This is a genomic window from Syntrophus buswellii (genome assembly GCF_046097065.1).
GTDB classification, from domain to species: domain Bacteria; phylum Desulfobacterota; class Syntrophia; order Syntrophales; family Syntrophaceae; genus Syntrophus; species Syntrophus buswellii.
This window is the reverse complement of the sequence record NZ_CP175563.1, coordinates 3086302-3142856: the sequence shown is the minus strand read 5'-3', so window position 1 is coordinate 3142856 and position 56555 is coordinate 3086302. Positions and strand designations below refer to the sequence as shown.

Annotated in this window: 56 protein-coding genes and 1 tRNA gene (2 of these 57 only partly in view); 28 read left to right on the top strand and 29 right to left on the bottom strand. The window is 56.1% G+C overall.

All coding sequences use genetic code 11. The features are described 5' to 3' along the window. Positions 1-151, bottom strand: partial view of a hypothetical protein gene (locus tag ACJ77P_RS14115; protein WP_408998603.1) — the start only. The gene continues 197 nt to the left of window position 1, outside the view; the window shows 151 of its 348 coding nt (coding positions 1-151); its start codon is at positions 149-151; the stop codon falls past the left edge of the window. 48 nt (positions 152-199) lie between these two features. Next, a complete protein-coding gene (gene mobB, locus ACJ77P_RS14110; RefSeq protein WP_408998602.1) occupies positions 200-706 on the bottom strand; it encodes a molybdopterin-guanine dinucleotide biosynthesis protein B in 507 nt (168 codons plus the stop codon). Between the two features lie 249 nt (positions 707-955). Between mobB and ACJ77P_RS14105 the strand changes: the two genes are divergently transcribed. Continuing rightward, positions 956-1786 carry a formate dehydrogenase accessory protein FdhE gene (locus ACJ77P_RS14105; RefSeq protein WP_408998601.1) on the top strand — a complete coding sequence of 277 codons (831 nt, stop codon included), beginning with the start codon at positions 956-958 and terminating at the stop codon, positions 1784-1786. A gap of 24 nt (positions 1787-1810) precedes the next feature. After that, complete coding sequence (gene nth, locus ACJ77P_RS14100) at positions 1811-2467, top strand: endonuclease III domain-containing protein (protein WP_408998600.1); 657 nt, start codon at positions 1811-1813, stop codon at positions 2465-2467. Between the two features lie 121 nt (positions 2468-2588). Here the strand turns inward: nth and polX are convergent, their stop codons facing one another. After that, the gene (polX, locus tag ACJ77P_RS14095) at positions 2589-4322 is read right to left on the bottom strand and encodes a DNA polymerase/3'-5' exonuclease PolX (RefSeq protein ID WP_367360099.1); all 1734 of its coding nucleotides are present in this window, start codon (positions 4320-4322) and stop codon (positions 2589-2591) included. A gap of 345 nt (positions 4323-4667) precedes the next feature. On the opposite strand from polX, the gene secG reads away from it, so the two are divergent. The 5 genes from secG to ACJ77P_RS14070 all read left to right on the top strand — a co-directional run bounded on the left by secG (position 4668) and on the right by ACJ77P_RS14070 (position 7470). Further along, entirely contained in the window at positions 4668-5042 is a 375-nt protein-coding gene (secG, locus tag ACJ77P_RS14090; protein WP_408998599.1) for a preprotein translocase subunit SecG, read from the top strand. A 150-nt stretch (positions 5043-5192) separates the two neighbouring features. Next, positions 5193-5279 (top strand) — tRNA-Leu (locus tag ACJ77P_RS14085). Between the two features lie 423 nt (positions 5280-5702). Beyond that, positions 5703-6458, top strand: a complete 756-nt coding sequence (locus ACJ77P_RS14080) for an SDR family NAD(P)-dependent oxidoreductase (protein ID WP_367360097.1) — start codon at positions 5703-5705, stop codon at positions 6456-6458. Positions 6459-6832: 374 nt separating this feature from the next. Beyond that, the gene (locus ACJ77P_RS14075; protein ID WP_367360096.1) at positions 6833-7018 is read left to right on the top strand and encodes a DUF2080 family transposase-associated protein; all 186 of its coding nucleotides are present in this window, start codon (positions 6833-6835) and stop codon (positions 7016-7018) included. 8 nt (positions 7019-7026) lie between these two features. After that, on the top strand, positions 7027-7470 hold the full coding sequence (locus tag ACJ77P_RS14070; protein ID WP_367360095.1) for a GNAT family N-acetyltransferase: 444 nt from the start codon (positions 7027-7029) through the stop codon (positions 7468-7470). A 136-nt stretch (positions 7471-7606) separates the two neighbouring features. Here the strand turns inward: ACJ77P_RS14070 and rnfB are convergent, their stop codons facing one another. The 18 genes from rnfB to ACJ77P_RS13980 form a co-directional block, all read right to left on the bottom strand. Further along, complete coding sequence (gene rnfB / locus ACJ77P_RS14065; RefSeq protein ID WP_257395006.1) at positions 7607-8467, bottom strand: RnfABCDGE type electron transport complex subunit B; 861 nt, start codon at positions 8465-8467, stop codon at positions 7607-7609. Positions 8468-8495: 28 nt separating this feature from the next. Next, on the bottom strand, positions 8496-9464 hold the full coding sequence (locus tag ACJ77P_RS14060; RefSeq protein WP_408998598.1) for an electron transport complex protein RnfA: 969 nt from the start codon (positions 9462-9464) through the stop codon (positions 8496-8498). Continuing rightward, positions 9461-10084, bottom strand: coding sequence for an electron transport complex subunit RsxE (gene rsxE / locus ACJ77P_RS14055; protein ID WP_367360093.1), 624 nt, complete (start codon positions 10082-10084; stop codon positions 9461-9463). The genes ACJ77P_RS14060 and rsxE overlap by 4 nt, the downstream gene beginning before the upstream one ends. Before the next feature lie 17 nt (positions 10085-10101). Further along, positions 10102-11004 (bottom strand): FMN-binding protein, encoded by a 903-nt coding sequence (locus ACJ77P_RS14050; RefSeq protein WP_367360092.1) that lies wholly within the window; start codon positions 11002-11004, stop codon positions 10102-10104. Next, on the bottom strand, positions 11001-12053 hold the full coding sequence (locus ACJ77P_RS14045) for an RnfABCDGE type electron transport complex subunit D (RefSeq protein ID WP_408998597.1): 1053 nt from the start codon (positions 12051-12053) through the stop codon (positions 11001-11003). Before ACJ77P_RS14045 ends, ACJ77P_RS14050 begins: the two co-directional genes overlap by 4 nt. Positions 12054-12079: 26 nt before the next feature. Then, a complete protein-coding gene (gene rsxC / locus ACJ77P_RS14040) occupies positions 12080-13402 on the bottom strand; it encodes an electron transport complex subunit RsxC (protein ID WP_408998596.1) in 1323 nt (440 codons plus the stop codon). A gap of 302 nt (positions 13403-13704) precedes the next feature. Next, a complete protein-coding gene (locus ACJ77P_RS14035) occupies positions 13705-14628 on the bottom strand; it encodes a radical SAM protein (protein ID WP_408998595.1) in 924 nt (307 codons plus the stop codon). Between the two features lie 164 nt (positions 14629-14792). Further along, the gene (locus ACJ77P_RS14030; protein ID WP_408998594.1) at positions 14793-15560 is read right to left on the bottom strand and encodes an ABC transporter permease; all 768 of its coding nucleotides are present in this window, start codon (positions 15558-15560) and stop codon (positions 14793-14795) included. Further along, on the bottom strand, positions 15557-16342 hold the full coding sequence (locus tag ACJ77P_RS14025) for an ABC transporter ATP-binding protein (protein ID WP_408998593.1): 786 nt from the start codon (positions 16340-16342) through the stop codon (positions 15557-15559). Before ACJ77P_RS14025 ends, ACJ77P_RS14030 begins: the two co-directional genes overlap by 4 nt. Continuing rightward, entirely contained in the window at positions 16339-17349 is a 1011-nt protein-coding gene (locus tag ACJ77P_RS14020) for an FAD:protein FMN transferase (RefSeq protein ID WP_408998592.1), read from the bottom strand. Before ACJ77P_RS14020 ends, ACJ77P_RS14025 begins: the two co-directional genes overlap by 4 nt. Positions 17350-17487: 138 nt before the next feature. Next, a complete protein-coding gene (locus tag ACJ77P_RS14015) occupies positions 17488-18006 on the bottom strand; it encodes a SoxR reducing system RseC family protein (protein ID WP_367360085.1) in 519 nt (172 codons plus the stop codon). A gap of 175 nt (positions 18007-18181) precedes the next feature. Beyond that, positions 18182-18658: a universal stress protein gene (locus tag ACJ77P_RS14010; protein WP_367360084.1), complete on the bottom strand. Its 477-nt coding sequence runs from the start codon at positions 18656-18658 to the stop codon at positions 18182-18184. A 25-nt stretch (positions 18659-18683) separates the two neighbouring features. Continuing rightward, entirely contained in the window at positions 18684-19508 is an 825-nt protein-coding gene (fdhD, locus tag ACJ77P_RS14005; RefSeq protein WP_408999436.1) for a formate dehydrogenase accessory sulfurtransferase FdhD, read from the bottom strand. 2 nt (positions 19509-19510) lie between these two features. Further along, positions 19511-20212, bottom strand: coding sequence for a formate dehydrogenase accessory sulfurtransferase FdhD (locus ACJ77P_RS14000; protein ID WP_408998591.1), 702 nt, complete (start codon positions 20210-20212; stop codon positions 19511-19513). Between the two features lie 216 nt (positions 20213-20428). Continuing rightward, positions 20429-21313 carry a 1,4-dihydroxy-2-naphthoate octaprenyltransferase gene (gene menA / locus ACJ77P_RS13995; RefSeq protein ID WP_408998590.1) on the bottom strand — a complete coding sequence of 295 codons (885 nt, stop codon included), beginning with the start codon at positions 21311-21313 and terminating at the stop codon, positions 20429-20431. After that, positions 21310-22161 carry a 2-succinyl-6-hydroxy-2,4-cyclohexadiene-1-carboxylate synthase gene (gene menH / locus ACJ77P_RS13990; protein ID WP_408998589.1) on the bottom strand — a complete coding sequence of 284 codons (852 nt, stop codon included), beginning with the start codon at positions 22159-22161 and terminating at the stop codon, positions 21310-21312. The genes menA and menH overlap by 4 nt, the downstream gene beginning before the upstream one ends. Continuing rightward, complete coding sequence (locus ACJ77P_RS13985) at positions 22158-23621, bottom strand: AMP-binding protein (RefSeq protein WP_408998588.1); 1464 nt, start codon at positions 23619-23621, stop codon at positions 22158-22160. The genes menH and ACJ77P_RS13985 overlap by 4 nt, the downstream gene beginning before the upstream one ends. Further along, entirely contained in the window at positions 23618-24745 is a 1128-nt protein-coding gene (locus tag ACJ77P_RS13980) for an enolase C-terminal domain-like protein (protein ID WP_408998587.1), read from the bottom strand. The genes ACJ77P_RS13985 and ACJ77P_RS13980 overlap by 4 nt, the downstream gene beginning before the upstream one ends. 346 nt (positions 24746-25091) lie before the next feature. On the opposite strand from ACJ77P_RS13980, the gene ACJ77P_RS13975 reads away from it, so the two are divergent. Beyond that, positions 25092-25430: a hypothetical protein gene (locus ACJ77P_RS13975; RefSeq protein WP_408998586.1), complete on the top strand. Its 339-nt coding sequence runs from the start codon at positions 25092-25094 to the stop codon at positions 25428-25430. 78 nt (positions 25431-25508) lie between these two features. On the opposite strand, the gene ACJ77P_RS13970 is transcribed toward ACJ77P_RS13975, so the two are convergent. Together ACJ77P_RS13970 and ACJ77P_RS13965 are read right to left on the bottom strand one after the other, a co-directional pair. Then, the gene (locus ACJ77P_RS13970; RefSeq protein WP_367360077.1) at positions 25509-25973 is read right to left on the bottom strand and encodes an LEA type 2 family protein; all 465 of its coding nucleotides are present in this window, start codon (positions 25971-25973) and stop codon (positions 25509-25511) included. A gap of 219 nt (positions 25974-26192) precedes the next feature. Next, the gene (locus tag ACJ77P_RS13965; RefSeq protein ID WP_408998585.1) at positions 26193-27965 is read right to left on the bottom strand and encodes a flavocytochrome c; all 1773 of its coding nucleotides are present in this window, start codon (positions 27963-27965) and stop codon (positions 26193-26195) included. 441 nt (positions 27966-28406) lie between these two features. Between ACJ77P_RS13965 and ACJ77P_RS13960 the strand changes: the two genes are divergently transcribed. Further along, positions 28407-29156 (top strand): FmdE family protein, encoded by a 750-nt coding sequence (locus ACJ77P_RS13960; RefSeq protein WP_367360075.1) that lies wholly within the window; start codon positions 28407-28409, stop codon positions 29154-29156. 159 nt (positions 29157-29315) lie between these two features. Here ACJ77P_RS13960 and ACJ77P_RS13955 read toward each other — a convergent pair whose 3' ends face one another. The 4 genes from ACJ77P_RS13955 to ACJ77P_RS13940 form a co-directional block, all read right to left on the bottom strand. Further along, entirely contained in the window at positions 29316-30209 is an 894-nt protein-coding gene (locus ACJ77P_RS13955) for a 1,4-dihydroxy-2-naphthoyl-CoA synthase (protein WP_408998584.1), read from the bottom strand. A 28-nt stretch (positions 30210-30237) separates the two neighbouring features. After that, entirely contained in the window at positions 30238-31974 is a 1737-nt protein-coding gene (gene menD / locus ACJ77P_RS13950; RefSeq protein WP_408998583.1) for a 2-succinyl-5-enolpyruvyl-6-hydroxy-3-cyclohexene-1-carboxylic-acid synthase, read from the bottom strand. After that, positions 31974-33338 (bottom strand): isochorismate synthase MenF, encoded by a 1365-nt coding sequence (locus tag ACJ77P_RS13945; RefSeq protein ID WP_408998582.1) that lies wholly within the window; start codon positions 33336-33338, stop codon positions 31974-31976. The genes menD and ACJ77P_RS13945 overlap by 1 nt, the downstream gene beginning before the upstream one ends. Positions 33339-33575: 237 nt before the next feature. After that, positions 33576-34865, bottom strand: coding sequence for an IS701 family transposase (locus ACJ77P_RS13940; protein WP_408997908.1), 1290 nt, complete (start codon positions 34863-34865; stop codon positions 33576-33578). Between the two features lie 270 nt (positions 34866-35135). On the opposite strand from ACJ77P_RS13940, the gene ACJ77P_RS13935 reads away from it, so the two are divergent. The 11 genes from ACJ77P_RS13935 (at position 35136) to ACJ77P_RS13885 (ending at position 47947) form a co-directional block, all read left to right on the top strand. Then, positions 35136-35585 (top strand): Fur family transcriptional regulator, encoded by a 450-nt coding sequence (locus tag ACJ77P_RS13935; protein WP_367360071.1) that lies wholly within the window; start codon positions 35136-35138, stop codon positions 35583-35585. Between the two features lie 134 nt (positions 35586-35719). After that, a complete protein-coding gene (locus ACJ77P_RS13930) occupies positions 35720-37180 on the top strand; it encodes a catalase (RefSeq protein ID WP_408998581.1) in 1461 nt (486 codons plus the stop codon). Positions 37181-37613: 433 nt separating this feature from the next. After that, on the top strand, positions 37614-40124 hold the full coding sequence (locus ACJ77P_RS13925) for a transglycosylase SLT domain-containing protein (RefSeq protein ID WP_408998580.1): 2511 nt from the start codon (positions 37614-37616) through the stop codon (positions 40122-40124). A 6-nt stretch (positions 40125-40130) separates the two neighbouring features. Next, entirely contained in the window at positions 40131-41378 is a 1248-nt protein-coding gene (locus ACJ77P_RS13920) for a hypothetical protein (RefSeq protein WP_408998579.1), read from the top strand. A gap of 341 nt (positions 41379-41719) precedes the next feature. Further along, positions 41720-42748: an undecaprenyl-diphosphate phosphatase gene (locus ACJ77P_RS13915; RefSeq protein WP_408998578.1), complete on the top strand. Its 1029-nt coding sequence runs from the start codon at positions 41720-41722 to the stop codon at positions 42746-42748. A gap of 129 nt (positions 42749-42877) precedes the next feature. Then, positions 42878-43639: a DtxR family transcriptional regulator gene (locus ACJ77P_RS13910; RefSeq protein WP_408998577.1), complete on the top strand. Its 762-nt coding sequence runs from the start codon at positions 42878-42880 to the stop codon at positions 43637-43639. A 33-nt stretch (positions 43640-43672) separates the two neighbouring features. Next, positions 43673-43888, top strand: coding sequence for a ferrous iron transport protein A (locus ACJ77P_RS13905; protein ID WP_408998576.1), 216 nt, complete (start codon positions 43673-43675; stop codon positions 43886-43888). A 77-nt stretch (positions 43889-43965) separates the two neighbouring features. Then, the gene (gene feoB / locus ACJ77P_RS13900; protein ID WP_367360064.1) at positions 43966-46125 is read left to right on the top strand and encodes a ferrous iron transport protein B; all 2160 of its coding nucleotides are present in this window, start codon (positions 43966-43968) and stop codon (positions 46123-46125) included. A gap of 15 nt (positions 46126-46140) precedes the next feature. Further along, a complete protein-coding gene (locus ACJ77P_RS13895) occupies positions 46141-46314 on the top strand; it encodes a hypothetical protein (protein WP_408998575.1) in 174 nt (57 codons plus the stop codon). After that, complete coding sequence (locus ACJ77P_RS13890; protein ID WP_408998574.1) at positions 46311-46580, top strand: hypothetical protein; 270 nt, start codon at positions 46311-46313, stop codon at positions 46578-46580. The genes ACJ77P_RS13895 and ACJ77P_RS13890 overlap by 4 nt, the downstream gene beginning before the upstream one ends. Before the next feature lie 137 nt (positions 46581-46717). Beyond that, positions 46718-47947: a carbohydrate porin gene (locus ACJ77P_RS13885; protein WP_408998573.1), complete on the top strand. Its 1230-nt coding sequence runs from the start codon at positions 46718-46720 to the stop codon at positions 47945-47947. A gap of 96 nt (positions 47948-48043) precedes the next feature. On the opposite strand, the gene ACJ77P_RS13880 is transcribed toward ACJ77P_RS13885, so the two are convergent. Both ACJ77P_RS13880 and ACJ77P_RS13875 read right to left on the bottom strand, forming a co-directional pair. Beyond that, positions 48044-49102, bottom strand: a complete 1059-nt coding sequence (locus ACJ77P_RS13880) for an agmatine/peptidylarginine deiminase (RefSeq protein WP_408998572.1) — start codon at positions 49100-49102, stop codon at positions 48044-48046. Positions 49103-49117: 15 nt separating this feature from the next. Beyond that, positions 49118-49993 carry a carbon-nitrogen hydrolase gene (locus ACJ77P_RS13875; protein WP_408998571.1) on the bottom strand — a complete coding sequence of 292 codons (876 nt, stop codon included), beginning with the start codon at positions 49991-49993 and terminating at the stop codon, positions 49118-49120. Between the two features lie 602 nt (positions 49994-50595). Here ACJ77P_RS13875 and ACJ77P_RS13870 point away from each other — a divergent pair. The 8 genes from ACJ77P_RS13870 to ACJ77P_RS13835 all read left to right on the top strand — a co-directional run. Next, positions 50596-51702 (top strand): cytochrome-c peroxidase, encoded by a 1107-nt coding sequence (locus tag ACJ77P_RS13870; RefSeq protein ID WP_367360058.1) that lies wholly within the window; start codon positions 50596-50598, stop codon positions 51700-51702. Between the two features lie 222 nt (positions 51703-51924). Next, the gene (locus ACJ77P_RS13865; RefSeq protein WP_367360057.1) at positions 51925-52653 is read left to right on the top strand and encodes a hypothetical protein; all 729 of its coding nucleotides are present in this window, start codon (positions 51925-51927) and stop codon (positions 52651-52653) included. Continuing rightward, positions 52654-53832: a M48 family metallopeptidase gene (locus tag ACJ77P_RS13860; protein WP_367360056.1), complete on the top strand. Its 1179-nt coding sequence runs from the start codon at positions 52654-52656 to the stop codon at positions 53830-53832. Between the two features lie 9 nt (positions 53833-53841). Continuing rightward, positions 53842-54390 carry a hypothetical protein gene (locus tag ACJ77P_RS13855; RefSeq protein WP_367360055.1) on the top strand — a complete coding sequence of 183 codons (549 nt, stop codon included), beginning with the start codon at positions 53842-53844 and terminating at the stop codon, positions 54388-54390. Positions 54391-54609: 219 nt separating this feature from the next. Beyond that, complete coding sequence (gene yedE / locus ACJ77P_RS13850) at positions 54610-55704, top strand: YedE family putative selenium transporter (RefSeq protein WP_408998570.1); 1095 nt, start codon at positions 54610-54612, stop codon at positions 55702-55704. Between the two features lie 27 nt (positions 55705-55731). Further along, positions 55732-55950: a sulfurtransferase TusA family protein gene (locus ACJ77P_RS13845; protein ID WP_273696874.1), complete on the top strand. Its 219-nt coding sequence runs from the start codon at positions 55732-55734 to the stop codon at positions 55948-55950. Between the two features lie 24 nt (positions 55951-55974). Continuing rightward, complete coding sequence (locus ACJ77P_RS13840) at positions 55975-56517, top strand: DUF3343 domain-containing protein (RefSeq protein WP_408999435.1); 543 nt, start codon at positions 55975-55977, stop codon at positions 56515-56517. Then, positions 56505-56555, top strand: partial view of an NAD(P)H-hydrate dehydratase gene (locus ACJ77P_RS13835; protein ID WP_273696876.1) — the beginning only. It continues 834 nt past the right edge of the window; the window shows 51 of its 885 coding nt (coding positions 1-51); its start codon is at positions 56505-56507; its stop codon lies beyond the right edge, outside the window. The genes ACJ77P_RS13840 and ACJ77P_RS13835 overlap by 13 nt, the downstream gene beginning before the upstream one ends.

Below are 56555 nucleotides of genomic sequence, written 5' to 3'. Positions count from 1 at the left end.
CCAGCTTCTCCGCTTCCAGGGCTTTTCTCACCCGGATTTTCTCCAGGAGATATTTGGCGAAGGATTTACCAAACTGGGCAATAAAACCGGTAATCAGGACAATCAGCACCCATTTCAGGATGCGCTGGACGTCAATATTCGAAATATCCATGGGCCACAGTAAAGATGATTCAGCAATCGTAAAAAGAGACGTTGCTCGTCATTTCAAGACCGAGGCTTCAATGAGATCTACCAGGCCCAGAATGTCGTTGATGTCCAGGCATGGCACCCCGATGTCAAGCGGCGTGTCGCTGGCCAGGGCAAGCAAATTGTCATGCTGGCCGCAGAGAAGTTCCCGCTTGAGGGCAGCCCGGTATATCTCGATTTTCGGATGGGGGTTCCCTTTGAACCCTTCCGTCAGGATCAGGTCTACATCGTGGATATAGCGTTCCCGGAGGGCGTCGATGCTGAAATCTTCCTCCACGTCTTCAATCAGGGCTACCTTTCGGGGGGTCGCAATGACCGTTGCCCGGGCGCCTGCCTGCCGGTGCCGCCAGCTATCCTTTCCTTCGATGTCGATATCGAAGTCGTGCAGATGATGCTTGATGGTCGCCACCCTGTATCCCCGCTTGGCCAGTTCCGGAACCAGCTTCTCGATCAGGGTCGTTTTTCCCGTATTGGATTTGCCGACGATGGAAATCACAGGAATGGGGTTATGTGCTTTCACGTCTTCTCCTTGGGCCCTTTCCCGGCCGTCATGTTCAACGGATAAACCAAAGCGGAGCGCAGCCCCGCGCCATCCAAACATGAACGATATGAAATTTATAGACGAAGGCGGATCGCATTTCAAGCAGTATATCTCCCTTTCCGGGGGATTAATAATTGCTTGCACTTTTGACAGGAAGGATTATATACGTAGCAGGTGTTTTGGATAGTATCCAAGGCGCAAGTCCAAGGACAGGAGGCCTGAAACTGCATGGCGAACATGCTGAATGCCCTAAAAACGATCGAGCAGTACAAATCCGACAGTCCGTACTACAGCGAACTGCTGGATATTCTCGCGGAACTTCTCATCCTGCGGGAAGAGTATCACAAAACATCCGACAGGATGATTTTTCAGGTGGATGAGCACCTGATCCCCCAGAAGGTGGCGGGTGGATTGCCCCTGATTGATTTTATCTCGGGAGAATTTAATCTTTCCCTGCCCAGGGATTATTTCCTGAAGCTTCTGGATATTGCAAAAAAGCGTTCTCCGGAAAAAACAGAGGAAATGATCGAGCAGCTGCACCGCGGGGCTCTGGATTTTGAGAGGATGATCCGTCATACCTTCGACCCCCTTGCGGAAGGGGATTTTCCGGAAGAAAAAGATGATGATTTTTATGATCTTGTGGAGCTGTTCCTGGAAGAAAGCCTGAGACCTGAACTGGAAAAGATCGCCGGCCATTATGGCGACCGGATTTCCCAACTCAAATGGTCCGAAGGGTACTGCCCGATCTGCGGCAAAGAGCCGAAAATCGGCAAGATCAAGGCCGGAGACGGAAGGCGCTATCTTTTCTGCAACCAGTGCGGCTTTGAATGGCATTACCGGCGGGTGAAATGCCCCTTCTGCGGCAATGAGGAGCAGCACGCCCTCGCCTATTTCACGATCGAAGGGGATGAGCGCTACCGGGTGGATGTATGTAACGTCTGCAAACGGTACATCAAGATGGTCGATCTGAGAGTGACGGAGCAGGAGGCCGATCTGGATGTCGAAGACATTGCCACCCTTCATCTGGACATGCTGGCCTACGAAGAGGGGTATAGTTAGTCCGCAGGATTCGGAGCCCGGTTCATGGACAGCAAAGAAATCGACCTCCTGGTTCGCCGGCTTGAAGTCAGTGCCGGGGGCGCTGACTTTCCCATCGTCACCCAACTGGCGGAAAGGCAGCACGATCCTTTCAAGATCCTGATTTCTACCGTGCTCAGTCTGAGGACGAAGGACGAGGTCACGGGGAAGGCCACCGAGAAGCTGTTTCGTCTGGCTTCAACGCCTGAGGGAATGATGAAGCTGAGTGAAGAGGAAATTCGCCAAGCCATCTATCCCGTCGGCTTTTACCGGAACAAGGCCCGGCAGATTCCTGAAATCTGCCGGGATCTCGTTGAGCGCTTTTTCTCCCGGGTGCCCGACACCCTGGAGGATTTGCTTTCGCTCAAAGGCGTGGGGCGAAAAACCGCAAATCTCGTTCTTTCGCTGGGCTACGGACAAGAGGCCATCTGCGTCGACACGCATGTGCACCGGATCTCCAACCGTCTCGGTCTGGTCAAGACAAAAACACCGGAGCAGACGGAATTCGCTCTCCAGGATACCCTTCCGCGATGCTACTGGTCACGCTACAACACCCTGCTGGTTTCCTTCGGCCAGCGTGTCTGCCGTCCGGTTTCTCCCCTCTGCAGCTCCTGCCTCCTTGGTGATCTCTGTCCCCGCATATCCGTTACCAGCCATCGATGATCTCCTGCCTGGGCGCCGCCGCCGGCTTTGCTGCTTAAAGGCCGTCATTCGGCTTCCTCGCGCGTTTTCCATGAACGGATAAGGGCTGTGTTCCATCCGAAACGCAAAATGGTCCGGCAGGCTACCGGGAGGTGTTCCCCTGTCTGAAATGAGCAAGCACCTCGTCAACCGATCGAGTGTTCAGGATGGAAGAGGGCCGGCACCAGCCGCGCCGGGCCATGCCGATTCCGAAGCGGATCAGCTCGAAATGCTCCGGGCGGTGCGCATCCGTATTGATTGCCAGCAGGACGCCCAGCTCCCGCGCCCGGTAGATGAAGTTGTCCTTAAGATCCAGGCGGTCGGGCATGGAATTGATCTCCAGGACCTTGCGATACTGAGCTGCGGCGGAAAAAACCGCCTCCAGATCCACTGCGATGGGCTCACGCTTTCCGATGAGGCGGCCCGTCGGGTGAGCCAGGATGTCCACATGGGGATTCTCCAGGGCCTTCAGGATCCTCCGGGTCATTTTCCCCTCGCTCTGGTTCAGGGATGAGTGGATCGATGCCACGACAACATCCAGCCCGGACAGGATCTCGTCCGGCAGATCCAGCCGTCCGTCGCTCATGATATTGACTTCAATCCCCGTAAGCAGCCGGATTCCCTCGATCTGCTGGTTGAGTTCGTGGATGGCCTGCTGCTGTTTCAGCAGCCGATCTTCATGCAATCCCCCGGCAATGCCCAATCCGCCGGAATGATCCGTAATGGCCAGATAGGCATACCCCGCTTCCTTCGCCGCCTGGGCCATGGATTCAAGGGATGCCGTTCCGTCGCTCCAATGGGTATGCACGTGGAGATCCCCCCTGATGTCTGAGCGTTCGACCAGTTCAGGAAGGGCATGGGTTGCCGCAAGTTCGATCTCCCCGTAATCTTCACGGATTTCCGGCGGGATGTACTGCATTCCCAGGCGCGCATAAAAGTCCTCTTCCGTTGCAAACGTTTCCAGCCTGCCCGTGGAGGCATCGGTAATTCCGTATTCGCTGAGTTTCAAGCCCCGTTTTTGATTCCTGGCCCTCAGGGCGATGTTGTGCTGACGGCTCCCCGTAAAATACTGCAGGAGCGATCCGAAGGCCTCATGCTCCACCATCCGGAGATCGGCCTGAAGCCCGTCGGCCAGAATGACGCTGGCCTTGGTGGGCCCCTGGCCGAGGACGTCTCGAACGGCGGGCAGGGACACAAAGGAGCGGATGACCTGTTCCGGGTAATCCGCCGTTCCCATCAGGTCGATGTCGCCGACGGTTTCCCGGAAGCGGCGAAGGCTTCCCGCTGCGACCAGATTCTTCACTCCCGGCAGGGGGCGGAGCATGGAGAGAACGTCTTCGACCAGGGGAAGGGCCCGCCCAAGGGGAATGCGCTGATCCTTGCGCCGCAAGGACTCGATCTGGTGCAGCAGATTGTCCGCCGTCCTGTCGCCCAGCCGAAAGAGGGAGGCCACCTTACCCTGCCGAATGGCTCGCTCCAATTCGTCCACGGAGGAGATCCCAAGCTCTGACGCCAGGCGAAAAGCGGTTTTCGGACCGATGCCCGGTATTTCCAGGAGTTCGGAGAGGCCTTCGGGAAGGGAGCCTCTCAGGGTTTCCCAGGCGGCCAGGCGTCCGGTGCGGACCAGCTCTTCCGCCTTGGCGGCAATCGCCTGGCCGATCCCCGGAAGGCTTTTCAAATCCTCTCCCGCCGCAAGCATGACGGCGAGTTCCCGGGGCAGATGTTCTATGACCTGGGCGGCTCGTCGATAAGCCCTTATCTTGAACGGGTTTTCTCCCTTGATTTCCAGAAAATTCGCCATGTGTTCGAAGATCCCGGCTATGTCGGTATTGTTCATGATGCCTCCTTTTGCCCGGATAGGTTCGCTGCGCATCGTCCCGTGAACAGGGCCCGGGAAGCACGGAACGCAGTGCTGCAGCCATAGTTATAATCCATAATGGAACCCTCGCAACAGAAGAAAATGAAGAAATATCCGGTTATCGGCGGGTATGAGATCTCGGTTTTCCTGGAGAGCACCGGCTTCAACGGGAGAAAAGAATCGCGGATTATAACGGCTGCCCTCCTGAAAAAGGATTGAATTCTTTTGACATCGGTGATATACGGCACTGCGTCGCTGTTTATGAACGCATGTCCTCTTGGTTCCGGCAGGAGGCTCAATAAAATTAAAAGAGGCGGAATTACTGTGCACATTCTGATTAATGTATTGCATATCATCTCCTGTTTTGTCCTTGTGATCGTCGTGCTTCTTCAGGCGGGAAAAGGCGCCAGTATGGGGGCGGCATTCGGCGGTTCCAGCCAGACCGTCTTCGGCAGCAGCGGGGCAGGGACCTTTCTCGGAAAAATGACGACCGCCGTAGCCGTCGTCTTCATGCTGACGTCGCTTTTCCTCTCCTATGCGTCGATCCATAAAGGCTCCTCGCTGATGGAAGGGGCTTCCAGGCCTGTAGCGGAAAGGCCGGCCGCACCTACCGCACCGGCAGCACCCGCCACGGCGCCGGCACCGGCGCAGAACACAGCGCCTCCTGTCTCCACGCCTCAGTCACAGCCGGCGAAGTAGGGGGCCGTACCAAGAAAAATGGCCGGGAGACTCTTTTCGTATTGACAAATTCATGAGGGGTGGGGTAGCTTATCGATCGGCAGGAAAATGGGCCTGATCGAGATAGTTTGAAAAAGACCGTTTTTTGCCGTATCCGTATTCCGGAATATTGCCGAAGTGGTGGAATCTGGTAGACACGCTATCTTGAGGGGGTAGTGAGCCACGCTCGTCCGGGTTCAAGTCCCGGCTTCGGCACCATAAATCCAATATATCACTTCTGATACTGGGGATTTAGAGTGGGACTCTAAACCCCTTTATTGTTTGGAGTCTCTTTCGGAAACAGACCATGGAACGGGAGGAAGAAGGGTATTTCCCATTTGAATTGCAGAAAAAGCCCGCGAAAGAGAAGCGTTGAGCCCGTAGAATTGACTTGACAAAAGAGGATCAAGTTGTTATTGCAGCACACTGTAATAGTTCATGATTTTGCTCCCGAGGTGCAAGGAGATCTCCAGCCCTCAAAAAGTCGTGCCCTTTCTTAACATTCTGAAAGATGGTCAAAGCCGGATGAGTTTTTTGAAGTCTGAACATTGTGGACCGATCGTAACCTTCTTTAGATGATCAAGAGCAGAAAAAAATACTTCGAGTAACGAACATCAACAATAATAACAGGGGGATTTAGAAATGGGAAAGCTAGAAGGTAAGGTAGCGGTAGTAACCGGCGGCGGAAGAGGTGTGGGAAGAGCCATTTGTCTTGCCTATGCGGAAGAGGGCGCCGATGTTATCGTAAACTACGCCGGTAATCATGCCGCAGCCAATGAAGTGGTTGCTATGATTGAAAAGATGGGGCGTCGTGCCGTGGCCGTTCAGGGGCGTGTCGAAGTCAAGGACGAGGCGGTAAAGACCATCCAGGCCGCTGTCGATAATTTTGGAAGAATTGATGTCCTGGTGAATAACGCCGGTGCGACGAAGCCCGCAATGCTCCATAAGATGACGGAGGAGCAGTGGGATGCGGTCGTTAACATCCACATGAAAGGCCCCTTCCTCTGTGTGCAGGCGGCGGCAAAATATTTCATGGAGCAGAATTACGGCAAGATCATCAACGTCACTTCCGTTGCGGGACTGGTGGGAACGACGGGCCAGATTAACTACGCGGCTGCTAAAGGCGGCATCCTTTCCTTCACCATGTCAGCCGCGAGAGAGCTTGCAAGATTCAACGTCACGGCCAATGTGATCTCTCTGGGCATCGTGACAACGGACATGACCGAAAAAATCACAACTGATGAAAAATTGAAGGAAATTTACATGAGGCGCATTCTCCTCAATCGCTATGCGGAACCTTCAGAAGTGGCTCCCGCCTTTGTTTTCTTCGGCTGCGACGATTCCAGGTATATTACGGGACAGCTGCTGAGAGTCGACGGTGGTTACGGTATGACCTAAGCCGCTGCATGGGGATGAAAACGCTCTGCACGTGCGAAACAGCCTGATAGTGCCTATAAGACCCTCTGGAATAAGAAAACTATATTCAGAGGGTTTTATACTCATAGGGGCTGCCTTCAAGAATTTTGAAAGCGGTCATCCTGAAGGCTGGACGCGAGAGGAAGACAGGACAAAGCTGATGAATTGACCTCTTGAAAGATATTTCTTGACAAAAGTAAAGTTACATCATAGCTAAACCATAGAATAATTTAAAATATGGCAGGAAAAAAAGTCAGGAAATAAGGATTATGGGAACAAGGGAATCAGAAAAAAAGAGCTCTTTGTCGAAGCCTCCATTGTCCAGAAAGCCTTCTGAGAAATCAGATGAGAGAATAATGGAAGCGACCTCAACAAAAAGCGCGGATCAGCAGGCGGACAAAAGCATCTTTGAAAAAGTCAAATTTGAAGTCTATGGAGAAGAAATGATTTCCAAGGAGGTCAAGCAAAGCGGCAACAGCGGCCGGGTGTACCTGCCTCCGGATTGGATTGGAAAGCATTTAAAAATTATACGGATCGATTGAGTTGCATTATGGCAGATGATATAGAGATAAAAGAAATAGATTTAACATATGCGCCTGAGATTACAGAGATTCATCGTGCTATCATGAAAGGCAATATTACCGATTCCTGGATGCAGAGTATTGAACTCCATCTTCGGAAGCAGGACGTTGTCGGTTACGTGGCCATAAAAGACGGCCGCGTGACGGGATTTATCATCGGTGAAATTAAAGGACCGAGTTTTGGACTGGAAAAGAGCGGATGGATCATTGCCCTTGAATCCCACCCGAATCACATGGGTGGCGGGATCGGCAAGGCCCTTGTGGAAAGCATCTTTAAATATTTCAAGCAGAAGGGAGTGCGGGAGATTTATACCGCACTGAGATGGGATGCGGTGGACATGGTGTCCTTCTTCATATCTGTAGGGTTTGACCGCTCCGAGTTCATCAATCTGGGAAAGCATCTCGATGATTAACTGAAGTCCAGGCTCGGATCAGGCAACGCCGCAAAACAACAAGCAGCGTAAGAGAAGAGACAAAAAGAGGGTGCGGAACCGAAAAGGTCCGCACCCTCTTTTTGTCTGTCTATTATAAAGTTGCTATGAAATGTCCTCAGGCCGCTTCAAGCTCTCCCGCCTTTTTAAATTCCTTCCGGAAGGGCCGGAATATGTTGCGGGGACACTTTGCAACGCAGGCTTCCTGGCAGTCCGGTCCGTAGGCCAGACACTTGTCATGATCAATGTGGACCACATCGTTTTCAATACTGACCGCTCCCGCCGGACACGCCTTGACACACATTTTGCACGTGATGCAGCCGACCTTGCAGATGTTCCTCACCGTCTTTCCAGGATCCTTTGTGCTGCAGGGAACCCAGACGCGAGCCTTCAGGGGCATCAGCTCAATAACCTTCTTGGGACAGGCGCGTACACAGGATCCGCAGCCGACACACTTTTCCACATCGACAACGGGAAACTGCTGCTCCATGGTAATGGCGCCAAAGGGGCAGGAAGCGGCACAGTCGCCCAATCCGATGCAGGCGTATGCGCAGTCCTGCGGACCACCAAAGGCGATACTTGCACCTGCGCAGGTATCGAAACCAAGATAGGAATACTTCTGTTTGACCTGCCCTTCGATACGGGAACATCGGATCTGGGCAACCACATTTTCGACACCGCCGACCGTTTTTCCCGCAATTTCGGCAACTGCCGCAGCCACTTCCGCCTTGCCGGGAAAGCAGAGATTCGGTGGAACGTCAGGGTCGTGGACAACCGCTTCGGCATATGCTTCGCAACCTGCAAAGCCGCAGCCGCCTCATTGAGCCCCCGCCAGAACTTCCAGGACCTCTTCTACCTTGGGATCGCCCTCCACGGCGAACTTCTGAGCGGCCAGCGCCAGGCCGATGCCGAACAACAGACCGATGCAGCCGAGGAACGCGATGCCTCCAATTGCCAATTTAATCAATACAGGATCCATGACATACCTCAATTCATTTCAGTTAATTTTAAAAAATCGCCATTCCGGAAAAGCCCATGAAGGCCAGGGCAAAGAGCCCTGTAGCCACAAAAGCGATGGGCAATCCACGGTAGGTGGGAGGCACGTTTGCCAACTCCAGGCGCTCCCTGGATGATGCCATGAGAAAGAGTGCAAGAAGGAATCCGCCGCCTGCACCCAGGGCCAGCATGAAGCTTTCAGCGGCGTTGTACTCGGCACTCGCCAGAGTCAGGGGAACGGCGATAATAACGCAGTTGGCGATGACCAGCACGAGGTACACACCGAAGGCCTTGAAAAGGGCCGGGTTGACCTTGCGGAGGATGGTATCGACGGCCTGCACGGTCAGCGAGACGAGGCCGATAAAGGTAACAACCTGCAGAAAGTCGAGCCGATAGGGTTTCAGAACGAACTGGTAGAGGAACCATGAGATCATGGCGCTGATGACGATGACGATGGTAAAGGTGACCCCCATTCCAACCGCCGTACTCTTTTTCCTGGATGTTCCGATAAAGACGCAAAGCCCAAGATACTTGGTGAATACGTAATTGTTGATCAGCATTGCACCGATGAGAATGGAAAAGAGGTAGCCGAAATAGGACTTCTTGACGTCCAGAAACGAGGCGCCCATGTCTTTCCCCTCGGATGGAATGCTTGCCATACTGACCGTGTGCGCCAGTTTCAGATCAAGATCTTCCCCGAATTTCAAGAAGACGGTCTTCTTGTCCGGGCCCACATCCACCTGCTTCACCGGCAGGAGAACATCGGGGTTATTCTTCTGAAAAACCTTGAAATTGGCGGGATCCGAGACCCATGACGCATCGGGCGCCCCGGCGAATTCGATCATGATGGAGCGGGCGTCCTTGAATCCACCCTTCTTGATGAAGGGATTATCAATTTTCTCACATCCGGCAAGAAGGAACAGCAGGGCAAGAACCAACCAGACCGGCCGAAAAGCGGATCGTTTTATCGAAGCGTTCATGACTTACTCTCCTTCCGGCGATTGTAAACAACTTCCACATAGTTGAACATCGCCATCATGATACCCACGCAGAAAAACCCCGCCGCAGGAAGAACAAAGAACAGCAGCGGCTTGAATCCCAGAACATCGTAGCCAAGGAGCATGCCCGAACCGAGAAGCTCGCGGACAAAACCGATGGTGACCATGCCGAACATGAAGCCGAAACCCATGCCGATGCCGTCCCACCAAGAGGCGGAGACGCTGTTTTTGCAGGCAAACATCTCAAGGCGCATGGTGATGATCGCGAAAGCCACGATCAGTTTTACGAAGAGACCGACCTGCTTATAGGCATCAGGAACATAGGCAGCAAGGACCAGGTCGATCACCGTGACCCAAGTGGCGATGGTCAAGGTGTAGGTGGGGATTCGAATCCGGGGGTGTATGAAGTTTTTTATGGCAGCAATCGTGCAGCTGGAAAAGACTTGCACGAAGAGGACTGCCGTGCCGAGCAATAATCCGTTCTTGATGGAGGTCGTCAATCCGACGGCCGGGCACATGGAAAGGGCCAGGCGGAAAATCGGATTTTCCAGAAATATCCCATCAAGGACAAGCTGACTGTTGGTTTTTTTCGTGGCGGCCAAGACTATCCTCCTTTATATCAAATCAAAGCTGGTATTTTCTGGTCGGCAATCACATCGTTCAGGACCTGGATCCTGTAGGCGAAACGCTTGACCATGTTCTTGACACCATCAGTTACAGACCGGCTGGAAATCGTTGAACCCGTCAGGGCGTAAATGTCCTTTTCACCATACTGTTTGATAATGGCATCCGCTTTATCCTTGTCCATCTTATCCGGCGCATTCAGATAGGCGCGATACTCATCGGGCAGAGGCTCCTTGATGACATCGAGAGATTTCAGACGTTCAAAGGATTTATTACGAAATTGGTTTTTGAAATAATTCTGGGAAATTTCAGCACCCAGACCGGGGTCTTCCTCGTGCTCCATGATTTCCAGGCCGCGGATGGCGAAATCTGGATTCAAAGACAAAATGACGTTGATAAATGTCTTGAATCCGCCGAACTTGCCGGGGAGCAGATAGGCTAAGCGCTGATCTCCGAGGCGGGCTACGACGGTCCGGTCCTGGTAGGAAATGCCCTGCTCCGTTTTCAGAGCCTCCTTCATAGCGGTCGCACGCTCCGCGTCTTCAGCCGCCGCATCCGGGGAGATATTCATGGGCACACGCTGCATCAGCTTCCCCTCCAGGTTCAGCTTGAGCAGTTCATAGGACTCCTTGCCCGACTCGGTGACGGGAACCATGTAGCCCAGGTAGGTCGTTCCCTTTTCTTCAATGATGTAGCGATAGAGGGAATAAAGCTTCAATTCCTTGGGGGCGGGGTTCAAATCGCTGTAGCCGAGCAGGCTCAACATCGTTGTCTGAACATTGACGTGTTCATTGTGCTTCTTTGCCTTGTCTGTGAAGATGAACGCTGTTCCCATCACCAGGGCAGCCATGAGACAAGAAAGGGTCAAGCGAAATGTTATTTTTACAAATTCGTTCATTTTGTCGCACCTTTCGCTGGAGCAAAACGCTTGGGTTGAAACCATGAATCCAATGCCGGCGTGAGGGTATTCATGAGCAGAATCGCATAGCAGACACCCTCCGGATAGCCGCCTTTGAGGCGGATCAGAACCGTAATGGCGCCGACCCCGAATCCGAAAGCAAGCTGGGCGTATTTCTGGGTGGGTGAGGTGACGTAATCCGTAGCCATGAAAATGGCGCCAAGGAACACGCCGCCGGTAAGAACGGCCAGAATGGGATCGCCGTTGAAGTAGCCTTCACCGCCGAAAATCCAGGTCAACACACCGATGGTTGCAATAACGGAAACCGGAATGTGCCAAGAGATGTATTTTTTGAAGATCAGCACCAGCCCTCCAAGGAGGAGGAGCAGATTGGAGACTTCACCGATGCAGCCGGGCCGCACACCAAGAAAGAAATCCTTGTACATGGTGGAAACAGCGCCGTATTTCTCGATGAGGGCCGCCAGGCCGTAATGCTTCAGTACATAAAGAGGGGTAGCTGTGGAGACCGCATCGACCCCGGGCTGCATGTATTTGAAAATGGAGAAGTCGTTCATGGGCATGATCCAGGCCGACGTCATGGCCACAGGGAACGTGGCCACCAGGAAGGCGCGCCCGATCAGTGCCGGATTAAAAATGTTGAAGCCCAGCCCCCCGAACAGATGTTTGGTGATGTAGATCGTAAAAACCGCGCCCAGGATCGGCATCCAGTAGGGCACTCCAGGGGGTATTATGTAGGCTAGAAGCAGACCCGTCAACACGGCGCTCCCATCCTTGATGGTGATGGAGCGGTGAAGAAGCTTCTGGGAAACCGCCTCGGCGATAACGCAACTGAAAACGCTGACCAGGGTGATGATCAGGGTCTGAAATCCGAAGATGAAAACGGATAAAAGAAGGGGAGGCAACAAACAGGCATTCACGGTCCACATGATCTTGGCCGTGGATTCGCGGCTCTTGACATGCGGAGAAATGGAGACCGTGCATGCAGGTAACGGATGTTCTGAAATTTGAGTATCTTTTACTTGCTCCACGATGGCTTTGCTCCTTATCTTTTAGACTATCTTTTTGCCTTTTGCTTGGCCAGGCGGATGAACTGGACCAGCGGTCTCTTGGCAGGACAGACAAAGGCGCAGGAACCGCACTCAAAACAGTCGAAGACTCCAAAAGGCGCCGTGTCCGCAGCCCGTCCGGCCTCAACATAAAGGCCGATCTCGTTCGGCGACAATCCCATGGGGCAGGCCTCTACACACCATCCGCAGCGGATGCAGGGCCCATGGGGCTGATCATCGATCTCTTCTTTGGTCAGGAAGAGGACTCCCGAAACCGTCTTTGTCACAGGAATGTCCAAAGTTGATACGGCGAATCCCATCATGGGGCCTCCCATGACGATCTTTGCCAGATCCGGCTTCGTACCGCCAAGATATTGAACGATGTCCCGAATGCGCGTACCGACCCGAACCTGGAGGTTGGCCGGTCTCGAAATGCCCCTGCCGGAAATGGTAATGACCTTTTCATAGAGCGGCTTATTGAGAACAACAGCGTCATAAACAGCCTTCGTTGTGCCGATGTTCTGAACAATCACGCCGACGTCGAAAGGCAATCCGCCGCCCGGGACTTTGCGTCCGGTCACACTTTCAATCAACTGTTTTTCAGATCCCTGGGGATATTTAACCTGGAGTGCGTCAATCGAGATCTTCGCGCCGTGGAGCTTCTGCGCTTCAGCGGCCTTCCGCAGGACATCGATGGCGTCGCTTTTGTTGGCTTCAACACCGATATGCCCTTCCGAGATCCCCAACACGCGAAGGAGAATCTGGGCCCCCACGATGACCTCTTCAGGCTTTTCCAGCATGACCCGATGGTCCGTGGTCAGGTAAGGCTCGCATTCGGCGCCGTTCAGGATCAGTTTGTCGACCTTGGTGCCCGGAGGCGGAGCCAGCTTGACATGGGCCGGGAATCCGGCGCCGCCGATGCCGACAATGCCGGCATCCTTTATTTTCGAAAGCAGCTCCTGCGGGCTCAGAGATTTCCAATCCGAAGGCGTATAGGTTTTATCCGGCGCTTCGAGATCCCTGGAAATGGTCACCGAGGGGACATTGAGGGAGACCGGCCCGATGGATGTGCCGATATCCGTGATGGTTCCGGTGACGCTGGCATGCACATTGGCTCCCAGTCCGCCCGTAACCTGGCCGATGAGATCGCCTTCCTCAACACGGTCCTTTTTCTTGACCAGAGGCTGGCATGGGGCGCCAAAATGCTGAAGGAGCGGAATTTCGAACTCCTCGGGCAGAGGCATCTTCTCAATAGCCAATCTTTCGGTAATTTCTTTGGATTCTGGAGGATGAACCCCACCTTTGGCAAAAGTCAATAATGACGTGCTCATAGTAGACAGTCCGTTGATAAAATTAAAATTTATTATGCAAGCCGAAAAACTCTTGAGATCTAACGCGCCTCCCTAAATGAAAGAGGAAAAGGTCAGAAAAGCTTTCAACAACCAGACTTGCCACCCGAATACGATCTTGCATTACCCATCGGTGAACTGCTTGAGAATTCTCTGAAAACATCAGCATCTCACCGACATTCAGCCTCCTAGGATAGCGTCGATGTGGATATTATGTAATCATGGCTTTGTCAAGAAATATTTTGTCGGCAACAGGAGGGAACATCGGGAGTCTCCGTGCATGGTTAAGCTTGAAAGGGGTCGGTCCGTGAAAAATCGGGCAGGTATTCCTGTTGACTTCCGCACTCCTGAACGAAGGCATTTTCCAGGCCGAGTTCCAGGGCGCAGTCGATGATCGATTCGTACTCCTCTTCGGAAAGAGTCCTGTTGATCCGTGGATAGTCTCCTGCCCGGAATTGCGGGGAATACTGGGACATGATGCTGACGGGAAGATCCCGGGAAAAGCCGGCCAGAAAACGGAGGCAGGAACGGCTGTTTTCAAGATGGCCGGGCAGAACGAGATGGCGGACCAGCAGACCCCGCCGGGCTGAGCCGGCCTCATCGAGCACGAGGGGGCCGACCTGGGCGAACATCTCCCCGAGGACGCCGGGGACGATCCGGGCATAATCGCCGGCGGCGGAAAGCCCCCTGGCCGCATCCTCGTCGAGATACTTCAGATCGGGCAGAAAGATATCGATGAGCCCCCGGATCTCACGGAGCGCGGCAACGGAATCGTAGCCGTTGGAGTTGTAGACGATGGGAAGGGTGAGCCCCCTGTTCCGGGCGATTGATATTGCATCCGCCAGGTGGAAGATGAGGTGGGACGGAGAGACGAGGTTGATGTTGTGTGCCCCGGCTTTTTCAAGGCGCTGCATTTCGTCGGCGAGTTCCCGTGGGGAAAGGGTTCGCACGCTCCCCCTTTGAAACTCCTGGCTGATCTGATGATTCTGGCAGAAGACGCAGCGGAGATTGCATCCGGCGAAAAAGATGGTGCCCGATCCACGGGAACCGGAGATAGGGGGCTCCTCTCCGAAGTGCAATCCGATATGGGCAACGGGAATGCCGGAACCGGTCCGGCAGAAGCCGGTCTCCCCCCTGAGGCGGTTAACACCGCATTCACGCGGGCAGCACCGGCAGCAGGCCATTTCTTCGCTGAAGGATCGTCTCATCAACCTATTCCAATGCCATATCAAAGCGCCATTTTAGCATACTGCGTTGCCGGCTCCCCGACGTATGCCCCGATGCGCCTTCGTCGCCCCATTTCCGCCGCTCTGCCGCCATGTTCGATCCGGAAGCGGAGTTCGTCCCTCTTTCGGGGTCGATGATCCCTGCTTCAAGGATAATATTGCCTGCGCTGCGCAAAGAGGTAGAGCGCGGACAGGAAAATGACGTTGGTAAACAGGACGATGGTCAGGATGTCAAGCACGGGATCTCCATCCAGCCCCAGAAGAATAACGCGCAGGAGATCCACCGCATAGCTGAAGGGATTGAGATAAATCAGAATCTTCAGCCAGTCCGGGATGTTGGACAGGGGATGAAGGGCGCCGCTGAGGAAAAAGACCGGCATGACAACGAAGTTGTTGACTGCGCCGAAGCCTTCAAGGGTGCGGATCCGCGCGGCGAGCAGCACGCCGACGGCGGTTACCGCCATGGCGATGAAAAAGATGGCCAGCAGGGTCTGGGCCAACTGCAGAAATCCGAGGGAGATGCCCAGGAGCGGATAGACCGCCAGAACGAGAACTCCCTGGCAGCCCGCGATGATGGTGCCGCTGAGGACCTTCCCGAGAATGATCGACCAGCGGGGTATCGGAGCGATGGTGATCTCCTTGAGAAAACCGAATTCGCGGTCCCAGACGATCGTGGCCCCGGACATCACCCCGGAAAAAAGGACGTTCATGGCGATGATGCCGGGAAAGATGTACTGCTGCCAGTTGATCCCGACGAGCGGCAGGGCGATGAACCCGAATTTGAGTCCGGTCCCGAGAAAAAAAAGCCAGAGGATAGGCCGGACAACGGCCCCGATGAGCGGTATCTTCTGGCGCGTCATCCGGATAAGATCGCGCTTCATGATGTAGTAACTGTCTTTCAGGCCGCTGGTCATTTGATTCTCCGCACGCGCAGGGCCGCCTTCAGCCGCTCCAGTTCACCGGTTTCCGAATCCTGAAGGTCCCGTCCGGTCAGGTGGAGAAAGAGGTCGTCCAGGGTCTTCTGCCCGTGGATTTCCTTTAAGCGGGCCGGGGTATCGCAGGCGATGACGGCCCCGTGATCTAGGATGGCGATCCGATCGCAGATTTCCGCCTCCTCGAGGTAGTGGGTTGTGAGAAGGATGGTGAGGGGGTAATCCTGGCGGAGGCTGGCGATATAGTCCCAGATGCGGCGGCGGGCCTGGGTATCGAGGCCGACGGTCGCCTCGTCCAGAAGCAGGAGCTGCGGCTGGTGCAGGATGCTCCGGGCGATTTCCAGGCGGCGTTTCATTCCGCCGGAGAAGGTGATCACCCGATCGTTGCTGCGGTCGGCCAGGCCCACCATGGCCAGGAGAGCGGTGATGCGTTGAGAGGCTTCCCGGGGGGGTACGTGATAGAACATGGCGTGAAAGTACAGGTTCTCATAAGCCGTCAGGCGCTCGTCCAGGCTCGAATCCTGAAAGATCACGCCGATGGAACTCCGGATCTTCGCCGCTTCGGTTGCCAGCGGCCAGCCGTTTACCGTCACGGAGCCGCTGTCCGGCTGCAGCAGGGTCACGAGGATATTGATCAGCGTCGATTTTCCTGCGCCGTTGGGACCGAGCAGGCCGAAGCACTCGCCCGGCGAGACGGAAAAAGACAGGTTCTTGAGGGCAGGATAACCATGAAAGGAATGAGAAACGCGCTCCACGGAAATCATGACGGCCTCAGCAATTGAAACCCCGGGGTCTTGTGCAGCTTTCCCTGGCTGTCGATCAGGATGGCCTTGAGGTTTTCCTGTTTTAAAAAGGCCATGCTCCAGTCGATGCTGTTTAGGAAGAGGGCTTTGGTGACGATGTCGGCCGTTGCCGCGTTGTCCGTAATCACGGTCACCAGGGCCATGGTTTCCCTGGCCGGCCAGCCGGTGCGGGGGTCGATGATGTGAGAATAGCGGTGACTGTCCTTGATGAAAAAGCGCCGGTTGTCGGCGGATGTGCCCATGGCCTCCCCGGAGCGCAGGACAATCACCCCGACCAGCTTTCCGGCCGATCGCGGGTTTTCCACACCGATTCGCCAGCCGCGGCCGCCTGGGCCGTCTCCGATCACCTTGATGCTGCTGCCGGCATTGATCATGGCGTTCGTGATGCCGTTCTTCATGAGAATCCTGGCGGCCTCTTCAACGGCGTACCCCTTGGCGATGCCGCCTACGGTCAAGGACATTCCAGGCTTCGCCAATCGGATCTGCCGCTTTCCCGGGAAGAACAGCATCTTGTCACTGCCGACCCTGGGCAGGGCGGCCTTGATGGCGTCAGGTTCGGGAAAATTGCCCTCTCCGTCGTAGCCGAAACCCCACAGTTCCAAAAGAGGATTAACCGTTACATCGAAGGCCCCGTTGGTCTTCCGCCAGTATTCGGCGGCCAGGGAGAGGATCTCCCACGTATCGCTGCTGACGTTAAGAGGGGGGCCTCCGGCTGAGGCGGCCAGACGGCTCAGGTCGGACCATTCTTCCCTGCCGACGGCGTCCTCGATCTGCTGCATGCGCGTAAAGGCCGCCGTGATCGCCGCTTCGGCACCCCGGTCGCAGGCCGTAATCTCGATGATGGTCCCCATCATCAAACGGGAACGGACCAGGGGCTCGTGAGCAATCCGGTTCCAGGCCATCCAGAAAAAGCCGAACATGGATCCGGAGAGAAGGAGCATCAGGATCGCTTTATGACTTTTTTTCATCGTCTTGTATTTCTGAGCGTTATCTCAATATGTTAAGGGGCGGGGCTCTGTCTCCTGTAGGCGCTGTCCTGTCCATGGGGCTCTTCGGCATCATGACGGGGAAATTCTGGGAGGCTTCGGGAGGAATGGAAGGAGTTGTTATAACATGGAAGCGCAACGGTCACAGCCAACCTGGCAGCCTGACGGCCCCTTTCCCTCTGCGCCGGACCGGGCTGCAAAAATGGCGGCAACCTCATCCCTGGTTTTGATGATGGAATCGATGACCGGCATATTCTCATCGGACCAGCGCCGATAGAACCAGATCCCCAGCAGGAAGCCCAGGAGCGCTCCTGCAGGAACGAAGATCGCCAGATTGCCGCTTTCCATCGAGGCACCCAGAATCCCGCCGGCCATCGAACCGGCACAGGGGAACCCGACCAGCACCATCACATTCTTGACGACGGATGAGCGCTTTCGGGAAACAGACACCCAGTCGCCGGGGGAGGCGCCTGCCAGGTTCAATGCCTCGGTCCGGACGATGGAGTTCTCCGTTGCGCAGTGGCATACGCGCCCTGCAATTTCGCTGGCATGGGGAATGTCGGGCCTGTCCGGCCGGATGACAATCTCTGCCCTGCCGTTGGGAAGAAGGCCCGTTACCGTGGCCCCATACTGTGCCATATCGTTACATCACATCCATTGCTTGAAGCAGAAGTATTCGGAGAGGAGCATAGGAAAAGCACACTTTCCTGTCAATGAAAAAAAAGTAACCGCCGGATATGGGAGCGGGAATGAAGTGCGGCGCCCCCGGCTCCTGTCCTGATCTCATGCCGGGGGGCGCCGGATGTTCCTTCCGTCAGTCTACGACAATGATCGACAGATTTTCCGCATGCTGGATGATCTTGTTGGAAACGCTGCCAAAGGCGTACTTCTTGTTGTCCGCCATTCCCCGTCTGCCGATAATGACGGCGTCGTAGTTTTCCCTGGCGGCCTCGATGAGAATGTCACCGGCAATATCGCCTTCCTGACTGCGAAGTTCAACGCAGATATGCTCGGCGGGAAACCCGGCCCTGACCAGCTTATTTTTGGCTTCATCCAGGAATCCCTGGGCGGCCGCTCTCTTGGCTTCCTCGATCACGCAGAAGTCCTTGAGGCCCTCCTCCAACAGGGGATGCAGCTCCGTAGGCCCTTTCAGTTCACAGGCTGCCGCCGGATCCGCCACAACGCTCATCAGGGTGATCTGGGCCGAGGGATTGATGGTGCCCGCCACGAAATCGATCGCTTTCAGGGAACTGTTTGACTTGTCCAGTGCCACCAGAAATTTCTTTGCCATTATCCTTCTCCTTTCGTCTGATTTGTTAAAGCACCCTTTCTGCGCCGGTATAAATCTTCATTTCCGCTTTCTCGGCAATGTTGCTGTCCCCCATGTCCTTGATCATTCTGGAACCTTCGGCCCGGGCGGAGCCGATGACGGTCATTCCGCACTGCTCGCCGATCTCCCGCCCCCTGTCTGTGACAGCGGTCTTGGTGGCGACCAGTGGGATGCCGGCGCGGGCGATTTTGATGACCATTTCGGAGGCCATGCGCCCGGTGGAAACCATGAAGGTGCGGGTGCAGTCGATCCCGTTCAGGAGTGCATAGCCGATGATCTTGTCCAGTGTGTTGTGCCTGCCGATGTCCTCCATGAGGCACAGGAGATTGCCCCGGGTGTCGAAAAGGGCGGCGGAATGAGCGCCTCCCGTTTGCTCATAAAGCGCGGCCTTTTCAAACAGGAGGGTCATGGCCTGGAAGATGTGCTGCCTGTCGATTTTAACATCCGACGTGAGGCAGGGAAGGACGGATGTCTCAAAATAGGCTGTTCGGCCGCCGCCGGAGACGATGCGGTAGGTGGTTTTTTCTTTCCTGCCCTTGAGCGCATCCGCATCAGCCAGAACCGCGTAGGCCCCTTTTTCCTTAATTTCCAGCGACACGATTTCCGCGGCACTCTCGATAAAGCTCTGTCCGAAGAGGTACCCGGCGACGAATTCCCTTTCCATCAGGGGCGTCACCGACGCTGTTGCGAGAAGTTCGCCGTTGACGATGATCGGAAGCTCTTTTTCGATGATGAGAAGAGCCTCGGCAGGCACAAAGGACCCTTCCTCCAGCCTCTGGACGTTAAACCGCTTCAATCCCGGCGCCGTCATTGTCACAGGATCCTCCAGGAATGAGAGTACACGACCATGGAATTCCGTTTTACCATGCCCACCAGGGTGATCCCCGCCTTTTCCGCCAATTCCACGCCCAGGGACGTGGGGACGCCCTTGGTTGCGATGATGGGAATGCCTGCGCTCAGGCACTTCAGGATCATTTCCGCCGGTTGGCGGCCCGTGGAAGTGGCCACGACGTCAGCGAAATCGACATCCTTCAGCAGGCCGGCTCCAATGACCTTGTCCAGGGCGTTGTGGCGGCCCAGATCTTCAGCAATGCAGACCGATTCCCTGCCCTCACGGAACAGCCCCGCACAATGGACGGCCCCTGTCTCCTCGAAAATCGGCGAGGTCAGGATGGCCTGGACGCAGCGGCGGACATCCTCGTGCCGCACCTTCAGTCCCGAGGTGAGCGCGGCGGGGAGGGCGCGCTGTTCTAGGCCGGGCCTGAGTTTAACGCGGACGGTTTGATCTTCGATCTCGATCGAGGAAATGTCTCCTGCATGTCGAATTCGCCCCTGGATGTACAGGTGGCCGATGACAAACTCCTTTTCAAGGGCGCCCAGAATCATGGCGGTGGCGAAATGCCGTCCATCCACAAGCACGGTCAGCGCCGTCTCCCGGATGATTCTCTCGCTGGTGGCGACGACCTCTCCGTCAGCCCGGATGCAGGAAACTTCCTGGAGTATTTTGCTGTCCATAGAACACCATAAAGGGTTTTGCGAAACCGCTGAGGGCAGTATCGCTCGTACGGCTGTTTATTGAGGAGCGGGTTCCACAATCCATTCCGCTAAAGACTATCTGATTTGCATCCTTAACGCAATCATTTTAGACCACGGCATCGGCCCCGCCGTTGCCGTCCCTCGGACATCTCTTCCGGGGGGTCCGCCTCGCCGTTGGGGCGGGCGAGACCGGTCCTAAAACAGGGCGGCAATGAGGATCAGACCGTTGATGAAATAAAAGATGCGGATATATTTTCCATGAAAATCCAATTCCACCCAATTGCGGATCGAGACGACAAGTCTCCAGACCTTGATCAGAAGGGGCAACGTCAAGAGCGTACACCAGGCGATCGGGGAAAAGTAGCCGGCCAGGGTCAGGGCGGCGATGCTGGCATAGATCGACGTCCAGAAGACGGCCAGGACGGTCCGGGCGCCTCTTTTCCCGAGGCGGACCGCCAGGGTGCGCTTGCCCGCGGCCTCGTCCGTTTCCATGTCGGGCAGGCTCTGGTAATACAGGATCAGAGCCACCATCAGTCCGATGGGAAGTGAAACGGGCAGGGCGGACCAGTCAACGCGACCCAGGAGGACCCAGTTGGAACCCATGACCATGACCGGACCCATGTTGATGGCGACGAACAGTTCGCCAAGGCCGTGGTAGCCGTACCTGACGGGGGGCGCCACGTAAAAGAGGCTGCTGAAAAAGGCCAGGGCCATCAGGGGAAGAATTGCCCACAGTTTCAGGGTCCAGACGAGATAGAAACCGATGAGCGCAGCGACGGTATAAAGAAGGATGATGGCTTTCCCCAGCTCCGTTAACGTGATCTTGCCCTCCTGGAGAACGCGGGAGCCGCCGATGGATTCCCCGGCATCGGTTCCCTGCATGTGATCGAAATAATCATTGGAAATATTCGTTGCAAAGTGCACCAGAAAAGATGCCACGAGGACCAGGGCAAAAGGGAGCACTTCGAACGAGTCCTGGCGATGCGCCAGGACTGCCCCGGCGGTCAGCGGAATGAGGGTGGCGACGAAGAACGGCGGTCGGCTTGCCTGAACCCACGCCTTTAATGTTTCTCGATTCACCTTTCAGCTCCTTTGTCTGCGCCCCGGGGGACGGCGGTCTGCTCCGCCTTGAGAATCCGCTCCAGGGCCCGGAGGATCTTTTCCGGGAACTGGGCGTGGATGTTGTGAGAAGCGTTTTGAAAGACCGTCACGTTCATCCCGGGGATCTTCTCCTTGATCGTTCTGGCTGTTCCGCAATAGGCTTCATCCCTCTCCCCGCAGAAATAGAACAGGGGAAAGCGCAACCCCGCCAATCGCTCCGCAAAGAAGGGGTGGCTCCCGACGCTGAGAATCTTCAGGGATTGGCGGAGTTCCGCGACGTTGTTGTCCCGCCTCGTCCGTAGAATCTCCTGCAGGGCGGATGTACCCGCAAGGGTGCGAAACAGGGGCAGACGATACCACCCTTCCAGAAATGCCGCAAGATCCTTCTCCGTCCGCACATCGGCCAGCAGGTCCTGATCCTGGAGGTATCGCCGTCGTCTCTCTTCCGGATCGGCAATGCCGAAAGAGGCCGATTCAAGGACGATCCGCTCGATCCGATCCGGAGCCAGAAGGGCGACATTCTGAGCAAGCCGCCCTCCCATGGAATATCCGTAGAGGCTGAAGCGGCTCACCCCCAGGGCATCCAGATTCTGCAGGACCAGATGGGCGGCGTCTTCCATCGTCTGCAGGGCCCTGAGGGAGTCGCTTCTGCCAAAGAGGGAATTCCCATGCCCGGGAAGATCGAAGGTCAGGCAGCGGCAGATCCCGGCAAGAGGCTGTGCGATGGCTTGCAGCGAGTGGCGGCTTCCCATGAATCCGTGCAGAAAGACAACGGTGCGGAGATTCCGGTGGCCGAATTCTCCGTAATGCAGAGACAACGCCTTCATCGGCCGCCTGCCGGCCCCGGGCCGGCCATTTCTTCGGCCAGCTTCGCCAGGGCTTCCCGGCTGTATTTCATTTTTCCCTCCCTGTTTTGCGGTTCCAGCCGGAGGATCCGCTTCGGAACCTTGTAGCCGGGCAGCCGCTTCTTCAGGGCGGCAAGAAGCCAGCCCGCATCGAACAAACCTGAACATTCGACGAAAGCCCAGGGGACCAGCCCGAACTCCCGATCGGGGACCGGCACGGCGATGGCCGTTGAGATGGAATCCAGCGCCAGCAGGGCATTTTCAATCTCAAATGGGGAGATGTTCTCGCCTCCGGAGATGAAAATCCCATCCTTCCGCCCCAGCACCACCAGATTGCCTGCGGGGTCCAGATAGCCGAGGTCTGCCGTCCGAAAGATTCCTTCTCCTTCGGCGGGTGGTGTCGGGGGATCGTCGAGATATCTTCGGAAAAGCGTCTTTCCCCCCAGCAGGATGGTCCCGTCCTTCGCAATCCGGATTTCCCGATAGGGAAGCGGCTTCCCGGCGGTGAAATAGGAGCTCCTGTCCGAACCTTTCGCCACACCTGTGGCCTGGGTACATGATTCCGTGGACCCGTAGGTCGGCATCACGGGAATGCCCAGATCCAGAGCCTTTTCAATCAGCCATGCCGGAATCGGCGCGCCGCCCAGCTGGATGGCCTTGGCCTTTTGAAGGGCGGCGACGGTGTCTTCTGAGGACAGGCAGCGGATGAGCTGAGTCGGCACCAGGGACAGGACGGAGGGGCGGTGGATCCGGATCGCGGCATCGATTCCTTTCATCGATTCCGGCAGGATGCAGGCGCTTCCTGCCAGGAAAGTGCGGATCCAGATCAGGATGCCGCCGACATGGAAAAGGGGCAGGCTGATAAGCCAGCGGTCCTCCGGCTCCATCCCGATGAAGATGTCCGTTCCCAGGGCGCTGTAAATGTAATTGCCCACGGTATGAATAATTCCACGGGGTTTTCCCGTCGATCCCGATGTGAAGATGACGCTGGCCTCCTGCCGGAACGGGATCGCCGGCCATGGACGGCCTTCCCTCCAGAGATCCGCATCGGAGGGCGGGCTCTGAAGCAGTATGCCGGGGTGAAGAATGGGCACGTCGGCGGAAGGCGGCACATCCCCGGCTGTAATGAGAAAATCAAGCGGGGCGGCCTTCAGAAGACTGTCCAGCGGTGCTTTGAAATCCAGGGGAAGATAGAGAAATCCCTCAACCCAGGCCGCGAGCATCAGGAGCAGGTGCAGCTCGCTGTTTTCCCCGTGGAGTGCCGCCAGATGGCCCCGGCGCACCCCGGCCTTCCGGAGGGTGGCGATCACGTCTCCAAGGCTCTTGCTGATGTCACCAAAGGTCCGGACGCCCTCCGGCGTCAGCAGGGCCGGATTCGGCCGGAACTCCTCGAACAGCCGCGCCAGGTCGATGGATTCGTTCTGCAGGAAGACGGGCTTCATAAGACTTTTTCCCCGAGGCAGGACGGGTTGAGCAACGCCCTTCCGAGGAGGAGCCCGGCGGGAATTTCCAGCTTCCCTCCGCTCAGTCCGGGGGACGGCGTCAGAATATCGGCGGCAAGGTAGCGCAATGTATCCAGACCATGGGCTGTCTCCGGCGGAATGCCGGCCAGGCGGGAAAAGACGCCAAGGACGGAGAGGGTGAGGCCGGAATTGAAGGCGGAGCTGAGGATCGTCCGGATGCCGCTGCGCTCCGCATCCTCGACGGCCCGAGCCATGGCATGCAGACCCCTGAGGAGTCCGGGCTTGAGGATGACCGCCCTCACCGCCGGGTCCAGTTCCGATGGACGGGGTTCTTCCGGATCGAGAAGGCCTGCCAGCGATTCATCCAGGGCCAGAGGCCATGGGAGATCGCCTGCCTTTTCCAGCTCCGCTTCCGCAAGGGGCTCTTCGACGTACTCCACGGGAAGATCGCAGAGAGCCTCAAAATAGCGCCGGTATGCCGCCGCCGTCAGGTTCCGGTTGCCGTCAAGGCGCAGGGAGACCCCCGTTCCCATCTCTTCGGCCAGGATGCGGATCTGCCGGATTTCCCCATTTTCCGGGAGCCTGCCTATCTTGATCTTGATTGTCGTTGCACCGCTGTTCTTCAGGTCCCGGATCTGCCGCTCCAGGCCCTCTTCGGCGGGCTCCGGGATGAAAAGGGCGTTGACGGGGATCCTCCAGGTTCCATCCGCAAAGGGGGGAAGGTTGTTCCGGCTCTTCCCGCCACCGGCCTGGAGATAAAGGCCCAGCAGGGCGCTTTCCACACCGAAGAGGGTGTGTTCCGTCCAGGAGGACACCGGGGCGTCGGCCATGCCCAGAAGAGGCTCCGTCAGCAGGAGCGGTCCGCAGGTGACGCAAAGGCTTTTCATGGTCTTCCCTACCGACGGGATATCCTGGAGACATCGTTCCAGCGTCACCGTATCAAAGCCGGCCAGGGGGGCGATCTCCCCATAGCCGCAATGGTTGTTCCCGGCTCTAAGGGCGATCAGGAGCCCGTCCCTGTCAGGCAGGACCTTCCGGCCGACCGTCACCGGCCTGGCGAAGGGAAGAGAAAAGCGATAGACTTCTGTGCCGATGATCCTCATCGTGAATGTGCCCCGAAATCCCCCTCTGTGGGAGGAAAGCATGGTAGACGAAGAAACGTCCAAGGTGTCCCCGCGCAGGGATGGATGGAAGCCTTCGTCTTAACAGAAGGTGAGCATAGGGAAAAAGACCGCAGCGTGTCAATGATAAAAGGCGGCCGAGGGGGAGGGGCTTGTGCCCTTCGGCCGCGAAGTTCTGGGCAACCTTTATGTTGAACAGCCATGGGAACTTGAGTATGATGATGAGCAGGTCACGCCGGGGGGAGACAAGGGGCAACGGCCGGGATGACGGGCGATTTGACGCGATGGAAAGAAGTGGAAGGGAAGAGGCATGCCGGAGGGTGGGCAGATGAATTACAAGTTCAAGAGAATCAAAGTCCATGGACTCCTCGTCGTGGAAACGGAAGAAGGCTATGACCAGCGGAGCGTCGATGTCATTCCATTGGAGGTTGACGCGAATCTGGAATCGGATGCAAGGACGATTCAGCCCGGCGAAACGGTCATCGGCCTGATTCAGAACCCGAAGATCTTCCATGTCTATGCCGAGATGGAAGACGGGACGTGGCTCGACCTGGGATACGACTGCATCGAGGACGAATATGAACGGGACTGGGACAAAGTCGTAGAGGAAGCCATCGCGGAATACCAGAGGGAGCAGGCACAGAGCGGTCATGATACGTCGGGGTAATCGATGAACCCCATCCTAATTAAGGGTGCTCCCCCGGTTCAACCGGGGCATGGACCTGCAGGAAAAGCCCCTCTTCTTCTACTTGAATTCGCCCGTTTCGTTGAAGGGGATGCGGAAAAAAGGCGCCCCCGAATAAAGGGATCCTTTCAGCCGGTACTTCAATCCCGAATCGAATCCCCCTTTCCCCAGCTCCGAAAGCTGCCGCAGGATGCTGGTGAGCCCGGTATAAGCCTCGATTTTGACGGTCTTCGTGCTCAGGCGCTCCACGGTAAGGCTCTGATTTGAAACCCCCTTGGCAAAGGGCTGGCCGTTGATCTCCAGATCGAAAACAACCCCGGTGATGTTCAAGTCCCTCTCCGTGGTATTGAGAATCCGAAGCTCCATCAAAAACGTCTGCTCCATAAGGCGCATCTCCTTGGGAGCAATACTGACGATATCGATGCGTGGCTTTTCCCCCCTCCAGAAAACCGGGGCGCATCCGGAAACCGCAGCCGCGAAGAGCACCATCCACAGCGCATACGGCCAAATGACGTTTCTTCTCATTGCCTCTGCCTTCTTTCCGGCGATGCCGCCAGATGAACGTGATGGATTCCAGTGGTGAAATCCCTGAGAAAAAGCTTTTTGATCCGGAGCGGCACCGGATCCCCGGGGCTGTCTCGTGATCATTCCTGATTATGAAAGAATTTTGGGGGCATAACACGTATGAGCCATCCGGAAATACATGTTATGTCCCCCGAAAAGATGAGATCGATTTGTCCGTCATCACTGTTTTGCAAATTTTGCGGCGCTTTCACCGACGATTCTTCCAAAAACGATGGTCTGCGTGATGGAATTTCCGCCCAGGCGGTTTGCGCCATGAACACCGCCTGTCCCCTCGCCGGCGGCAAACAGTCCGGGAATGGGCTTGCCGTCCTTAGCCATCACCTGGGCGTTTGCGTCCACCTTCAGGCCGCCCATGGTGTAATGCACACCGGGCATGATTTCAATGGCATAGAATCGCGGAGTTTTGATCGACCGGGGCATGTCAGGCCTCTTGAACGCGGCATCGCTCTTTTCGTCAACGGCCTTATTGTAGGCGCTGAGGGTCGCCTCAAGTTCTGCTGCAGGCACTTTGATCTTCGCTGCCAGGTCGGCTATGGTCGTCCCGGCGGTGACCAGATTCAGATGAAAGTAGCCTTCGATCTGCCTGAGGCTTTTTCGGATCCCTTCGTCAAAGACGAGGAACGCCGACTTGCCGGTCTGGGCGAGAATGGCGGCGGAGGCGGCATCGCGGGTCGTCATTTCGTTTACAAACCGCCTGCCGTCGCGGTTCACGAGAATGGCACCGTTGCCGCGCACCGCTTCAGTAATCAGGATGCGGCTGCCTGCGGCAACCGTGGGATGTATCTGTATCTGCTTCATATCGACCAGATCCCCACCTGCCGCATCACCGAGATGTATCCCGTCGCCCGTCGCGCCCGGTTGATTGGAGGTGGTCATCCCTTTGAACGTCGGCTGGTAATAGGCCACTCGTTCGGGATTGGCGGAAAATCCCCCGGCGGCAATGATGACCGCCTTGGCCGAAATCTTGTAGAGTTTGCTGTGCTTGCCTTCCACCAGCACGCCGGTCACGCGTCCCTTGCCGTCCTCCAGAATCTTGATCGCCCGGCTGTTGACCCGGATATCGATCTTGCGGTCTTCCGCATTTTTCTTCAGGGCCTGGGTGATGTTCGCGCCGACGGCGGCTCCCCCGCTGGGCCTGTGGGCCCTGGCGGCGCTTGCCCCGCCCAATCGCCCCACATCGCTCAGATCGGCTCCGAGAGAGGTGAGCCAATCAACGGCGGCGGCGGAATCCTTTGCCAGGATTTTGACCAGACCGGGATCACTGGTGTTCTTTCCGCCTTTCATCGTGTCTTCGTACATGAGATCCACGGAATCCTTGATGCCTTTCTCCTTCTGAATCCTTGTTTCCGAGGCGTTCATTCCGCCCGCGGCAAGCTGGCTGTTCCCGCCGGTAATGGGCATTTTTTCCAGGAGAATGACTTTCGCCCCTCTGTCGTGGGCGGTGATGGCCGCGGCAAAGCCCGTTGCCCCTGCCCCGATGATCACGATATCCGTCTTGTCCGTTCGAAGGTTCGCCGGGATCTCTTTCACAACGGGCAGAGTGGTCGAAGGCACACGGGCGGCGACTTTGCCGAAGGGTATGTTCATGTCGAAATGATGGCAGCCGAGACAGTACGACATGGAATCGGCATGCCCGGCATGGCAGACCGTGCAGTTCATGTTGCCGAGATGCGATTTGTGCGCGTTGACCGCTTCTTCCGACTTTTCAGCCACCTTGGCGAGCGACCCGTGGCACTTGACGCAGGCGGAGTTGACAAGTGTTTCGTTGTCATCAACCTCCATGGTGTCGCCATGACAGGCGGTGCAATTCAATCCCTTGTCCTTGTGGGCATCGGCAAGATAGGGCCCATTTGCTGAAGCCCAGAGCAGCACCGATGCGAAGACGGCAATGACCGCAAAGAGCATTGACGCCATCCATTTTCCTGATTTCATGGGAAACCTCCTCATATCGGGGAAACATAAAAACGGTTGTGGGTTTGAATACGCTTCCTGAACCCTGGGGCTTGATCCTGCAAGTCCGCAACAAAAAGATTATAGGTGCAAAAAGATGCCGTGTCAATCGGCGCTGATATCGCCAGGGTGCATTGACGAGAGAAGAGTTGTCACGACATGTTCCGGCGGCTTTTTCTTTGCCGGGGGGCGGTTGCAGAGGAAGGTTCAGCGGGCCCCGGGGTGGACATCCGGGTGGTCTCAGGAACATCCGGATTGCAACGCCCGCGAGAGGTCAAAAAGAAATGGCCACATAGGATTCGCATGGTATAATCGATCCGCCGGTGTGCCGTCACGGGAGGCTTCATGGAATGGTGGCGAGATGCTTTGGAGTGAGTCGATACCGTGCGGCTTGAAGAACATATCTAAGGAGGGCTTTGAAAAATGAGACGTTTGGAAAAGGGGCAGGCAAGCGTTGGTGAGGCGGCGTCCGATCCGCATCGGGCAACGGATCTGGATCGGAGAGATTTTCTGAAGAGTGCAACCATGTTAGGCACGGCAGTGATCGCGTTCACCTCTTCGGAGCGTGTCTTTGCCGGGAACGAACGTTCCGGTGCCCCTCCGGCGGCAGGCCTGCCGGGAAACGAACAGGAACTTCCTTTTGTGAAAATTCCCGATGTTTCGATCCTGATGAGAAGTCCTGATTCCGTCCTCGTCGGGGTGGCCACAAGCGATGTGGTTGAAATTAAGCTTGCCGACGTGATGAAGGTTCATGGATACTGCGGGGGGAGCGCCTTTGCCTTCCGGGCGGCTCAGGAGGCCTTCAAAATTTTATATCCCGACAGGCTTCCTCTGCGCCAGTCCATCAAGGTGCAGACCTCGATACATTGCTGCCAGGCTGATGCCCTGGCCTACATTACCGGCGCCAGGACGGATCTGAGCGCCTTGCCCACCAGGGGAGACCTGGTGTTGATTCCCGTGGAGAAAAACCAGATGGTTTTCATGGACAAGCAAACGGGAAATCAGGTTATCCTGAAGCCCAACGTCAACCCCCACGACACCTTCAGCCCCCTGTACAAGCGGGTGCGCAAAGAGCCCGGTTTTGCGCCACAGGTCCACAGAGTGATGCATGAGAAGATACAGGAATACATTTACGCGCCTCAGGAAAAGCTGTTTCAGATAGTCCGGGTGTAAGAAGCATTCTCCGGCATCGGGGCACGCAAGGCGCTCTCTCTTCCGTTGCGGCCGGGAGTGCGGAGCGCATCCCCTTTCCGGCCGATCCGTTTCGGCATCCCGGGCGTTATGCGTCGGCTGGACGCATAACGTGCCCGATCCGCCCTGGTTCTCTGGATTTCAGAAGTGCCAGGGGAATTTCTTGAAGTCCTGGGGGCGCTTCTCCAGAAAGGCATTGCGCCCTTCTTCGGCTTCCGGTGTGCCGTATGCCAGCCGTGTAGCCTCCCCGGCGAAGATCTGCTGTCCCACCATGCCGTCGTCCAGCAGGTTGAAACCGTACTTCAGCATCCGCATGGCCGTCGGCGATTTGGAGTTCATGATTCCCGCCCATTCAAGGGCGACGTTCTCCAGATCCACGTGAGGAACGACCTTGTTCACCATGCCCATCTCGAAGGCATCCTGGGCGGTATAGTTGAACCCCAGGAAAAAAATCTCCCTGGCGCGCTTCTGGCCGATATGCTTTGCCAGGTAAGCGGAGCCGTAACCGCTGTCGAAGCTGGCGACATCGGGATCGGTCTGCCGGAAGATGGCATGCTCTTTCGAGGCAAGCGTGAGATCGCACACGGCGTGGAGGCTGTGACCGCCGCCGACGGCCCAGCCGGGGACAACGGCCACGACAATCTTGGGCATGAACCGGATCAGGCGTTGAACTTCAAGGATATGAAGCCGTCCCAGGCGGCTGAAATCGACCGCCCCTTTCTGGCCCGCATATTTATAGCCGTCCCTGCCACGGATCTGCTGATCGCCCCCGGAACAGAAGGCCCAGACGCCATCCTTGGGAGAAGGGCCATTTCCCGTGAGGAGCACCACGCCGACGTCGGGGGTCATGCGGGCATGGTCCAGAGCCAGGTAGAGTTCGTCGACCGTCCTGGGCCGAAAGGCATTGCGGATTTCCGGCCGGTTGAAGGCGACGCGGACGGTCCCCTGTTCCTTGGCGCGATGGTAGGTGATGTCCGTAAATTCGAAGCCGGGAACTTCAAGCCAGAGTTCCGGGTCAAAAATTTCTGAAATCATGGGTTTCTCTTTCCTTTCTGAAATGGGGTTATGGCAGGCGGATCTGCTGCATGTCCGCAAACGTTCTCAGATCTTCCTCCGGGGACAGGATCACTTCGAGGATGGCGGAACGCTCCAGCTTCAGGGCCTGGCCGTAATGATGAGCCACTTCCCCCGGTGTCCCCGCCTTGAAATAGGGCAGATCGAACTGAGCTGCCATCCGCTCGAAGGTCATGCCGTGGGGGGTTGTCATGTAAGGATCGATAATCTCGGGAAAATTGCGGATGGGGAGCCTCTCAAAAATCCTCCCCCCCCCGTTGTTGATTACGACGAGGATGACGGGTGTCGTGCTCCCGGCGAGAAGCAGGAGGGAATTCAGATCATGAAGAAAGGAGATGTCGCCGATCACCGCTGTCACCCGCCGCTGTGAGGCTTCGGCAAAGCCGACGCTCGTGGCGATATTTCCCTCGATCCCGCTCACCCCGCGGTTGGAGATAACGGAAATCCTCCGTGGAAAGGGGGAACGGACGGCATCGAAGGCCCGGATGACCAGGGAATTTCCCAGGAACAGGCCCTCCCCGTCGGGAATCCCGGCAAGGATGTCGACCGCGATTCCGGGAAAGCTCAAGACCTTCCGGGCAAGGAGGGTTTCCATGAGCTGGTAGAGGGTTTCCATGGGACCGAGAAGACGCAGTCGCGCCACCCTGTCCAGGGACAGATCGTTCTGAAGATTCAAGGCGTCTACAAAGGCATGGGCGGAAACCAGGATGCGGCTGTTCACCCGATGGGCGGGATCGCGCAGCCCCTTCCGGGGGCAGATCTGGATCACCTCCGCCTCGCTTTGAGGCAGAAGGGTGGCGTAGTAATGCTTGGATACGAGACCGGAACCGAACTGCAGGATCGTTTCGGGGGAGTATTCCGCGATCAACCGGATGGCTTCGGGGTGATCCAGGCTGAAGAGCTGCCGGGTCGCCGGAAGAATCCCCTTCATGGACGAAGCGACGTCGCAGAACACCGGCCAGCCGAGGGTCATGACCAGCCATTCGAGGGCTTCGATATCCTCAGGCCCATCGAGGCGGCCGATGACCACCAGCCCCCTGGAGGTGGCGGCGATTTTAGCCGCGATGCCGTCCATGTCGCGGATCATCGTCTCCGGGGCGGGGTAGCTTGTGTAGGGCCTGCTTCGGCTGTACAGACGCTCTGCCATCTCCAGCAGCCCTTTGGGAATCGGCTGAGGGTCGGGAAGGCCCGGCACCAGGGGGTCCCGGAAGGCGCAGTTGACGTGGACCGGACCGGTTGCCGCGGTAACGAGGTAATCGATCTTGGCCAGCAGGGCCTCCAGGGGATAATCAGCACAGGGGCAGGGCAGGAAAAGGGAGTCCCGGCAATAGGACCCGTAAAGATCCGGCTGGACAATCGTCTGGTTGGCGTCGCTTCCCACGAGCTCCGGGGGGCGGTCCGCGCTGAGGATCATCATCGGGACCTCGTCCCGGAAACCTTCAATGGCCGCCGGGTAATAGTTGGCCGGCGCCGTTCCGGAGGTGCAGACCAATACGCCGGGACGGCCTGTGGCCTTCGCATGACCGAGGGCACGGTATCCGGCCGCCCTCTCGTCCACGCAGACCTTCTTCCTGGCCCGGTCCTCATGGGCCAGGGCGGAGATCAAGGGGGCATTGCGGTTGCCGGGAGAAATAAAAAACGTGTCCAGCCCGTTCTTGATCAGTTCGGCGACGATCAGCGACGACCACAGCAGATTGAGATTATCGGACAGCGGCAGGGGAGGCATCAGATTTCTCCCAGGATGGCGGCAAAGTTGTCCATCTTCTTTTCCGTTTCCTTCCATTCGGCATGGGCGTTTGACTGCAAGACGATACCGGCTCCGGCGAAAATATGCAACGACTTCCCGTTGACCAGGGCCGAGCGGATCCCGACGGAGAAATCGGCGTTTTTCCGGTTCATCCAGCCGATGGGGGCCGCGTACCATCCCCGCTGGAAGGGTTCATAACGGCGAAGGCACGAACGGATTTCCTCCTGGGGAAAACCGCCCACGGCGGGGGTGGGGTGAAAGGCTTCGGCAATGGCCAAAGGGGAGAAATTCTGTTGCGACCGGCCGGAATACCGGGTGATGATGTGCTGAACATTTTTCAGCTTCAGGATCTCTTCCCTGGATTCTACCTGCACATCCGCGCAGAGCTGATGCATCCTGGTCTCGATGAAGCCGGCGACAAAACGATGCTCTTCCAGCTCCTTCGGGGTGTTCAGCAATTCCGCCTCGAGGCGTTGATCATCGAATGGATTTTTCCCCCGGGTCCGCGTTCCGGCGATGGCATCCGCCAGGAGGATCCCGTTCTGCATGCGGAAGAGCCGCTCCGGGGAACGGCCCAGGAACGCAACGCCGTCCTCGATCTGGTAGAAAAAGAGCGAAGACATCTCTGAAATTCCCGCCAGGACCGCGGCAATCTGAACAGGATCCCAGCGATCCTTCCGCGTGAAAACCTTCTTCCGGGCCAGGACGATCTTTTTCAAATCCCCCTCGACGATGGTCCGGAGCGCCTTTTTGATCATCCTGTTCCATTGAGGCTTTTCAGGGATCAGCGTCCTCTCCGCAGGGACCGGCTGGCCTGCTGCCGGGGAAAGGCGGGGCAGGGCGTCCAGGGATTGCAGACCGTCCGTCAGTTCCCGGAGGACATGCTCCCGGGGCAGCCTTTTATTATTGATATGATTGACGCGGATCCTTGCGCCCCCGGGGGATCTGAAAATCTCAACGAGCGGCAGCGTGAACCGGTAGCGTCCGAAGGATCGCCATTCGGGAGCGGGCTCTTCCTCGACATCAAAGGCAAAGCCGCCGAAGACGGGAATGGTTTCATCCCGGTTCCACAAGCGGCGGAACCCATCCAGCACTTCGCCGCCCGATACGGCCTCGATCACCAGGGCGCTTCCCAATCCCCCGAGTTCAAAGGGGGCGTCCTTGGCGCTGTAGTAGAATTTTTCCGCCACCGGGCAGGAGAGGACAAGATCGAGGACCGGATCGGGCAAAGCCACCTCCTTCTCGATGCGCACAAGGTATCTGGCCTCTTTCCTCCCGGGATGCTGGACGAGGCGGTTGATCTCTTCCTGAAAGAGGGGATAAAAGAGAAAATCGGATTTCATGGTATAAACAACTGGTTGTTTCCTTATTTTAAATGACGGACTCCCGGGAGGAGACGTATTACAAGAAAGGTTCGATGTCAAATCAACCCTACAACGACAAATGAAAGTTAATGGAATTGCTTTTTCTTTCTATGAGACAAATAGGCACGATGATTTCGCCTTTGTATTCCGGCCACTAAAGAAATGGCGCTGTCAACATCAAATTTTCGGAGGGGAAGCACGACCTCCAATAAGATCCTAAGCTGCGATAGCGTAACAGAGGGTGCTTTTTTTCCCCAACCTGATCTTGAGGTGCCAGAGAAAAAAGTGAGCCAGCATACAGGTCAATATGTGATGATGCCATCCGGAGAATTTCCTGACCTCGTACTGATCAAGCCCCAATTCCGACTTGGCTTCTTCAAAACATTGTTCGATCGCCCATCGAACGCCGCTGAGCCAGACAAAAACCGGCAGGCGGGTGCTTCTGGGAGCATTGCTGATGAAGTAAGAATAAACGGGCTCCGCACCAAGGGTTCTTTTGACAATCAGCCACACGGATTTACAGGGCAGGCCATCTCGGTGCAGAAAGATCTTTCTCCTCATAAATTCGTAAGCAATCGGCCCTTTCGCGCCCTCGGCAACGATTCTCCTGTACCAGAAGTAGTTGTTCAAATTCCGGGCAAAAGCTTCCACCGTCACCGGGGCTTTTTCAGTTTCCGAAAGAACGGTCCGAGAGCGCTGCTCTCCTTTGTAAGTGTAGGCCTTCTTGTGGGTAACGGGAGAGGTGAGCCAACAAAGCGTGTCACAGGGCACCGCAAGAAGGTAAGTCTTTCCCGGATGTTTCTCAATGGCCTCGATAAACTCGATGCTTCTACCATAGGCCGTATCGGCAACCACGTATCGAAAGGGAAGAAGTTCCTCCTTCTGGACATGATCAAGCATCTCGATGGCCAGTTCCACCTTGGTCTTAAACGTTTCGCTATCGGGCAATCGGCACTTCGACCGCCTGTCTTTGTAAGGTTCGGAAAACCACTTCTCCGGAATAAACAATCGCTTGTCCAGAAGGGCATAGCCATGAGGAGAGGCATAGGCTGCAAAAACTCCGACCTGGCAGTTTTCCACTTTTCCCAGAGAGCCGCAGTATTGACGGGAAACACCGATGGAATCATTGCCCTTCTTGACAAACGATGTCTCATCAAAAATCAAAATGCCATCGCCATGCGCCATATCATCCCCGATCAATTGATGATAACGCTTCGCGATCAGGTCTTCGTCCCATTGGGCATCGCTGATCATCCGCTGCATGGAACGGACGGTCCCACCTTCGACCGTCAATGCAATAGGCTCTATCGATTTCCTGTCCAGTTCGCTGAATTGTCCAACCATGTAATGAAAGAAATTCTCGCGAGTTTCGCTACGCGTAAAGCAACTCTGAAAGGTGCTATGAAATCCTCTCAATTCATCCATGAACCCTTCAACGTCAGTCTTTTCTACAGCGAACTTTGGTATGCTAAAAATCTCTGTTTCACTGAAATTGTTAAAGATCATGCTGTCCTCCTTCTGGATAATTGATCCTTCAGGAGGATTATTGTTCATTTAATTTTTGTTGTCAAATATTATATGTCGTTGTAGTGTCAAAGATCGAGGTCGGGTCCTGCCGGCTCGAACTCACGGAGAGATGCTCACTTTATTTCTTGACACTTTTGCCTGCATACTTTAGTTTTATTGAGTTGTTACGATCTCCTATCTCCAGCGTTTCTCTTCCGAATGTCGTTTTTACGGTCCAATGCCCGGTATGATGGGGTCTGCGGGGTAAGTATGGAAGCCTTACAGGAAAAAAGTGTTGATTTTGAGGCAATCTGCCGGAAGGCCGGACTCAAGGTAACCCGCCAGCGGCTGGAAATCTATCAGGAACTCGTGCGGTCCACCGACCATCCCACGGCGGAGGCGCTGCACCGGCGCCTGCGACGGAATCTGCCCAATCTTTCCCTGGACACGGTCTATCGGACCCTCGCCACCTTCGCACATCACGGCTTGATCAGCAGGGTCGAGACGGCGGAAAGCCTGTCCCGATTCGAGGCAACTTTTGCTCGCCACCACCATCTGATCTGCCGCCGGTGCGGAAAAATCTCCGACTTTTCATGGCCTCATCTGGATGACGTCTCCCTGCCCCCTGATGTCAGCGACTGGGGAAATATCGATTCCAAAAACATCGTCATCTACGGCATTTGCGGTCAGTGTCTCAACGAACTTCCTGAAAAAATTTAAAATAAAAACGATTGCCTTTTTCTTTTAATTAGGATAAATTCCTATCAAACTATAATGACGGACATTGTGGACGTGACAACCAACCTTTTCCGATTTTCTTCCGGAACAAAACCATTTCAAGGGAGGAAAAAGCAATGGCTGAAAAGAAGAAATTAACGACCCGGGCCGGCGCCCCCGTTGTCGACAACAACAACATTGTGACCGCCGGGCCGCGAGGGCCACAGCTTCTGCAGGACGTCTGGTACCTGGAAAAAATGGCGCATTTCGATCGGGAGGTGATTCCCGAACGGCGGATGCACGCCAAGGGCTCCGGCGCCTACGGAACCTTCACCGTCACCCATGACATCACCAAGTACACGAAGGCAAAAATATTTTCCGAGATCGGCAAAAAAACGGAGATGTTTGCACGCTTTTCCACGGTGGCTGGAGAGCGAGGCGCTGCCGACGCCGAGCGGGACATTCGCGGTTTTGCGCTTAAATTCTACACCGAGGAAGGCAACTGGGACCTGGTGGGCAACAACACGCCCGTTTTCTTCCTCCGCGACCCTCTCAAATTCCCGGACCTCAACCATGTCGTCCATCGCGACCCGCGCACCAATCTGCGCAACGCCAACAGCATGTGGGACTTCTGGTCGTCCCTGCCCGAGGCCCTCCATCAGGTGACCGTGGTGATGAGCGACCGCGGCATTCCGGCAAGCTTTCGCCACATGCACGGCTTCGGCAGCCACACCTTCAGCTTCATCAGCCCTAAAAACGAGCGCTACTGGGTCAAGTTCCACCTCAGAACCCAGCAGGGGATCAAAAACCTCACCGATGCGGAGGCGGAGGCTGTGATCGCCAAGTGCCGGGAAAGCAATCAGCGGGATCTCTATTACAGCATCGAGAACGGTGATTTTCCGCGCTGGACCATGTACGTCCAGATCATGACGGAGGAGCAGGCCCTGAATCATCCCTACAATCCCTTTGACCTGACCAAGGTCTGGTATCACGGCGATTATCCCCTCATCGAAGTGGGGGTCATGGAACTGAACAAGAACCCGGAAAACTACTACGCAGAGGTCGAACAAGCGGCCTTCAACCCGGCCCACGTTGTTCCCGGCATTGGTTTTTCACCCGACAAGATGCTCCAGGGCCGCCTGTTTTCCTATGGCGACACCCAGCGCTACCGGCTCGGCGTGAACCATCTCTCGATCCCCGTCAACGCCCCCCGCTGTCCGGTCAACAGTTATCACCGTGACGGCCAGATGCGGGTGGACGGCAACTACGGATCAACGATCGGCTACGAGCCCAACAGCTACGGCGAGTGGCAGGAGCAGCTGGACTTCGCCGAACCGCCGCTCAAGCTCTATGGCGATGCCAAGAACTGGAACTTCCGTGAGGACGACGATAATTACTTCACACAGCCCGGTAAGCTCTTCCGCCTCATGAGTGCGGAGCAGAAGGAGGCCCTCTTCGGAAACACCGCCCGCGCCATCGCTGAAGCGACAAGGGAGGTCCAGCTCCGCCACATCGGCAACTGCATGAAGGCCGATCCGGATTACGGAAAAGGGGTCGCCGATGCGATCGGCATTCCTCTGAGTGAAATCCCCAAGTAGGCTTCGTTTTTTCCAAACTGATCAAACTGAGCAGGGGGTTGCCCGGTAAATCATCGGGCAGCCCCCTGCTTTTTGTGGCCGGTTCCCGTTGTGAGGTCGGTATCCCCGGTTTTCTCCCCGGCACATCTCTGTCCGCGCATCGTGCCGACGGCCAAATTCCCGCCGCTGTTTCCCGCCGCAATACAAGCCCTGATCGTACAGGCCTGTAACCAACCCTGCAGCAAAGAAAGCCTGTGCTTCGGCCTCCGGCACTTGATTTCAGGGATCGTCTCGGAAAACACGGGCGGGATTTGAACCTGGCCGGAATGTCACCGTGAATTGGTTCCCAGAAAATCAATTGCAATAATGAAAGGGAGATAACATAATAGAAACCATTGAAAATCAACTCTGGAAGCATGCTCGGGGTGTATTGTTAAATGGACGGGAGACGGCAATGACCTTTCTGTGTGTTCAACAAAAACGTCGAGTTTCAATGGGGATCTTCCTGTTCAAAGAGATCGGGGTCTCCCTGAAAGCGTTGCGTTTTGTTCCTTCCTCCTTGCAGGTCTTTCATCCACACCAGGAATCCAACGCAAACCGAAGGTGGGCGCTTTGCCTCCTGGGCCTGGTGATCCTCTGCCTGGCCTTCGCGGGTTGTCGGGCGAAGGAGGAGACGCTCCCGATCGATCTCACGGAGATGCTTGTCTACACGGAAGACGCTTCCAGGGCGAAATCAGCCGACATGAATCGACTTGAGGCTATCGGCGGAAACGTTGGAGAGGAGTCCCCTCTCTGGCCGGTCTATACGTTTCTCCTGGGGGAAGTGCGCCGGTTGAGAGGGGAGATCCGGGAAGCCGAGATCTGTTTCGAAAAAATCGTCTCCTGGTCTGCCGCGGATTCCTCCAGGGAAAAATGGGGAGGGAGCGGTCTTGCCGGGGTCGCCTTATGGCGTCTCCTGCAGCTTCGCAATTCCGATCCGCGATTGGAGGCAAGGGATGTTTCCCGGCTCCTGAGTTCGGCGGACAAGGTGTTAAAGGCCCGGCTGGCCCGGGGTATGTTTCGCCTGCCCGTCCTGGAGTCGCTCCCCATGCTCGAAGAAGACATAAAACGGCAGTCGGCCCTGCTTGCCGAGCGTTCAGGCATGCCAAAGGAAGCGCAGAGGTTTTTTCTCGACTACCTGGCTGTTGCCAGGGCGGTTGATCTGAGCAAATCCGAAAAAACGCTTCTCCAGGGGCTGGTGGCTTCCGGAATGGCATCAGAGGACCATGTCGCCCTTCTGCGCGGGCGCCGGCTGTACGAGTTGAGGCGCTATTCCGATGCCGCGAAGTTCCTGGAAGAGGCCCGGAAGGGTGAAAATCTCCAGGTCCGGGCGGAAGCAACGTTCTACCTGGCCATGATGAAAAGCTCCTATAAAGAAGCCCACCGTGAAGAGAAGCTGGCCTGGTTGTCGGAGGTTGCCGATTCGGCCCACGATCCCGATCTGGCCCAGAACGCCCTGTATTCCATGGGGCGCGCTCTGAGAGTGAAAGGAGAAAAGTCCTTGTCTTTAAAGGCTTTTGAGAGAATCCTGACGGACTTCCCTCTCGGGAGCCGTGCGGACGACGCCCTCTATGAACTTGCCCAGGAGTATCACTATTCCGGAGAGGTCGACCGGTCCCTGCAGCGCTATGAAGAGTTGAGGAATTTCAAGGGGCGCAGCGATTTTGCGAGCTACTCCGGGATGGACCCTGCCATGATGTTATACGGGAGAAACGGCGAAGAGGGCAGGGAGGCTGCCCAGGCCCTCCTGCAGGATCTTGAGCGGAGAGTCCCGGAGGGGCCCTATCACCTCAATGCCCTCTTCTGGATGGGGCGAATCGCGGCTGACCGGGGCGACCACCGGCGGGCACAGGAATATTTCAAAAAAGTTATCGAAACCAGCCCCTTTGACTACTACGCCCTCCGGGCCCGGATGCACCTGCGCATGGGAAACAGGGCTTCGCAGTCTCTCCTGCCCGATGAGGAGACCCGGAAGGAACTGCGAAGCCTCTATAACGGGAGCAGGCACGAAGTGCACCTGTCGGGACGGTCAGCCTATCACCTCCGCCTGAAAGCGGCGCTCGACACGGGATTATACCGGGCTGTGTACGGAGCCTATCAGCGGCTGCGGGAACGGATCCCGGCAAAGCGCCTGGAGGATTTGACCGTTGAGGAGTTGGAGCAATCCGGCCTTTTCCCCCAGGTCTCTGTGCTGCTCGCCCTGCGGCAGGATGCCTTTGCGGCGGCCGAGTCACTGGATGATCGAGACGATATTGCAGCAAACTACCTGGAGATTTCCGACAAAGTCGGCCAGGCTGGGGACTTGCCCCTGTCCATGTCCATTATCATTGAGGGGAGGGATATTCCCGAAAAAAGCCGCAACGAGCAGCGGGCCGCCATGGAACGCCGCGCGTTTTACCTGGCGACGGCCTATCCCCCGTGTTTCCGGAACGAGATTCTTGCGGCGGCCACCCAGCAGGCAGGGGCCGGGGATCAGGTGAGCCCGGAACTCGTCTACAGCATTCTTCGACGGGAAAGCCTCTTCTGTTCGACCGCACTTTCAAAAGCCGGTGCGTTGGGATTGTTCCAGTTCATTCCCTCCACCTTTGACAGTCTGAACGCTCGATGGGATCTGCTTCTGGAAAGCGGCGCACCCTCAAGGGAAACGTTTCTGCTCAACCCGACACAGAGTATCAGCCTGGGAGTGCGATGGTTCAATGAAGAGCTTCTCCCTCACCATGACGGCCATGTTCTTTTTGCTCTCATGGAGCACAACGCGGGGCTGGGCAACGTTCTCCAATGGAAACGGTATTGGAAGGATCTGGGCAGGCTGGAAGATGTCGAGTACATCATTGAAACGATACGGGCCAGAGAAACGCGCCTCTTTACACGGAGGACCGTGGCTGACCTGATGGTGGTCGATGCCATCGGACTCTTCAAGGATTGAAGGACTATGCCGACAACCGATGAGAAGAACAGCACGATGCTGCAGTTCCTGAAAACCTGGCCGGGCATCATCACGCAGATCCTGGTTCTGGTATCGACGTTGCTTGGCCTGCTGAAAATGTGTGACCTCCTTCCCACCGCCGAATGGCAGAAGGCGAAACAGGATGTCACCCCTTTGAAAGTGGAGCCCGGAAAGATCACCTACGAAACGATTCCCTATTACCTCAAAAATAATGTCGGGTTGGAGACCAGGGATAATCCCCTCTACTGGTTCAAGTTCTGGGTGCAGAACAGGACCAATGCCGATTTGGTGGTTCGCATCACCTTCCAATTGCACGAGAGGGCCGATGTGCCCGTTGTCGTACGGCATCCCGATGACAATGTGTTCACGATTCCCAAGAGCAAGGATGACGCCTGGTGGCCGAGTCCGCCGGTAGAGCCCCGCTTTGAGTTCACCGCGGAGGAAGTGAAAGACACGGTCTTGAACGTCAACGTGGAAATTCTCAGCTGGGATCGGAAAACAAGCTATTATGCGAATCCAGCCAGGATAAAGATCCTTTCAAAAAACAAGTTTACCTGGGATATCAGGACGCCGGAGGGTGGCATGGTGTCTCGCGACTTCCTGGCCGCCTCGCTGACCGCCTGGGTGTTTTCCGAGGAGAACGCCGTTAGAAAGCGGACAGGCGAAATATTGAGCCGCTTTCGCACTTCGGATGGCGCTCCACAGCTTGTCGATCGCTGGTTCGAGGCCTGCTTCGAAAACCTGTTCAAGGGGGTGGAGGGCATTGATGTGGATGCGGAAACCGAAGGTCGGAAGCTCTTCCAAAGGGACATCGTCGAAATCAGGCCCACCGGTCAGGTGCTGGCGCAACGGGAGGCTTCCCCTCTTGAAGCAGCCCTGCTGATCGGGGCGTTGAGCAGGCAGGCCGTCCTGCAAAGCGGCAACGTGAAGAACGTCATGGGGAAAGAGGAACTGCGGGTTGTGCTCTTTTCCCTGCCCGAAGATGAAACAATCCTTGCATGGTCTTTCAAAAAGGGAGACTGGGAAGGGATTTCGATGAACGATGCCCCGGGTGGAGACTATCGATTGAACAAGGAAAAAACCAGGATACGCCTGGAAAAACTGATGAGAATGGAGCCGGGGCTCGTGGATGCCCTTTCGTCCAAAGGGGTTTTTGTGGACAAGAGGAAGCGTCTTTTGGCCGTGGATTTAAAAAAAGCGAAAAGAGATTACGGCATTCAGGGGCTTCCGTAAGAGCAGGGTGCCGGGCGAACCTGTTCCATCGCCGTGAATTTCCGCTGTGCAGTGGAACCATTTCCAGCCGTCTGTCCGCGTTTTTTTCATATCAGAAAATCCCTCGGAAAAATCGTCATCCTTTCAGCGCTCCTTTTTGACTGGATGATGCGTTTGCGAAATGCTAAAGGGGACAGCGATTGCGCTGAAAAAAAAGCGGTTCCAGAATTCTGTGCGGGAGAATCGATCCATGAAGTCTGAAGGGGCGGAAAAGGAGAAGGTGCTTGAACTCGGCAGGGCATGAAGATTTTATTCCGGCGCAAGCCCGGGAAGCGGAAAGGAACGTCAGGGAGTGCAATAACATGAGAAACGGTTTCCGATTCGTGCTGCTCGGGATTTTGATAGCGCTGGTTCTTGCGGCGGCTTCTGTCGGCTCAGCGGCTCCGGAACCCGGATGCCCTGCTGCGTCCGAGAGGAAGATCGCTGTCTGGGAAGCCGCTGTGCTCGGCATCGTCGAGGGCGTCACGGAATACCTTCCCATCTCCTCCACGGGCCACCTGATTCTGGCCAATCACGCCCTGGGCATGACCGAATTCAGCGAAATGAGGGGTCCCCTGGGGGCTCTCATGGACAAGAACGATGCCCTGGATTCTTTCAACATCGTCATCCAGCTCGGGGCGATTCTCGCCGTGTTGGGACTTTACCGCAAGCGTGTGAGGCAGATGCTTGCGGGGCTGAAGGGGGCTCTCACGGCTGTTGCAGGCCGGCGTCCTGTTTCTTCCCTTGAGGATTCCGAGCAGCAGGGGCTCAAGCTGCTGGGCCTCCTGCTGATCGCCTTTCTTCCCGCCGCCGTTTTCGGGAAGCTCTTTCACCGGCCCATTGAAACGTATCTGTTCGGGCCGCTTCCCGTGGTGTACGCCCTGGTGGCAGGCGGTGTTTTGATGATTGCCGCGGAGTATTTCTTCTGGATCCGGAACCGCAACCGACCTTGGATATCCGACGTCAATTCCATGCTGTACCGGCAAGCCCTTTTTATCGGGATTCTGCAGGTGGTTTCGATGTGGCCGGGCACAAGCCGGAGCATGATCACCATGATCGCCGGGCTTATCGCAGGCCTCAACATGGTCGCCGCCGCAGAGTTCAGTTTTCTGCTGGCTCTTCCCACCCTTGGGGCGGCGACACTGTATTCCGCATACAATAACTGGCATGTCCTGGGCGATTCCGCAGGCATGCTGGCCCTGGCGGTGGGCCTGGCCGTGAGCTGGCTGACCGCCGTGATCTCCGTCAAGGCGCTGGTCAAGTGGCTGACGCATCATGGGCTGATTCCCTTCGGAGTCTACCGGATCCTGCTGGCGGGCGTTCTGCTGGTGTATTTCTGGCAGTGGCGGTGATGGCGACACCGCAGGCGCGTACGGATTCTTTCCGAATTTATGCCATGAGAAAAAGAGATTGACAAAAGTTTAGTCATGCCTTAAAAGTTTAGCCCACTAATACCGAAGAGGCCTTGGAGGAAATACAGCATGACTCTGACCGATACCCTGACAGCCAGTCTGGAAGATTATCTGGAAGCGATTTTCCAGATCATCGCGGAGAAACAGGCGGTGCGGCCGAAGGACATCGCCAGAAGGCTCAAGGTCAGCAATGCGTCGGTAACCGGTGCCCTGCGCTCCCTTGCCGAAAAGAAACTCATTAATTACGCCCCTTATGATGTCATTTCCCTGACCTCCGATGGAAAAACCGCGGCAAAGGATGTCATCCGTCGCCACGAGGTCCTGCGTGATTTTTTCGTCAATGTCCTCGCCGTCGAAGAAACCAACGCCGATCAAGCGGCCTGCCAGATGGAGCATTCCATTCCCAGGGATATCCTGGAGCGGTTCATCCAGTTCGCCGAATTCATCGAGGTCTGCCCCCGGGGCGGATCCAAGTGGATTGCGGGATTCAGCCACCACTGCGACCAGGGGGATACAGAGGAACATTGTGAAAAATGCATTTCCGTTACCCTTGATGAGGTCAGAAATAGGAAGAAGAGGAAAGGAGATCGTCGAGCAATGACTGTCGTAAGCCTGAAGGATCTGAAGCCCGGACAGAAGGGAAAAGTCTTGAAGATCAAGGTCAGGGGAGAAACAAGCAGGCGCATTGTTGAAATGGGAGTCACTCCCGGTGCCGTTGTCGAAGTGGAACGCATCGCCCCGCTGGGCGATCCCATTGATATCAAAGTAAAAGGCTATCATCTTTCCCTGCGGAAAGAGGAAGCCGAGGGGGTCGAGATTGAATCCCTGTAGGTTGCATTCAACTCTATCTGTGAGGTGTTACCCATGCCGTTGACCATTGTACAGCCGGGAAGACGCGTGCGGCTCGTGGCCGTGGACGCCGGTCATGGACTTCAGGGCCAGTTGACCGCTATGGGGCTGGTGCCGGGCGTGGAGATCGAAGTGCTCCAGAATTCCTTCCGGGGGCCTTTCATCATTGCCGTCAAGGGCAGTCGGATCATGCTGGGCCGCGGCATGGCGCAGAAGATCGTGGTGGAATAATTTTTTTGCCATAAAGTTTAGGGCAAGCTAAATTTATATGGTTTTGCTAATATTGGGGAGGAGGGACGATAATTCCCATGAAATCAAAGATCGTCGTTGCCCTTGCAGGCAACCCGAACTCCGGAAAGACAACGATATTCAATAACCTGACCGGTGCCCGCCAGCATGTGGGGAACTATCCCGGTGTGACGGTGGAGCGCAAGGAGGGTTTCCTCCGTCATGGAGATACGGAACTGAAGATCGTCGACCTGCCCGGCACGTACAGCCTGACTGCCTACTCGGCGGAGGAACTCGTGGCGAGAAATTTTCTTCTCGACGAAATGCCCGATGTCGTCGTGGACATCCTGGATGCATCCAACCTGGAGAGGAACCTCTATCTCGCCGTTCAGCTCATGGAACTCGGCGTGCCGCTCGTGCTGGCCTTCAATATGAGCGATATGGCCAGGGCGCGGGGATATGAATTCGATATCGAGAAGATCTCCCGGTATTTCGGGGCGCGGATTGTCCAGACGACGGGAAACAAGGGCGGCGGGATGAAAGAGCTTCTCGACGCCATCGTGCTGACCGCCGGGAAAAGCGAGTCGGGAGTCGATAACGCGGGCAACGGTCGGCCTGCGGCTATCAGTTACGGCCCGGAGCTTGAGGAAGAGATTGCCACGATCGAAGCGCTCATCAAAATGGCGAACTCACTCAACGGGAAATACGATGCGCGATGGCTGGCCGTCAAGCTGCTGGAAAACGACAGGGAATTGCGCAAGGCGGTCGCTTCCCCGGAGGTGCATGCCCAGATCGAGAAAAGTGCGGCCCATGTGGAGAAGACCCTCGGGGAGCAACCCGAGACGACCATTGCCGGCTGCCGGTATGGATTTATATCCGGTGTCTGCCAGGAAGCGGCCCGCTCCACCATCGAGATCCGTCATACCATGTCGGATAGGGTTGATGCCGTCGTCACGAACCGTGTTCTCGGTCTTCCGATCTTTCTGGGGTTGATGTACCTTGTCTTCCAGTTGACCTTTACCTTGGGCGATCCGCCCATGGGCTGGCTTGAAGCCCTCTTCGGCTGGATGGGGGAACAAATGGCAGGGTGGTGGCCGGAAGGATCGGAAAGCCTGCTGAAGTCCCTTCTGGTGGATGGCGTCATCGGCGGCGTGGGCGGGGTCGTCGTGTTTCTGCCGAACATTCTGCTGCTCTTTCTGGCCATCGCGATCCTGGAAGATACGGGCTACATGGCCCGGGCGGCCTTCATCATGGATCGTCTGATGCACAAAATCGGGCTGCACGGCAAGAGTTTCATCCCGATGCTCATCGGTTTCGGCTGCTCCGTACCGGCGATCATGGCAACCCGAACCCTGGAAAACCGGCGGGACAGGCTGACGACGATGATGGTGGTTCCGCTCATGAGTTGCGGCGCCCGGCTGCCGATCTACGCGCTCATCATTCCGGCCTTTTTCCCGCAGGCATGGCATGGCCCCATGCTGTGGATCATTTATGTCATCGGCGTCCTCCTGGCCGTCGCCAGTGCGAAGCTCCTACGCCTCACGGTCCTGAAGGGCGAATCCGTTCCCTTTGTCATGGAGCTGCCGCCCTACCGGTTGCCGACGCTCAAAGGCGTCCTGATCCACATGTGGGAACGGGGGTGGCTCTATCTGAAAAAGGCCGGAACCATCATACTTGGGATCTCCATTCTGCTTTGGGCGATGACGACCTTCCCCGGCTTGTCCGCTGAAGAGTCCAGCCGTTATGAAAAGGCCCGGCAGGCCGTTGCGATGGAAAATATCGGGGAGGAGGAGAAGGCGGAGAAACTCGCCGCTCTTGACAACGCGGAGAAGGAGGCGGCGCTGCGCGGCAGCATCGCCGGGAATGTCGGGCATGCCCTGGAGCCCCTTCTGAAACCCATGGGATTCGACTGGAAAATCGGTACGGCGCTCATCGGGGCCTTTGCCGCGAAAGAGGTCTTCGTCGCCCAGATGGGCATCGTTTACGCCATGGGGGAAGCGGACGAAGAATCCGAAACGCTTCGGGACAAACTCAAAGGCACCTATTCCCCGCTGGTCGGCTTCTGCATCATGCTCTTCTGCCTCGTCAGTGCACCGTGCATGGCGACCATTGCCGTGACAAGGAGAGAGAGCAATTCGTGGCGGTGGGCGCTGTTCCAGCTCGGAGGGCTGACGCTGATGGCCTATGTGCTCACGGTGATCGTTTTTCAAACGGGCAGACTTCTGGGCATCGGGATCTGAGAGGGGGATGGGATCATGGAGATGGTGCTTGTGGCCGGCATAATCGCTGCGGCCGCTGTTGGGATCGGGGCATTCTATTATGGAACCCTGACGGGCGGAAATTCCCGCGACAACTGTGCGGGCGGCTGTGCCGACTGTCCCCGCGGAGAGATGGGAGAAGCGGATTTCAAACAGGATAGCGGAAAATGAACCACTACGATCTCCTGGCAAGAAATCTCGAAGAGATCCAGGCGGCATTGAAGGATCAGGAGAACCTTCTGGATGGACTCAGGAAAGGGGGTGGCATCCCGGTTTTATCTTCGTGCGCTTCAGGAAGCTGCCCTCATCGGCATAAATTCAAGGAAACGTTGCTGGATGCCATTTCGGTTCTGGAGGAGAGCAGAAAATCCTTCCGTTCGAAGCAGCTTGAAGCGCTGCGGAAAAAGTTGACCAGAGTTCTGGGAGAGATCGCCTAGTTCCAGAAAGGGACAGGATAAAACCTACGGCCCGGCGCTGGGAGCCGGGAAGTGAGGGTGTAATGAGATCGGCAGAAAATGCCGGATGCTCGTTGCACCCTTTTTTATTGATAACAGTTGAAAGGAATATAAAGAATATGAAACGCTTGGTAATATGGATGATTTCTGGATTTGTCCTCCTGCTGACCTCAACAGCCGTCTTTGCTGAAGAATCCACGGTTTCGCGGGAGGAGATCAATGCCCTGAGGGAAAAACTCGAACGTCTGGAGAAAGCTTTCGAACAGCAGGCGGCAACGGATTCGAAAAAGGAAGAGGAAAAGCGCTGGTACGAAAAGATCGAGATCGCCGGAGGAGCGACGGCTGGTGTTCAAGGTTCCGCAGGGGCAAAGAAGCGGCATAGTCGTAAAGGAAACGTAACCGACGGCACGCTCTCCTTCGATCTGGAAGCGTCACTCCCGCTTGCCGAATCCGGCAAGTTCTACTTCCTGACCGAGGCGGGAACGGGGAATGGCATCGATGGCGATCTCCCGACGCTGTCGGGTTTCAATGATACGGCAAATGAAGAGGACAAACTCAGTCTTTCGGAAGTATGGTATGAACATACCTGGTTCAAAGAACGTCTGCGCTTTCGCGCCGGCAAGATCGATCTGACAACGGACTTCGATACGAATGCCGTTGCCAACTGCGAGAAGACGCAGTTCCTCTCCGGCGGATTCGTGAACAACCTGGCCGTGGAATTTCCCGATGACAACGGCATCGGGGCGATGATCTGGTTCTCCCTCCGCGATGACCTGGGGTTCGGGGTGGGATTTGCCGATGCGGACGGTGATGGGGACAGCCTGTTCGATGATGTTTTTTCCATCGCAGAGATCGGTTTCAAACCGAAGATCGGCGAGTGTCAGGGGAATTATCGGTTCTACGGCTGGCTCAACAACAAGGATCATGCCGACCTGGTGGATCCGGACAAGACCGGGGAGAAGAATTACGGGATCGGTTTGTCCCTCGACCAGGAGATTACCGACCTGTTGACTCTCTTTGCCCGGTATGGATGGCAGCGCGGCAGCGTCTCACAGATCAAACATGCCTGGAGCGCGGGGCTGAAGTGTTCGGGGAAATTCTACGGTCGGCAGGATGATGTCATCGGCCTGGCGTACGGGATGGCCATCATCGGTGACGACTGGGAAGAAACCGACCGGGACAGCGGCATCCGTTCCGGGAACGAGCATCACGTGGAACTCTATTACAATCTGAAGGTTCACGACCATTTCCGCATCTCCCCCGACATCCAGTGGGTGAAGAATGCAAACGGCGATGCGGACAACAGGGACCTTTGGGTCTTCGGCGTGCGCGCGCGGGTGGCTTTTTGAGCAGGTGCGACGGGAGGGACTCTTTACGGAGTGTCGGCCTGTTCAGGGGGATCATGGGTGAAACGGGTGGGATAATCGGGCTACAAATTCAAGGGATTAAGGACAAGGAGAGGGGCGCTCCGGCTCCTGCTGGCTGAGGCAGTGCCAGCTCCCCAGTCCCCAGATGATTTCCACGGAGTCGATGCCGATCACCGGGCGGTCGGGAAAACATCGGCTGAGCAGGTCGATGGCCAGCGAATCCTTGGGGCACTGGAAGGTGGGGACGAGCACACCGGCATTGCAGATGTAGAAGTTGGCGTAGGAGGCGGGCAGGCGCTGCCCGTCGTAATAGACGGGATCCGGCATGGGAATTTCAACGACATTCAAGGACTTGCCGTTGAGAAGCCTCATCGATTTCAGGGTTTGCAGGTTGGTGTGCAGGGGGAAATGATTGGCGTCCTTCCGGTCGGGCTCCACCATGGTGATGACGGTATCGGGTGACACGAACCGGGTCATGTCGTCGATGTGGCCGTTGGTGTCATCCCCTTCGATCCCTTCACCCAGCCAGAGCACCTGCTCGACCCCGTAAAAGTCCTGCAGGGCCTGTTCTATCTGTTCCCGGTTCAATGATGGATTGCGGTTTTCGTGGAGCAGGCAGGCCGTGGTTGTGAGCACCGTCCCCGCGCCGTTGAACTCCACGGAGCCCCCCTCCATGACAATCCCGGGGGAAAACACCGGAAGATCGAGGAGCGAGGCGATCCGCTCGGGGATGGTATTGTCCAGGTCATGGGGATACTTGTTCCCCCAGGCGTTGTACTTCCAGTTGACGATGACTTTCGGCGGTCTGAGGTCCGGGCGTCCGGCAATCAGGAAGGCCGGGCCGTGATCCCGGCACCAGGCGTCATTGGTGGGATGGAGGTAAAGGGAAATCCGAGACGGATCGACGTCGATTTTTTCCAGCTCCTCCCGGACATGCCGGCCCATGGCCTCGTCGGTCACGTTGATGTTGACCCTCTCACCGCGGCTGATTTCCTTGATGAACGAATGGTAGGCGGGGAATATCGTCGAGATCTTTCCCGGCCAGGAAGCCTCGTTGTGAGGATAGCTCAACCAGGTGGCGGCGTGTGGATGCCATTCGGCGGGAAAATAATACCCCAGTTCTTTCGGTGTCTTCATAGGAGATGGAAGGGCTCAATCAAGGAAACGTTTTGAAAGATCCCCGTAGGCGTCAATCCGCCGATCGCGCAGGAACGGCCAGTGGGTCCGGTAAAAGCCGGTCAGGGACAGATCGATCTCCTGGACATGTACGGCCTCTTTGTCTGCCGGCGCCTGCCAGAGCACCGTCCCGAAGGGGTTGGAAACAAAGGAGCCGCCCCAGAACAGCATCTCTCCTTCCCGGCCTGTACGGTTCACCGCGACGACGTGCACCCCGTTGGCGACGGCATGCCCCCGCTGGATCGTCTGCCAGGCGTCGAACTGCTCCCGGTTGGTTTCCGAATCCTGTGCCGTCGCCCAGCCGATCGCCGTGGGATAGAAGAGAATTTCAGCCCCCATAAGGGCGGCGATCCGGGCCGCTTCAGGATACCACTGGTCCCAGCAGATGAGCGTCCCGATCCGGGCATAACGGGTCGAAAAGACGCGAAACCCCAGATCGCCCGGCGCAAAGTAGAACTTTTCATAGTAGCCGGGATCGTCGGGAATGTGCATCTTGCGGTACTTTCCCAGGTATTCTCCCCCCGCGTCAATGACGGCGGCGGTATTGTGGTAGAGGCCTTCGGCCCGCTTCTCGAAAAGGGAGGCTACAATGACCACGTTCCGTTTCCGGGCGAGCTCCTGCAGGCGTTCGGTGGTCGGTCCGGGAACGGGTTCAGCCCATTGGAACCGGTCATAGTTTTCGTGATCGCAGAAATAAAGGGACGTAAAAAGTTCCTGGAAGCAGAGGATCTGCGCTCCCTGATCAGCGGCGAAGTCCGCTTTTTCCAGTGCGCGGCCCAGGTTGCCCTTCCTGTCCGGTCCACAGGCCGTCTGAATCAGGCCGACTGAAATTTTCCGTTCCTTTTCGTTCATCCCCTGGTCATTGCTCCTTGTCCGCTGAAAAAAACGCGTCAGAATCCTTATAGATATACATACCGTCTGCGGGCTTGTCAACTCCTGCCTGAGCATCAGGCCAAATGGGCGATGCTATCTATTCATACCTTTGTTTTTATAAGACTATTTAGCTATTGACAGCTTAAGGACCAGATGCGTATAATTCTTATCAGTGGAAAAAGGTTCCTTGAACCATGGATATCCAGGCCCACGATGATGCCGCTTATTTTTAAGGAAGGAAAAGACCGTATCCATTTTTTCTTTCCCCCCGTTTTTTGTTACTGGTCTTCTCCGGTTGAATGCAGCCGCCCATGTTCCGGTCCGAATTCCCCGCTGCCGCTGAATGGATCCTTTCCTTCGTGGTTTCAGGATGGCAAAAGAGGTGACACAGGCGCGCAATTTTTGAAAGGAGGTGAAGAGGAGGCGACAACGGAATGTCCGTGACCAGACGACACGGACCAAGCATTCATAAGGAGGTAAGATCATGAAAGGCAAAATTCTGCTTTATTCCACGATGTTGCTTCTATTCGTCGGATTGATCGCCATCTCTACGTCACAGGCACTCACTCCGTAAGGAAGAGTTGGGAAAGAAGATCTTTTTCGATGAGAACCTTTCCATCAATAGCAATCAGTCTTGTGCGACCTGTCATGCCCAGGGGGCCGGTTGGACGGGACCGGATTCGAGCATTAATGCACATGGGGCTGTCTATGAGGGGTCGATTCCTGGCGCTTTCGGGGACCGGAAGCCGCCCAGCTCCGCCTATGCGACGCAGAGCCCCGTGCTCCACGTCGACAAGAAAGGGCTGTTCACGGGAGGAAACTTCTGGGACGGCAGGGCCACGGGTGAAAGGCTGGGCAGCGCCGCTGCCGAACAGGCCCTGGGCCCTTTTCTGAACCCGAAGGAACAGGCTCTTGGCAGTCCGGAGGATGTGGTAACAAGAGTCTGCAGCTCCAGCTATGCGACGCTTTTTATGAATGTCTGGGGTTCCGAAGTCTGCACCGGGGATGTGGCTTCAGCCTATGACAAAATCGGCTATTCCATCGCCGCCTATGAGGCTTCGACGGAGGTCAATGCCTTCTCTTCCAAATATGACTACTCGCTGCCGGGAAAGGTGCAATTGACCAAGCAGGAGCGTAAGGGGCTCGCCCTGTTCCAGGGGAAGGGAAAATGCTCCAAGTGCCATGTGATCGATGGCCGCGCCCCGCTCTTCACCGATTTCACCTATGACAACCTCGGCGTCCCGAAAAACCCGGAAAACCCCGTCTATGATGACAATCCAACATTTGTCGACCTTGGGCTTGGTGGGTTCCTTGCCACGCGGCCGGACTATGCAAAATATGCGGACGCCAACATGGGCAAGCACAAGGTCCCGACTCTCCGCAACGTGGACTTGAGGGACTTTGATGGGGGTGTAAAGGCCTATGGTCACAACGGCTACTTCAAAAGCCTCGAGGGCATTGTGCACTTCTACAACACGAGGGACGTAAAACCGGTTTGTCCCGGACCTTACACCGAGGCAGAAGCGCGGGAAGCAAACTGCTGGCCCGCGCCGGAGGTAGCCCAGAATGTGAACACGGCGGAATTGGGGGACTTGAAGTTGACGGAAGAGGACGAAGCGGCCATCGTCGCCTTTTTGAAGATCCTGTCGGATGGGTACGAGCCGCCTCTGCCCAAGAAAAAGAAGTAGGATGATCCGCTTTCCCGGGCGGGGCCGGCAACGGCCCCGCCCTTTTTTCTCCTTCCAACCGCTAAAAGATTAGCCAACACATTGATAATCCTATGGATTATTTTAATTGACAATCTCTTGGATCGGGCGGAATATGTTAAAAAAGCGGGGATAAGCCAATCCCTACCAGAACGTATCATGATGGAGACAGCGGAAAGATTCCGACGAGCGGAGGAGGATGCCATGAAAAGGGAATCTTGGACGAAAGCGGTGTGGGTCGTAATGTTTTCGCTTCTTCTCTGCCAGGCTTGTGCGCCGACGAAAACATTCCGGACACATCCACAATTCGACACGAGAATCGCGGCGGTTTCAAAGCCCGGCCTTCTGCCCGTGGACGCAAAAGTTTATGTATTGGATGCAGGGGGAATCCAGGAACTCCAGGATGAATGGAGCGCCGAAGCGGGAAGGCATGTTCAGGGTTCATGCATAGGCTGTCTCGCACAGAAGCAGCGAACCGTGGAGCCGGTCGTTGTTTCCAAGGAGCTCGAAGAGGAACTGGAAGACATCCAGGCTCTCTATCGTGCCGTCAGCACCAGCATCCTCCTTCATACGTATACGCAGCCCAACCTGTTTCCGGAGAAGGTGAGTCATTTTGATTACACCCTGGGCCCCATCCAGGACTTCCTCGCCAAGGTCAACGCTGACGCCCTGATTTTTGTTTATGCCCAGGATAAAATTTCCACGGCGGGACGACAGGCCTTGATGGCGACCGGCATTGTCCTTGGCGCCCTGGCCGGCGTCGCCGTTGTCCCGCGTGGAGGTGCAGCGTTCGTCAGCCTTGCCGTCGTGGATTCCTCCGGGGACATCCTCTGGTTCAATGTACAAAGCGGGCCTCAATATGACTTGAGAAAGCCGGAGGATGTCAAAGCTCTCGTAACCGCCCTATTGGCTGATTTTCCCGCAGGCCGCTGAATGAAAAAAACCCTGCCCCTTTTCATGTTGTTATTGACCGCTCTTACCCTTCTTGCCGGGTGTGAAACGACGTCTGTTCTGCCTGTTCGAGGCGGTTCGTCCTCGTCCTTCCAGATGGAGGGCGACGAGCGGCGTCTCTGGAACCGGTCGGAAGAAGAACAGAAAAAGTTGGAACGGAGTGACCTGTTATACAGGAACGAGGAACTGGTCTCCTACGTCAATGAAGTGGCAAGGAGGCTGCACCCCGCGGAAGTCCATCAACAGATTGCCTTCCGGATTGTCGTCCTGAAGAATCCGCTCCTCAATGCCTTTGCATACCCGAACGGCGTGATTTATGTCCACTCGGGGATGATCGCCCGGATGGAAAACGAGGCGGAACTGGCAACGTTGCTGGCTCATGAGATGACCCATGTCACCCACCGGCATGCGTTGCAGCAAATGAGGGATTTGAAAAACAAGGCGGCCTTCATGGCCACATTCAACGTCCTGACCCTTGCAGCCGGGGGAGTGGGAAGCCTCGCCAGTTTATTGGGGCAGGTGGGAACCCTCGCAGCTGTTCAGGGGTACAGCAGAGAACTGGAAACGGAGGCGGATACGGAGGGCTTTGGGCTCGTTGTGGCGGCGCAATACGATCCGGCGGAGACAGGGAAACTTTTCCTGCGGCTGAAAGAGGATGTGGAGGAGCGCAAGATTGACGAGCCCTTCTTTTTTGGAAGCCATCCCCGGCTCCAGGAACGGATCGAGAATTATGAAAAACTGCAGACCCTCCACCCCGGCAAGGGCGGAATGAAAAACGAAGCGATCTTCTCTCGGAAAACCTCAACCCTTTGGCTCATTGATGCCGATCAGAACATCAGTGCCGGAAATTATAACATTGCTCAACGGGAAGCGGAGCGGTATCTCTCCCAAAAACCCGATGATGCCCACGCCCACTTTCTTCTCGGCGAGGTATGCAGACAGAGGAACGAGCAAGGCGACCTGGACAAGGCGATGGATTTCTATCGCAAATCCATCGGCCAAGACCCGTCATACGCTAATTCCCACAAAGCCCTGGGGTTGCTTCATTTGAAAAAGGGAGAGAGGCCGCAGGCAAAAGAACATCTTCAGCAATACCTGATCCTGGCCCCTCAGGCGCAGGATAGAGCCTATGTCCTGGAATATCTCAAACAATGCGAGTGAGGTGATACGATGAAGAAATGCTGGCTTGTCCTGATCCTCTTGGTTCTTACGGCCTGTGCCCCATGGGTCAAAGTGGGCGGTGATTACCGGGCCGAACCGGAGAATTATTCGGTGACGCTGCCGGAAGGCTGGATGAAATCCAACACGGTGACGGGACTTCTTGTCACCCGCGATGGGGTTCTCCTGCAGACCATACGCGTCGGGCGCTTCAATGTTGACCAGGAGTTGAAGAACACCAGGAAAAAGTACAGCCGGAACATGCTGCCCCAGGAAATGGCCGATGTCGCAATAGACAACATCAAGTCCGATCCTCTGATCACAAACTTCAAGCTTCTGGAAAGCTCTCCGGCGACTCTCTCCGGCATCCCGGGTTCCAAGATTGTTTACGAGTTCAAGACCAAGGAAGGGCAGTTGCGTTTCAAGTGCATCCACTACGAGATCATGTCCGGCGAATGGATCTATGGAATCTGGTACAGGGCTGCTGCCAGGCATTACTTCGATAAGGATGTCCAGACATTCGAAACCGTCAGCCAGAGTTTTCGGCTTCTCAGGCCATGAGGATCGGGAACGGGGATATCGCAGCCGAAGATCGGGGCATTTCTGAAACCGCATCCAACTTTTTCCTGCCGATCCATTCCTCGCGGTTATATCTGGCAGTAAACTATTCAATAAAGTGATTTGACCTATTCCTTTCAGTTTCATATAGCCTACCACATCCGAAGAATATTTAAGTGATCATCAGACCGCAGTACGGAGCTCAGTGGAAGGAGAAAGGAAATGAAGGGGATAAAAAACATCTTTGCGGAATCTTGGGGAATTATCGGCGTCGGCATCCTGATCGGAATATTGGCTCCACTCTTACAGTACCTGGGCAATCCTCCCAACATGGGAATCTGCGTGGCCTGTTTTGAGCGGGATATTGCCGGCGCTATCGGATTTCACCGGGCAGCGGTTGTCCAGTACATTCGCCCGGAAATTATCGGCTTCGTCCTGGGGTCGATGATTGCCGCTTTTGTGTTCAAGGAATTTAAACCCCGCCTCGGTTCGGCACCCATCGTCCGCTTTTTCCTGGGCGTATTTGCCATGATCGGCGCTCTGGTATTCCTTGGCTGCCCATGGCGCGCGGCCCTGCGACTTGCCGGAGGCGACGGCACCGCCATTGTCGGGCTTTTGGGGCTCGTTTTCGGCGTCTGGATCGGGACGCTTTTTCTCAAAGGGGGATACAGCCTTGGACGGACCCAACCAACCCACCATTCCGCGGGCTGGATGCTTCCCCTCTTCATGGTCGGGCTCCTGGTGCTCATGCTTATTTTTCCCCAGATCCCCGGCAAGGACAAAAACGAGATCCTTTTTTACAGCATGAAAGGGCCTGGTTCCCAGCATGCGTATCTGGCGATTTCTCTCGGAGTCGGTCTCCTGATCGGCTTTGTGGCCCAGCGAAGCCGTTTCTGCACCATGGGCGCCATTCGTGATTTTGTCCTCTTCCGGTCCATGCACCTGCTGTCAGGGTTCCTGATGCTGATCCTTACCGCCTTCGTGGTCAACTTCATCCTGGGACAGTTCAAGCCGGGTTTTGCGGGACAGCCCGTAGCCCACACCATGCACCTGTGGAATTTTGCCGGTATGACCCTTTCGGGCCTGGCGTACTGTCTTGCCGGCGGCTGTCCCGGCCGCCAGCTTTTCCTTTCCGGCGAAGGGGATGGTGACGCTGCCGTGTTTGTTCTGGGCATGATTGTCGGGGCCGGCATCAGTCATAATTTCGGTTTGGCCAGTTCACCGGCTGGGGTCGGTCCCTACGGTATTCCGGCGGTCATTATCGGTCTTCTCGTGTGCCTGTTCATCGGCTTTACCATGAGAAAAAGAATCGCATAGAATAGATAACAGATAGGAGGAATAGATATGGCTAAGACGGTGGATGCGCGTGGACTGTCCTGCCCCCAACCGGTTTTGATGACCCTGGATGAAATAAAGGAAGGCAGCGCAGATGAGCTTCTGGTTATGGTGGACAATGAGGCGTCCAAGGAGAATGTCTCCCGGGCGGCAAAAAGCCATGGATGGAAGATTGCGGACATCAGTGAGGCCGAGGGTGCTTTTAACATAACCCTGAGAAAGGAGTAATTTTTCTTGGCCCTCTTCGATTATTTGAAAGGGAAGCGTACGCAGGACGCCGCATCAGGTCTTGAGAGGAAAACCGACCGGGGATTTCTTGTCTTTGAAAATACCAGTGAGGTGATTCATGCGGAAACCCTGCTGAAAAAACATGGCTGGGAAATCCGGGTCATGGGACCCCCGTCGGAAATCCGCAAGGGATGTGATCTGGTTATTGAATTTCCTCTGATGGAAGAACTGCAGATTCTGAGGGTTCTCGAGTTACAAAAGCTGCCACCTTTAAAGGTGGTGCCCGTTACCAGTCCCCTTCTTCAACCCGTTGATATCTTCCATGTCAAAGATTACGGCAGATACCTGATGGTTCGGGCAGCGAACATGAAGTTGACGGTGGACAGGGAGACAACCCTCATCGTGAACATATCTGGAGGCGGATGTCCCGATGTTCCTTACCTGGCTGCCGCCCTGGTGGGGAAAACCCTTGCCGACGCGCCAAGTCCCAGAGAAATAGGTCACACTCTCTGCGGTTACGCACTCCAGCTTGCCTATGAGGAGGTTCAGCGCCGATGCTCTGTATAGCAGGAACGATTCCGGAGGACAGCTTCCCGCTCGTGGAG

What these genes read in the sequence shown, in the direction of transcription:
- ACJ77P_RS14105 (WP_408998601.1), top strand. Translation starts at nt 956, where the DNA reads ATGGCGAACATGCTGAATGCCCTAAAAACGATCGAGCAGTACAAATCC.
- nth (WP_408998600.1), top strand. Translation starts at nt 1,811, where the DNA reads ATGGACAGCAAAGAAATCGACCTCCTGGTTCGCCGGCTTGAAGTCAGT.
- polX (WP_367360099.1), bottom strand. Translation starts at nt 4,322, where the DNA reads ATGAACAATACCGACATAGCCGGGATCTTCGAACACATGGCGAATTTT.
- ACJ77P_RS14080 (WP_367360097.1), top strand. Translation starts at nt 5,703, where the DNA reads ATGGGAAAGCTAGAAGGTAAGGTAGCGGTAGTAACCGGCGGCGGAAGA.
- ACJ77P_RS14075 (WP_367360096.1), top strand. Translation starts at nt 6,833, where the DNA reads ATGGAAGCGACCTCAACAAAAAGCGCGGATCAGCAGGCGGACAAAAGC.
- ACJ77P_RS14070 (WP_367360095.1), top strand. Translation starts at nt 7,027, where the DNA reads ATGGCAGATGATATAGAGATAAAAGAAATAGATTTAACATATGCGCCT.
- ACJ77P_RS14060 (WP_408998598.1), bottom strand. Translation starts at nt 9,464, where the DNA reads ATGAACGCTTCGATAAAACGATCCGCTTTTCGGCCGGTCTGGTTGGTT.
- ACJ77P_RS14050 (WP_367360092.1), bottom strand. Translation starts at nt 11,004, where the DNA reads ATGAACGAATTTGTAAAAATAACATTTCGCTTGACCCTTTCTTGTCTC.
- rsxC (WP_408998596.1), bottom strand. Translation starts at nt 13,402, where the DNA reads ATGAGCACGTCATTATTGACTTTTGCCAAAGGTGGGGTTCATCCTCCA.
- ACJ77P_RS14035 (WP_408998595.1), bottom strand. Translation starts at nt 14,628, where the DNA reads ATGAGACGATCCTTCAGCGAAGAAATGGCCTGCTGCCGGTGCTGCCCG.
- ACJ77P_RS14030 (WP_408998594.1), bottom strand. Translation starts at nt 15,560, where the DNA reads ATGACCAGCGGCCTGAAAGACAGTTACTACATCATGAAGCGCGATCTT.
- ACJ77P_RS14025 (WP_408998593.1), bottom strand. Translation starts at nt 16,342, where the DNA reads ATGATTTCCGTGGAGCGCGTTTCTCATTCCTTTCATGGTTATCCTGCC.
- ACJ77P_RS14020 (WP_408998592.1), bottom strand. Translation starts at nt 17,349, where the DNA reads ATGAAAAAAAGTCATAAAGCGATCCTGATGCTCCTTCTCTCCGGATCC.
- ACJ77P_RS14015 (WP_367360085.1), bottom strand. Translation starts at nt 18,006, where the DNA reads ATGGCACAGTATGGGGCCACGGTAACGGGCCTTCTTCCCAACGGCAGG.
- ACJ77P_RS14010 (WP_367360084.1), bottom strand. Translation starts at nt 18,658, where the DNA reads ATGGCAAAGAAATTTCTGGTGGCACTGGACAAGTCAAACAGTTCCCTG.
- fdhD (WP_408999436.1), bottom strand. Translation starts at nt 19,508, where the DNA reads ATGACGGCGCCGGGATTGAAGCGGTTTAACGTCCAGAGGCTGGAGGAA.
- ACJ77P_RS14000 (WP_408998591.1), bottom strand. Translation starts at nt 20,212, where the DNA reads ATGGACAGCAAAATACTCCAGGAAGTTTCCTGCATCCGGGCTGACGGA.
- menH (WP_408998589.1), bottom strand. Translation starts at nt 22,161, where the DNA reads ATGAAGGCGTTGTCTCTGCATTACGGAGAATTCGGCCACCGGAATCTC.
- ACJ77P_RS13985 (WP_408998588.1), bottom strand. Translation starts at nt 23,621, where the DNA reads ATGAAGCCCGTCTTCCTGCAGAACGAATCCATCGACCTGGCGCGGCTG.
- ACJ77P_RS13980 (WP_408998587.1), bottom strand. Translation starts at nt 24,745, where the DNA reads ATGAGGATCATCGGCACAGAAGTCTATCGCTTTTCTCTTCCCTTCGCC.
- ACJ77P_RS13975 (WP_408998586.1), top strand. Translation starts at nt 25,092, where the DNA reads ATGAATTACAAGTTCAAGAGAATCAAAGTCCATGGACTCCTCGTCGTG.
- ACJ77P_RS13970 (WP_367360077.1), bottom strand. Translation starts at nt 25,973, where the DNA reads ATGAGAAGAAACGTCATTTGGCCGTATGCGCTGTGGATGGTGCTCTTC.
- ACJ77P_RS13965 (WP_408998585.1), bottom strand. Translation starts at nt 27,965, where the DNA reads ATGAAATCAGGAAAATGGATGGCGTCAATGCTCTTTGCGGTCATTGCC.
- ACJ77P_RS13960 (WP_367360075.1), top strand. Translation starts at nt 28,407, where the DNA reads ATGAGACGTTTGGAAAAGGGGCAGGCAAGCGTTGGTGAGGCGGCGTCC.
- ACJ77P_RS13955 (WP_408998584.1), bottom strand. Translation starts at nt 30,209, where the DNA reads ATGATTTCAGAAATTTTTGACCCGGAACTCTGGCTTGAAGTTCCCGGC.
- menD (WP_408998583.1), bottom strand. Translation starts at nt 31,974, where the DNA reads ATGCCTCCCCTGCCGCTGTCCGATAATCTCAATCTGCTGTGGTCGTCG.
- ACJ77P_RS13945 (WP_408998582.1), bottom strand. Translation starts at nt 33,338, where the DNA reads ATGAAATCCGATTTTCTCTTTTATCCCCTCTTTCAGGAAGAGATCAAC.
- ACJ77P_RS13940 (WP_408997908.1), bottom strand. Translation starts at nt 34,865, where the DNA reads ATGATCTTTAACAATTTCAGTGAAACAGAGATTTTTAGCATACCAAAG.
- ACJ77P_RS13935 (WP_367360071.1), top strand. Translation starts at nt 35,136, where the DNA reads ATGGAAGCCTTACAGGAAAAAAGTGTTGATTTTGAGGCAATCTGCCGG.
- ACJ77P_RS13930 (WP_408998581.1), top strand. Translation starts at nt 35,720, where the DNA reads ATGGCTGAAAAGAAGAAATTAACGACCCGGGCCGGCGCCCCCGTTGTC.
- ACJ77P_RS13925 (WP_408998580.1), top strand. Translation starts at nt 37,614, where the DNA reads ATGACCTTTCTGTGTGTTCAACAAAAACGTCGAGTTTCAATGGGGATC.
- ACJ77P_RS13920 (WP_408998579.1), top strand. Translation starts at nt 40,131, where the DNA reads ATGCCGACAACCGATGAGAAGAACAGCACGATGCTGCAGTTCCTGAAA.
- ACJ77P_RS13915 (WP_408998578.1), top strand. Translation starts at nt 41,720, where the DNA reads ATGAGAAACGGTTTCCGATTCGTGCTGCTCGGGATTTTGATAGCGCTG.
- ACJ77P_RS13910 (WP_408998577.1), top strand. Translation starts at nt 42,878, where the DNA reads ATGACTCTGACCGATACCCTGACAGCCAGTCTGGAAGATTATCTGGAA.
- ACJ77P_RS13905 (WP_408998576.1), top strand. Translation starts at nt 43,673, where the DNA reads ATGCCGTTGACCATTGTACAGCCGGGAAGACGCGTGCGGCTCGTGGCC.
- feoB (WP_367360064.1), top strand. Translation starts at nt 43,966, where the DNA reads ATGAAATCAAAGATCGTCGTTGCCCTTGCAGGCAACCCGAACTCCGGA.
- ACJ77P_RS13895 (WP_408998575.1), top strand. Translation starts at nt 46,141, where the DNA reads ATGGAGATGGTGCTTGTGGCCGGCATAATCGCTGCGGCCGCTGTTGGG.
- ACJ77P_RS13890 (WP_408998574.1), top strand. Translation starts at nt 46,311, where the DNA reads ATGAACCACTACGATCTCCTGGCAAGAAATCTCGAAGAGATCCAGGCG.
- ACJ77P_RS13885 (WP_408998573.1), top strand. Translation starts at nt 46,718, where the DNA reads ATGAAACGCTTGGTAATATGGATGATTTCTGGATTTGTCCTCCTGCTG.
- ACJ77P_RS13880 (WP_408998572.1), bottom strand. Translation starts at nt 49,102, where the DNA reads ATGAAGACACCGAAAGAACTGGGGTATTATTTTCCCGCCGAATGGCAT.
- ACJ77P_RS13875 (WP_408998571.1), bottom strand. Translation starts at nt 49,993, where the DNA reads ATGAACGAAAAGGAACGGAAAATTTCAGTCGGCCTGATTCAGACGGCC.
- ACJ77P_RS13865 (WP_367360057.1), top strand. Translation starts at nt 51,925, where the DNA reads ATGAAAAGGGAATCTTGGACGAAAGCGGTGTGGGTCGTAATGTTTTCG.
- ACJ77P_RS13860 (WP_367360056.1), top strand. Translation starts at nt 52,654, where the DNA reads ATGAAAAAAACCCTGCCCCTTTTCATGTTGTTATTGACCGCTCTTACC.
- ACJ77P_RS13855 (WP_367360055.1), top strand. Translation starts at nt 53,842, where the DNA reads ATGAAGAAATGCTGGCTTGTCCTGATCCTCTTGGTTCTTACGGCCTGT.
- yedE (WP_408998570.1), top strand. Translation starts at nt 54,610, where the DNA reads ATGAAGGGGATAAAAAACATCTTTGCGGAATCTTGGGGAATTATCGGC.
- ACJ77P_RS13845 (WP_273696874.1), top strand. Translation starts at nt 55,732, where the DNA reads ATGGCTAAGACGGTGGATGCGCGTGGACTGTCCTGCCCCCAACCGGTT.